Origin of the sequence: Pseudomonas sp. NFX98, from assembly GCF_047784845.1 — a bacterium.
Taxonomy (GTDB): Bacteria; Pseudomonadota; Gammaproteobacteria; order Pseudomonadales; family Pseudomonadaceae; genus Aquipseudomonas.
The window spans coordinates 54737-111391 of sequence record NZ_JBLNNF010000022.1 but is presented as its reverse complement, the minus strand read 5'-3'; the positions used below and the strand labels follow the sequence as shown (position 1 = coordinate 111391).

General features: G+C 58.7%; 54 protein-coding genes (2 of these 54 only partly in view). 33 read left to right on the top strand and 21 right to left on the bottom strand.

Going from position 1 to position 56655, the window contains the following annotated elements; translation table 11 throughout:
• Positions 1-493, top strand: the 3' portion of a protein-coding gene (gene phnN / locus ACM110_RS25730; protein WP_416129966.1) for a phosphonate metabolism protein/1,5-bisphosphokinase (PRPP-forming) PhnN. Its footprint begins 77 nt before the window's first position; 493 of the gene's 570 nt are visible here — the last part of the coding sequence; its start codon lies beyond the left edge, outside the window; it ends in the stop codon at positions 491-493.
• Positions 484-1233, top strand: a complete 750-nt coding sequence (gene phnP, locus ACM110_RS25725; protein ID WP_416129965.1) for a phosphonate metabolism protein PhnP — start codon at positions 484-486, stop codon at positions 1231-1233. Before phnN ends, phnP begins: the two co-directional genes overlap by 10 nt.
• Before the next feature lie 133 nt (positions 1234-1366).
• Here the strand turns inward: phnP and ACM110_RS25720 are convergent, their stop codons facing one another.
• Both ACM110_RS25720 and ACM110_RS25715 read right to left on the bottom strand, forming a co-directional pair.
• A complete protein-coding gene (locus ACM110_RS25720; protein ID WP_416129964.1) occupies positions 1367-2254 on the bottom strand; it encodes a LysR family transcriptional regulator in 888 nt (295 codons plus the stop codon).
• 56 nt (positions 2255-2310) lie between these two features.
• A complete protein-coding gene (locus tag ACM110_RS25715) occupies positions 2311-3516 on the bottom strand; it encodes an MFS transporter (protein WP_416129963.1) in 1206 nt (401 codons plus the stop codon).
• A 235-nt stretch (positions 3517-3751) separates the two neighbouring features.
• Between ACM110_RS25715 and ACM110_RS25710 the strand changes: the two genes are divergently transcribed.
• Positions 3752-4381, top strand: coding sequence for a hypothetical protein (locus tag ACM110_RS25710; protein ID WP_416129962.1), 630 nt, complete (start codon positions 3752-3754; stop codon positions 4379-4381).
• A gap of 107 nt (positions 4382-4488) precedes the next feature.
• On the top strand, positions 4489-4932 hold the full coding sequence (locus tag ACM110_RS25705) for a hypothetical protein (protein WP_416129961.1): 444 nt from the start codon (positions 4489-4491) through the stop codon (positions 4930-4932).
• Between the two features lie 155 nt (positions 4933-5087).
• On the opposite strand, the gene ACM110_RS25700 is transcribed toward ACM110_RS25705, so the two are convergent.
• The 8 genes from ACM110_RS25700 to gcl all read right to left on the bottom strand — a co-directional run bounded on the left by ACM110_RS25700 (position 5088) and on the right by gcl (position 14737).
• The gene (locus tag ACM110_RS25700; protein WP_416129960.1) at positions 5088-6086 is read right to left on the bottom strand and encodes a sulfate ABC transporter substrate-binding protein; all 999 of its coding nucleotides are present in this window, start codon (positions 6084-6086) and stop codon (positions 5088-5090) included.
• 179 nt (positions 6087-6265) lie between these two features.
• Complete coding sequence (locus tag ACM110_RS25695; RefSeq protein WP_416129959.1) at positions 6266-7090, bottom strand: ion transporter; 825 nt, start codon at positions 7088-7090, stop codon at positions 6266-6268.
• 21 nt (positions 7091-7111) lie between these two features.
• A complete protein-coding gene (locus ACM110_RS25690; RefSeq protein ID WP_416129958.1) occupies positions 7112-8026 on the bottom strand; it encodes an urea transporter in 915 nt (304 codons plus the stop codon).
• Positions 8027-8156: 130 nt separating this feature from the next.
• Entirely contained in the window at positions 8157-9572 is a 1416-nt protein-coding gene (gene pyk / locus ACM110_RS25685; protein ID WP_416129957.1) for a pyruvate kinase, read from the bottom strand.
• Positions 9562-10842 (bottom strand): glycerate kinase type-2 family protein, encoded by a 1281-nt coding sequence (locus tag ACM110_RS25680; protein WP_416129956.1) that lies wholly within the window; start codon positions 10840-10842, stop codon positions 9562-9564. The genes pyk and ACM110_RS25680 overlap by 11 nt, the downstream gene beginning before the upstream one ends.
• A 175-nt stretch (positions 10843-11017) precedes the next feature.
• The gene (locus ACM110_RS25675; protein WP_416129955.1) at positions 11018-11911 is read right to left on the bottom strand and encodes a 2-hydroxy-3-oxopropionate reductase; all 894 of its coding nucleotides are present in this window, start codon (positions 11909-11911) and stop codon (positions 11018-11020) included.
• Positions 11912-12034: 123 nt separating this feature from the next.
• Positions 12035-12817 (bottom strand): hydroxypyruvate isomerase, encoded by a 783-nt coding sequence (gene hyi / locus ACM110_RS25670; protein WP_007971414.1) that lies wholly within the window; start codon positions 12815-12817, stop codon positions 12035-12037.
• A 144-nt stretch (positions 12818-12961) separates the two neighbouring features.
• Positions 12962-14737, bottom strand: coding sequence for a glyoxylate carboligase (gene gcl, locus ACM110_RS25665; protein ID WP_338582335.1), 1776 nt, complete (start codon positions 14735-14737; stop codon positions 12962-12964).
• A gap of 268 nt (positions 14738-15005) precedes the next feature.
• Here gcl and ACM110_RS25660 point away from each other — a divergent pair, with 268 nt between their 5' ends.
• Positions 15006-15446 carry a GlcG/HbpS family heme-binding protein gene (locus ACM110_RS25660; RefSeq protein ID WP_416129954.1) on the top strand — a complete coding sequence of 147 codons (441 nt, stop codon included), beginning with the start codon at positions 15006-15008 and terminating at the stop codon, positions 15444-15446.
• A gap of 208 nt (positions 15447-15654) precedes the next feature.
• Positions 15655-16113, top strand: a complete 459-nt coding sequence (locus tag ACM110_RS25655) for an REP-associated tyrosine transposase (RefSeq protein ID WP_416129953.1) — start codon at positions 15655-15657, stop codon at positions 16111-16113.
• A gap of 97 nt (positions 16114-16210) precedes the next feature.
• On the opposite strand, the gene ACM110_RS25650 is transcribed toward ACM110_RS25655, so the two are convergent.
• Complete coding sequence (locus tag ACM110_RS25650) at positions 16211-16816, bottom strand: TetR/AcrR family transcriptional regulator (RefSeq protein WP_416129952.1); 606 nt, start codon at positions 16814-16816, stop codon at positions 16211-16213.
• Between the two features lie 134 nt (positions 16817-16950).
• Here ACM110_RS25650 and ACM110_RS25645 point away from each other — a divergent pair, with 134 nt between their 5' ends.
• Positions 16951-17865 (top strand): DUF808 domain-containing protein, encoded by a 915-nt coding sequence (locus tag ACM110_RS25645; RefSeq protein WP_416129951.1) that lies wholly within the window; start codon positions 16951-16953, stop codon positions 17863-17865.
• A gap of 126 nt (positions 17866-17991) precedes the next feature.
• Here the strand turns inward: ACM110_RS25645 and ACM110_RS25640 are convergent, their stop codons facing one another.
• On the bottom strand, positions 17992-18780 hold the full coding sequence (locus ACM110_RS25640; protein ID WP_338582330.1) for a VacJ family lipoprotein: 789 nt from the start codon (positions 18778-18780) through the stop codon (positions 17992-17994).
• Positions 18773-20071, bottom strand: coding sequence for a serine/threonine protein kinase (locus ACM110_RS25635; protein ID WP_416129950.1), 1299 nt, complete (start codon positions 20069-20071; stop codon positions 18773-18775). The genes ACM110_RS25640 and ACM110_RS25635 overlap by 8 nt, the downstream gene beginning before the upstream one ends.
• A 222-nt stretch (positions 20072-20293) precedes the next feature.
• Between ACM110_RS25635 and ACM110_RS25630 the strand changes: the two genes are divergently transcribed.
• Together ACM110_RS25630 and ACM110_RS25625 are read left to right on the top strand one after the other, a co-directional pair.
• On the top strand, positions 20294-20662 hold the full coding sequence (locus tag ACM110_RS25630) for a hypothetical protein (RefSeq protein ID WP_416129949.1): 369 nt from the start codon (positions 20294-20296) through the stop codon (positions 20660-20662).
• A 220-nt stretch (positions 20663-20882) separates the two neighbouring features.
• The gene (locus ACM110_RS25625; protein WP_416129948.1) at positions 20883-21938 is read left to right on the top strand and encodes an RHS repeat-associated core domain-containing protein; all 1056 of its coding nucleotides are present in this window, start codon (positions 20883-20885) and stop codon (positions 21936-21938) included.
• Positions 21939-21971: 33 nt separating this feature from the next.
• On the opposite strand, the gene ACM110_RS25620 is transcribed toward ACM110_RS25625, so the two are convergent.
• The gene (locus ACM110_RS25620) at positions 21972-23561 is read right to left on the bottom strand and encodes a beta (1-6) glucans synthase (protein ID WP_416129947.1); all 1590 of its coding nucleotides are present in this window, start codon (positions 23559-23561) and stop codon (positions 21972-21974) included.
• A 288-nt stretch (positions 23562-23849) separates the two neighbouring features.
• Between ACM110_RS25620 and ACM110_RS25615 the strand changes: the two genes are divergently transcribed.
• The 3 genes from ACM110_RS25615 to ACM110_RS25605 all read left to right on the top strand — a co-directional run bounded on the left by ACM110_RS25615 (position 23850) and on the right by ACM110_RS25605 (position 26936).
• Positions 23850-24701, top strand: a complete 852-nt coding sequence (locus ACM110_RS25615; RefSeq protein ID WP_416129946.1) for a glycine betaine ABC transporter substrate-binding protein — start codon at positions 23850-23852, stop codon at positions 24699-24701.
• 268 nt (positions 24702-24969) lie between these two features.
• Positions 24970-25281 carry a DUF485 domain-containing protein gene (locus ACM110_RS25610; RefSeq protein WP_150702757.1) on the top strand — a complete coding sequence of 104 codons (312 nt, stop codon included), beginning with the start codon at positions 24970-24972 and terminating at the stop codon, positions 25279-25281.
• A complete protein-coding gene (locus tag ACM110_RS25605) occupies positions 25278-26936 on the top strand; it encodes a cation acetate symporter (protein ID WP_416129945.1) in 1659 nt (552 codons plus the stop codon). Before ACM110_RS25610 ends, ACM110_RS25605 begins: the two co-directional genes overlap by 4 nt.
• A 719-nt stretch (positions 26937-27655) precedes the next feature.
• Here ACM110_RS25605 and gltA read toward each other — a convergent pair.
• Positions 27656-28945, bottom strand: a complete 1290-nt coding sequence (gene gltA, locus ACM110_RS25600; protein ID WP_338582324.1) for a citrate synthase — start codon at positions 28943-28945, stop codon at positions 27656-27658.
• 363 nt (positions 28946-29308) lie between these two features.
• Here gltA and sdhC point away from each other — a divergent pair, with 363 nt between their 5' ends.
• The 12 genes from sdhC to ACM110_RS25540 all read left to right on the top strand — a co-directional run bounded on the left by sdhC (position 29309) and on the right by ACM110_RS25540 (position 43739).
• Positions 29309-29683, top strand: a complete 375-nt coding sequence (gene sdhC, locus ACM110_RS25595; protein ID WP_154851239.1) for a succinate dehydrogenase, cytochrome b556 subunit — start codon at positions 29309-29311, stop codon at positions 29681-29683.
• On the top strand, positions 29677-30045 hold the full coding sequence (gene sdhD / locus ACM110_RS25590; RefSeq protein ID WP_007977503.1) for a succinate dehydrogenase, hydrophobic membrane anchor protein: 369 nt from the start codon (positions 29677-29679) through the stop codon (positions 30043-30045). The genes sdhC and sdhD overlap by 7 nt, the downstream gene beginning before the upstream one ends.
• A gap of 3 nt (positions 30046-30048) precedes the next feature.
• Positions 30049-31821, top strand: a complete 1773-nt coding sequence (gene sdhA / locus ACM110_RS25585) for a succinate dehydrogenase flavoprotein subunit (RefSeq protein ID WP_338582323.1) — start codon at positions 30049-30051, stop codon at positions 31819-31821.
• Positions 31822-31832: 11 nt separating this feature from the next.
• Positions 31833-32537, top strand: a complete 705-nt coding sequence (locus ACM110_RS25580; RefSeq protein WP_338582321.1) for a succinate dehydrogenase iron-sulfur subunit — start codon at positions 31833-31835, stop codon at positions 32535-32537.
• 261 nt (positions 32538-32798) lie between these two features.
• Positions 32799-35630 (top strand): 2-oxoglutarate dehydrogenase E1 component, encoded by a 2832-nt coding sequence (locus ACM110_RS25575; RefSeq protein WP_338582320.1) that lies wholly within the window; start codon positions 32799-32801, stop codon positions 35628-35630.
• 42 nt (positions 35631-35672) lie between these two features.
• Entirely contained in the window at positions 35673-36887 is a 1215-nt protein-coding gene (gene odhB, locus ACM110_RS25570; RefSeq protein ID WP_416129944.1) for a 2-oxoglutarate dehydrogenase complex dihydrolipoyllysine-residue succinyltransferase, read from the top strand.
• 98 nt (positions 36888-36985) lie between these two features.
• On the top strand, positions 36986-38422 hold the full coding sequence (lpdA, locus tag ACM110_RS25565) for a dihydrolipoyl dehydrogenase (RefSeq protein WP_103394793.1): 1437 nt from the start codon (positions 36986-36988) through the stop codon (positions 38420-38422).
• Between the two features lie 179 nt (positions 38423-38601).
• Positions 38602-39768 (top strand): ADP-forming succinate--CoA ligase subunit beta, encoded by a 1167-nt coding sequence (gene sucC, locus ACM110_RS25560; RefSeq protein WP_007919879.1) that lies wholly within the window; start codon positions 38602-38604, stop codon positions 39766-39768.
• Complete coding sequence (gene sucD, locus ACM110_RS25555; RefSeq protein ID WP_008082972.1) at positions 39768-40649, top strand: succinate--CoA ligase subunit alpha; 882 nt, start codon at positions 39768-39770, stop codon at positions 40647-40649. The genes sucC and sucD overlap by 1 nt, the downstream gene beginning before the upstream one ends.
• Positions 40650-41031: 382 nt before the next feature.
• The gene (gene brnQ, locus ACM110_RS25550) at positions 41032-42345 is read left to right on the top strand and encodes a branched-chain amino acid transport system II carrier protein (RefSeq protein ID WP_416129943.1); all 1314 of its coding nucleotides are present in this window, start codon (positions 41032-41034) and stop codon (positions 42343-42345) included.
• Positions 42346-42600: 255 nt separating this feature from the next.
• The gene (locus tag ACM110_RS25545; protein ID WP_416129942.1) at positions 42601-43338 is read left to right on the top strand and encodes a DUF599 domain-containing protein; all 738 of its coding nucleotides are present in this window, start codon (positions 42601-42603) and stop codon (positions 43336-43338) included.
• Positions 43338-43739 carry an MAPEG family protein gene (locus tag ACM110_RS25540; protein WP_416129941.1) on the top strand — a complete coding sequence of 134 codons (402 nt, stop codon included), beginning with the start codon at positions 43338-43340 and terminating at the stop codon, positions 43737-43739. Before ACM110_RS25545 ends, ACM110_RS25540 begins: the two co-directional genes overlap by 1 nt.
• Before the next feature lie 79 nt (positions 43740-43818).
• Here ACM110_RS25540 and ACM110_RS25535 read toward each other — a convergent pair whose 3' ends face one another.
• The gene (locus ACM110_RS25535) at positions 43819-44064 is read right to left on the bottom strand and encodes a hypothetical protein (RefSeq protein WP_150702767.1); all 246 of its coding nucleotides are present in this window, start codon (positions 44062-44064) and stop codon (positions 43819-43821) included.
• A 160-nt stretch (positions 44065-44224) separates the two neighbouring features.
• On the opposite strand from ACM110_RS25535, the gene ACM110_RS25530 reads away from it, so the two are divergent.
• The 4 genes from ACM110_RS25530 to ACM110_RS25515 all read left to right on the top strand — a co-directional run bounded on the left by ACM110_RS25530 (position 44225) and on the right by ACM110_RS25515 (position 47931).
• Positions 44225-44701, top strand: a complete 477-nt coding sequence (locus ACM110_RS25530; RefSeq protein WP_416129940.1) for a PaaI family thioesterase — start codon at positions 44225-44227, stop codon at positions 44699-44701.
• Entirely contained in the window at positions 44698-45147 is a 450-nt protein-coding gene (locus ACM110_RS25525; protein ID WP_416129939.1) for a PaaI family thioesterase, read from the top strand. Before ACM110_RS25530 ends, ACM110_RS25525 begins: the two co-directional genes overlap by 4 nt.
• Positions 45148-45229: 82 nt before the next feature.
• Positions 45230-47134 (top strand): molecular chaperone HtpG, encoded by a 1905-nt coding sequence (gene htpG / locus ACM110_RS25520; protein ID WP_416129938.1) that lies wholly within the window; start codon positions 45230-45232, stop codon positions 47132-47134.
• A gap of 68 nt (positions 47135-47202) precedes the next feature.
• The gene (locus ACM110_RS25515) at positions 47203-47931 is read left to right on the top strand and encodes a dienelactone hydrolase family protein (RefSeq protein WP_416129937.1); all 729 of its coding nucleotides are present in this window, start codon (positions 47203-47205) and stop codon (positions 47929-47931) included.
• 120 nt (positions 47932-48051) lie between these two features.
• Here ACM110_RS25515 and ACM110_RS25510 read toward each other — a convergent pair whose 3' ends face one another.
• The 5 genes from ACM110_RS25510 to purM form a co-directional block, all read right to left on the bottom strand.
• The gene (locus ACM110_RS25510) at positions 48052-48912 is read right to left on the bottom strand and encodes a pirin family protein (protein ID WP_416129936.1); all 861 of its coding nucleotides are present in this window, start codon (positions 48910-48912) and stop codon (positions 48052-48054) included.
• 62 nt (positions 48913-48974) lie between these two features.
• A complete protein-coding gene (locus ACM110_RS25505; RefSeq protein ID WP_338582309.1) occupies positions 48975-49391 on the bottom strand; it encodes an OsmC family protein in 417 nt (138 codons plus the stop codon).
• Between the two features lie 143 nt (positions 49392-49534).
• Complete coding sequence (locus tag ACM110_RS25500) at positions 49535-50248, bottom strand: DUF3108 domain-containing protein (RefSeq protein WP_338582308.1); 714 nt, start codon at positions 50246-50248, stop codon at positions 49535-49537.
• Between the two features lie 8 nt (positions 50249-50256).
• Positions 50257-50907: a phosphoribosylglycinamide formyltransferase gene (gene purN, locus ACM110_RS25495; RefSeq protein ID WP_416129935.1), complete on the bottom strand. Its 651-nt coding sequence runs from the start codon at positions 50905-50907 to the stop codon at positions 50257-50259.
• A complete protein-coding gene (gene purM, locus ACM110_RS25490; RefSeq protein WP_053156858.1) occupies positions 50907-51965 on the bottom strand; it encodes a phosphoribosylformylglycinamidine cyclo-ligase in 1059 nt (352 codons plus the stop codon). Before purM ends, purN begins: the two co-directional genes overlap by 1 nt.
• A 383-nt stretch (positions 51966-52348) precedes the next feature.
• Between purM and ACM110_RS25485 the strand changes: the two genes are divergently transcribed.
• From ACM110_RS25485 to ACM110_RS25465, 5 genes are all read left to right on the top strand, one after another.
• On the top strand, positions 52349-53422 hold the full coding sequence (locus ACM110_RS25485; RefSeq protein ID WP_416129934.1) for a DUF2066 domain-containing protein: 1074 nt from the start codon (positions 52349-52351) through the stop codon (positions 53420-53422).
• Positions 53423-53458: 36 nt separating this feature from the next.
• Positions 53459-54532: an AI-2E family transporter gene (locus ACM110_RS25480; RefSeq protein ID WP_416129933.1), complete on the top strand. Its 1074-nt coding sequence runs from the start codon at positions 53459-53461 to the stop codon at positions 54530-54532.
• 197 nt (positions 54533-54729) lie between these two features.
• Positions 54730-55434, top strand: a complete 705-nt coding sequence (gene hda, locus ACM110_RS25475; RefSeq protein ID WP_338582304.1) for a DnaA regulatory inactivator Hda — start codon at positions 54730-54732, stop codon at positions 55432-55434.
• Between the two features lie 226 nt (positions 55435-55660).
• Positions 55661-56308, top strand: a complete 648-nt coding sequence (locus ACM110_RS25470; protein ID WP_338582303.1) for a C40 family peptidase — start codon at positions 55661-55663, stop codon at positions 56306-56308.
• 166 nt (positions 56309-56474) lie between these two features.
• Positions 56475-56655 carry the beginning of a C40 family peptidase gene (locus ACM110_RS25465; protein WP_338582302.1) on the top strand. 356 nt of this gene lie beyond the right edge of the window, so only the first 181 of its 537 coding nucleotides appear in the window; the start codon lies at positions 56475-56477; its stop codon lies beyond the right edge, outside the window.

Below are 56655 nucleotides of genomic sequence, written 5' to 3'. Positions count from 1 at the left end.
GTTGGCCGAACGCGGCTGCCGCATCGTGCGGCGGGTCATCACCCGCTCGGCGGAAGCGGTGGGCGAGGCGGCGTTGGGCGTCAGTGCGCAGCAGTTCGCCGACATGGAGGCTCAGGGCGCGTTTGCTCTGAGCTGGCATGCCAATGGGTTGTCCTATGGCATCCCGCAGGAAATCGATGATTGGCTGGCCGCCGGACAGGACGTGTTGGTCAACGGCTCGCGAGGGCATTTGCAGAACACTCGCCTGCGCTATCCGAACGTGTTGGTGTTGCTGCTGACGGTGGATCAAGCGGTGTTGCGCCAGCGTCTGCTGGCGCGTGGGCGTGAATCGCTGATCGAGATCGATCAGCGGCTGGCGCGCAATGCCCGTTTCACTGAACGCTTGCTGGCGGACAACGACCCGGCGCTGCACCTGCTCGACAACTCCGGGCCGCTGGAGAGCACGGTCGAACGCTTGCTGGCGTGCATTGACGAGCAAGCGCCATGCGCCTGACGTTGCTGGGCACCGGTGATGCCCGGCAAGTCCCGGTCTACGGCTGCGAATGTGTCGCCTGCGATGCTGCACGCTACGATGAGCGCTTGCAGCGTCTGCCCTGTAGCGCGTTGATCGAATGCGGCGATCAGCGCTGGTTGATCGATAGTGGCTTGCCCGACCTGTGCGAACGCTTCCCGCCGCGCAGCTTCAACGGTATTTTCCAGACCCACTACCACGCCGATCACGCCCAGGGTCTGCTGCACTTGCGCTGGGGCCAGGGACTGGTGATCCCGGTGCACGGCCCGGTCGACCCGGAAGGTTTGGCTGACCTCTACAAACACCCCGGCATTCTTGATTTCAGCCAGCCGTTCGAGGCTTTCGAAACCCGTTCTTTCGGCACGCTGAATGTCACCGCGCTGCCGTTACTGCATTCCAAACCGACCCTCGGCTATCTGCTGGAAGGCGAAGGTCGGCGAATCGCCTACCTGACTGACACCGTCGGTTTGCCATCGGACACCACCGCGTTTCTGCAACGTCAACCGCTGGACCTGCTGGTGCTCGACTGCTCGATGCCACCGCAACCCCTGGCCCCGCGAAATCACAACGACCTGAACCTGGCCTTGCGGTGCATTGAAGAACTGCAACCGGCGTTGGCGGTGTTGACGCATGTCGGGCATACGTTTGATGCGTGGTTGATGGAGCATCGCGGCGAGTTGCCGGGCAATGTCAGTGTCGGGTTTGATGGGTGGGGGTTGTAGGGATTTCGGGCGGAAAAGATCGCAGGCTACGCCAGCTCCTACAGGATCGTGTATGTCGAAGATTTGCCTGCATACGCGGTAAATGTACGAGCTGGCGTAGCCTGCGATCTTTTGATTTTCCCTTAACGCTCTGTCAAACCTCTTTCAGCAACAACCCCCGCACATACTCCACAAATGCCCGCGCCTTGGCGCTGGCCATTCTGCCGGTGGGGAACACGGCCCACAGGTCCTGATTCGGCAGGGTCCATTCGCTCATGACTTCCCGGACCGCGCCACTGGCCAGTTCCGGCGCGAACATCCATTCGGATGCCACGGTCAACCCTTGGTGGGACAGCACGGCTGCACGCAGACCTTCGGCGGCGCTGACGCGGATGCGGCCGTTGATGATCACGGGTTGTTCTTCATCAGCCTGCTTGAACAGCCAGTTGGCACCGCCGCTGAGGGTGTAGACGATTGCCTGATGCTCGCCCAGATCGGCGGGGCTGGTGGGTTCGCCGTATTTTTCGAAGTACGCGGGCGTGCCCAGTACCACGCGCCGGCATTCGGCGATCTTGCGGGCGGTGAGGCCGGAGTCGCTCAGGGCGCCCATGCGCAGGGCGACGTCCACGCCTTCTTCCACCAGATTGACGTTGCGATCATCGAGCATCAGGTCGATGTTCAGCTCCGGGTTCTGCTCAAGGAATGGCCCCAGATGCGGCACGATATGCATTCGGCCGAAGGTTACGGCGGCGCAGATCCGCAGGTTTCCGCTCAACCCGCTGGCGGCACCACGCGCCGCGTTGTCGGCCTCATCGGCTTCTTCGATGGCGCGCTTGGCCCGCTCGAAAAACGCCAGCCCGGCCTCGGTGGGCGTCAGGCCACGAGTCGAACGCAACAGTAGCCGCACCGCCAGCCGCGATTCGAGTTGCGCGATGGTTTTCGACACGGCGGGCTGACCGATATTCAGGCGCCGGGCCGCTGCGGAGAACGAACCGGTTTCCACCACGTAGACGAAGGTTTCCATTGCGCCGAGGCGGTCCATCGATGGTCCTTATAGAAATCACTGTAGGAGCGAGCCTCCTCGCGAAGCTTTTGAAACTAAGCCGTCGCCAGCGAAGCCTTCTGCGAAACACTCAAGAACCGCAACAACGCCAATAGCGGAAACGCACTGCCAACAATCACGATCCACAGCCAGCCGCCGTGCTCATACACCGCACTCGCCACCGAAGAACCGAACGCGCCACCGATGAAGATGCTGGTCATGTACAGGGCATTCAAGCGGCTACGGCTTTTGGCGTCGAGGGCGTAGACCGCGCGTTGGCCGAGGACCATGTTCATCTGCACGCAGAAATCGAGGACCACACCGGTCACGGCAAGACCGATGACGCTGTAGACCGGATGGACGAACGCAGGCAAAAAGCTCAGGCTGGCGAACAGCAGCGCCAGCAATGACGCGATGCGGGTGTGACCGGCATCGGCCAGACGACCGGCGATGGGCGCGGCGATGGCGCCGATGGCCCCGACCAGGGCGAAGATCGCGATCTGGGTTTGCGACAAGCCATGATTGCGCGCCAGCTCCAGTGGCACCGCGGTCCAGAACAGGCTGAACGTGGCGAACATGCAACCTTGATAAAACGCCCGCTGACGCAGCACCGGCTGCTTGCGCAGCAGCGTCCACAACGAACCGAGCAATTGGCCGTAGGACGCACTGTGATCAGGCTGGCGCTTGGGGATGGTCACCGCCAGGACGATGCTGATTGCAGCCATCAACACTGCAGCAATCACAAACATGGCGCGCCAGCCGAAATGGTCGGCAACCACGCTGGACACCGGCCGTGCCAGCAGAATCCCCAGCAACAAACCGCCCATGATCCCGCCGACTACGCGACCGCGAGACTCTTCCGGCGCCAGGTGTGCGGCCAGTGGAATCAGGATTTGCACCGAGACGGAACTGAAGCCCACCAACAGTGAAATCAGCAAGAACACGTTCGGCTGATCGGTGAACGCCGCGCCCAGCAGGCTGGCAATCGCCACCAGCGTGGTGATGATCATCAACCGACGGTTTTCCAGCAGATCGCCCAACGGCACCAGGAAAAATAGGCCCAGCGCATAGCCGATCTGGGTCAGCGAAACGATCAGGCTGGCCATGGTGTTGGTCAGGCCGATGTCCGGCGCGATCAGACCGATGATCGGTTGCGCGTAGTAGATGTTGGCCACAATGGCGCCGCAGCAGAAGGCGAACAGCAGCACCATGCCTCGGGTCATTGTCGCGGTGCCGTGGGGCACCTGAGTCGCTGGGTTCATAACGTGTCTCGCTGTACAGAAGGGAATGCGCGCAGGCTAATCGCCTGACCGGAACGGCGGAAGAGAGATTGGAGTGATAGCAGTCATTCCATTGCGGAATGAGTGACGAACGTGCGTGCCGTGCGCCGATGATCGTTGCGTCAGAATATCGGGGTCCGATGATACATTCACTTACATCTTGTTCGATAGCGTGCTTATGTTCTCTTCCCACGTTTCATCACAGGAAGGCACTCCCATGAATGCGATGTTCCGTCATCTGCTGCACGGCGTTTCGGTTATGACATTGATCAGCTTGTTCGCGGCAGGCATGGCCCAGGCTGAGGATGCACCCGGCATGCGCATCGGCGTACGCGGCGAAATCACCGGCGTCAGCCCCGACGCGCTGAAAGTCCACGCCAACAGCGGCGAAAACGTGGTGATCAACCTGACCAAGGACACCAAGGTCCGCGCCGTCACCCTGGCCAATATCGAAGACATCAAGCCTGGCAGCTACATCGGCTCGGCAGCCATTCCACAGGAGGATGGCAGCCTGAAGGCGCTGGAAGTCCACGTCTTTCCACCGGAACTGGCTGGCAGCGGCGACGGACATCGGCCCTTTGATCTGGCCAAGGGCAGCAGCATGACCAACGGCAGCGTTGGCGATCTGGTGGTCAGTAACGGCCGGGTGCTGACCGTCAACTACAAGGGCGGGCAACAGAAAATCCTGGTGCCAGAGGATGTACCGATCGTCAACCTGATGCCGGGCGATCGCAGCCTGCTCAAGGTGGGCGTGAAAATCGTGACGTTCGTGACCCAGAGCGCCGACGGCACGCTGACGGCGCAGTCGATTTCGGCGGGCAAGGATGGTGTGACGCCGCCGATGTAATCCCGGCAGACCTGACCGACCATCCGAAGAAATGCCGACTTTGCCCCGACAACTAGAATCAACAGGGGGATCACTTCAACGCGTCCTTACATAGCGGGAGTTTCACGATGAAAATCGTATCTTCGCTGGCGTTGGTGGTAGCGGTTGGGTCGATCTCTGGGTGCTCGACGGTGCCTGATCGTCAGGTCACCAACGTTCCCCTGAACGCTACTTCCATCAATGCCGGGAACATCGCCCGGCCCATCATGATGTCCGACGGTAATGCAACGGTGTTCTGGTTCGCAGTCAGCGGCGAGAGCATGGGCAGCGCTTTACCTGGCCGTTTGCAGGCCTATATCTATCCGGGAAGCTGTGCGAGCCTGGGTGCGAAACCGGCCTACGACATGAATGACGGTCCGAATGCGCGGTTCTATTCAGCGGCGTCGCACCAGTATTTCTGGAAGAGCGCGCCGGTCGCCGTGGAAACGCTTCGAGCGGGCGGCTATGCCTTGGTAGTGAAGGAAAGCCCGGCTGACGGGAACCAGAATATTTTCTGCGGTAACCTGAGCTGAACACTGTAGGAGCTGCCGCAGGCTGCGATCTTTTGATCTTGCTTCTTAAAAGCAAAGTCAAAAGATCGCAGCCTGCGGCAGCTCCTACGGGTAGATCGCAAACCCACAAAAAAAGGCGACCCCTTCAGGTCGCCTTTTTCGTTACCGCCCGGTCATCACTGACCGCTGTAGATCTGATCGAAAACGCCGCCATCATTGAAGTGGGTTTTCTGCACGGTACGCCAGTCACCGAAGGTTTTCTCGACCGACAGGAAGTCCACTTTCGGGAAGCGGTCGGTGTACTTGGCCAGCACGGCCGGGTCACGCGGGCGCAGGTAGTTGGCGGCAGCGATTTCCTGGCCTTCCGGCGACCACAGGTACTTCAGGTATTCCTCGGCGGCGGCGCGGGTGCCTTTCTTGTCGACGGTTTTGTCGACCACGGAAACCGGTGGCTCGGCTTCGGCGGAGACGCTTGGGTAGATGACTTCGAACTGGTCGCGGCCAAATTCACGGGCGATCATTTCCGCTTCGTTTTCAAAGGTCACCAGCACGTCGCCGATCTGGTTGGTCATGAACGTGGTGGTGGCTGCACGGCCACCGGTGTCGAGTACCGGTGCTTGCTTGAACAGCTTGCCGACGAAGTCTTTTGCCTTGTTCTCGTCGCCACCGTTTTTCAGCACGTAACCCCAGGCCGAGAGGTAGGTGTAGCGACCGTTGCCCGAAGTTTTCGGGTTCGGCACGATGACTTGCACGCCATCCTTGAGCAGGTCCGGCCAGTCTTTCAGGGCTTTCGGGTTGCCTTTACGGACGATGAACACCGTGGCCGAAGTGAACGGCGCGCTGTTGTTCGGCAGGCGCGTGACCCAGTTGTCAGGGACCAGTTTGCCGTTGTCGGCGAGGGCGTTGATGTCGGTGGCCATGTTCATGGTGATGACGTCAGCCGGCAGGCCGTCGATGACCGAACGTGCCTGTTTGCTGGAGCCGCCGAAGGACATCTGCAGGGTGATGTTTTCGTTGTGCTCGGCTTGCCAGTGCTTCTGGAACGCAGTGTTGTAGTCCTTGTAGAAATCGCGCATCACGTCGTAGGAAACGTTGAGTAGGGTCGGTGCGGCCTGAGCCACGCTGGTCAATGCAAGGCCAGCGGCCAGAAGTGAGGCGCCAAAGATTTTTTTCACTGCGAATTCCTTGTTCTATGTAGGAGCTGCCGCAGGCTGCGAACTTTTGATCTTGATCTTCAAAAGCAAGATCAAAATATCGCAGCCTGCGGCAGCTCCTACGGGTTAGTTGTCGATTATTCCAGCCAGCGACTATAGCCGGGCTCGCATAGTCGTTTAAAGATTAAAAAGAACTTTGCTTATTCCAGCTTTTTGAACAGGGCATTGCCGCAACGGGAGCAAAACGCGGCGCCGTGTTCATGGCTGTTTTTCCGGCACACGGGGCAGTCGTGTTGGAGCTGTTCGCCGCGCATGGCGTTGGCCAGCTCTGCGGTGAAAATCCCGGTGGGCACGGCGATGATTGAGTAACCAGTGATCATCACCAGCGACGAAATCACCTGGCCCAGCGGCGTCTTCGGCACGATGTCGCCGAAGCCCACGGTGGTCAGCGTCACGATAGCCCAATAGATGCCTTTGGGAATGCTGGTGAAGCCATGTTCCGGGCCTTCGATCACATACATCAGCGTGCCGAACACCGTCACCAACGTGCAGACGCTGACCAGAAACACCACGATCTTCTGCTTGCTGCCACGCAGCGCCGACATCAAATAGTTGGCTTGCTTGAGGTACGGACTGAGCTTGAGCACGCGGAAAATCCGCAGCATCCGAATGATCCGGATAATCAGCAGGTACTGCGCATCGGCGTAATACAGCGCGAGGATGCCGGGCACTATCGCCAGCAGATCCACCAGTCCATAAAAACTGAAGGCGTAGCGCAGGGGCTTGGGTGAGCAGTACAGGCGCAGGATGTACTCGCCGAGGAAGATGACCGTGAAACCCCACTCGATGTAGGCGAGTACATCGGCGTAGTTCTTGTGAATGCTGTCGATGCTGTCGAGCATCACGATCACAATGCTGGCGAGGATGATCAACAGCAAAATGCCGTCGAAACGCCTGCCGGCCTTGGTGTCGCTCTGGAAAATCATGACGTAAAGGTCTTCACGCCAGTTTTTGCTGCTGTCCATGGATAACGCCTGACTCAATGATCAGCGCAGCCTAGGTTGATTCTCCTCCAGAGTGCAAGGCGTATGGGTGACAGCGGTTTTGCGAAGCATTTGAACGGACGTGCTTATCAGCCAGCCGGCGAGGATGAACGGCGCGGTCAGCGTGGGCAGACCGATGGTGGCGAACATCGGCGTCAGCACCAGCGCCAGGCCGATGCCAAACAGCGGCAGCCACGGTTGGCGACGCTGAGCACTGAAGGCGAGGGCGGCGAGTACCGCGTTATAGCCGCCGAGGCCAAGCAGTGCGGTGTAGAAGTCATGATGCAGCATGCTCCAGCCCATGCCCCCGACAGACGCCAACAACGCCCAGCAGAAGGCACGGCGATCGGCGATCAGCAATCCGGCGGCAATCATCGCGCCGGCCAATGGATGGCCGAGGAACATTACCTGACCGATGCCTTTGAGGGGGGCGGCGAGCATGTTCAGCGTGCTGACTTCGATCAAGTGTGCCTCGGTCGACGGCGTGGCGAAGCACAGCAGCAACCAGCTCAGCACGACGAAAGACGTGGTGTAGGCAGGCAGGTATTGGCTGACCCGCACGCGCTTGAGCCACTGTTGAGTGATCATCGCGCTCAGGCCACCAGCGGCCAGAATCAGTGGTGGCATCATCGCCGACCAGGGGAAATACAGGCTCAGCAGCAGGCCGAGCAATACACCGTTGTAGCTGAACAACCCGGCCTGGCGATCAGCCTTGGCGTAGTTGCGGCGTTGCGCGGTGAGCAACCCGGCGACACCGCCGAGCAGTGCACCGCCAAGCAAGGCGGGCGCGGTGAACAGGATGGCCGAAAGAATCAGCAAACCGCACAGCGGATTACGCTGGAGGAATATTTGACTGAAGCCGTTGAGCAAAGCTTCGGCCCAGTCGGGGCAGTGGGTGTTGAAGTGGTTGGCAGGCATGGCAGTTCTGAAAGGTCAGTGAAACCGAATCGCCTGTATCGCCAGCAGGCTGGCTCCCACAGAAATACGCTGTTCCTGTGGGAGCCAGCCGGCTGCGGGCGGCGTTCCGACGATGAGGCCGGTGGGCGCTCTAGATCAACGTCTCGATACGCAAGGAGTTAGTCGACCCCGGCTGCCCAAACGGCACACCCGCTGTGATCAACAATGTATCGCCGCGCTGCGCCATGCCTTGCGCCTGAGCGATTTCGAGCGCGGTGGAGCACACTTCATCGACCTGGCGCAGCCGATCGTTGACCACCGAGTGCACGCCCCACGCCACGGTCAGGCGACGAGCGGTTTGCAGGTTCGGCGTCAGATTCAGGATTGGCACCGTTGGCCGCTCCCGCGCCGCGCGCAGACTCGATGTGCCCGACTCGCTGTAGTTCACCAACACCGCCACCGGCAGCACGTTGCTGATCCGGCGGATCGCGCAGCTGATGGCGTCGGAAACCGTCGCCTCGGCTTTCGGTCGGCTGACGTCCAGTTGCGCCTGATAGTCCGGGCCGTTTTCCACCTGGCGGATGATCTTGCTCATCATCTGCACGGCTTCCAGTGGGTATTCGCCGGACGCGGTTTCCGCCGACAGCATCACCGCGTCCGCACCTTCGGCCACGGCGTTGGCCACATCGGTTACCTCGGCGCGGGTTGGGGCCGGTGAGAAGCGCATGGACTCCAGCATCTGCGTCGCCACCACAACCGGTTTGCCGAGTTCGCGGCAGGTGCTGATGATGTTCTTCTGAATCTGCGGCACGCTTTCGGCCGGCACTTCCACGCCCAGGTCGCCGCGAGCGACCATGATTGCGTCGCTCAGCTCGGCGATTTCCCGCAGTTGCTCAACGGCCGATGGCTTCTCGATTTTCGCCATCAGGAAAGCCTTGTCGCCGATCAGGGTCCGGGCTTCGCGAATGTCGGCCGGGCGCTGCACGAACGACAGCGCCACCCAGTCCACACCCAGTTCCAGACCGAAGCTCAAATCGCGGCGATCCTTGGCGGTCAGCGGGCTGAGGTCGAGCACCGCTTGCGGCACGTTCACGCCTTTGCGGTCGGACAGTTCGCCGCCGTTGAGCACGGTGGTGTCGATGGCGTCGGCGTACTTGGTGACCACTCGCAGGCGCAGCTTGCCGTCGTCCAGCAGCAGGTCCATGCCCGGCTCCAGCGCAGCGATGATTTCCGGATGTGGCAGGTTGACCCGGCGCTCATCGCCCGGCGTGGTATCGAGGTCCAGGCGCAAGGCCTGACCGCGCACCAGTTGCACCTTGCCTTCGGCGAACTTGCCGACCCGCAGTTTCGGGCCTTGCAGGTCCATCAGGATGCCCAACGGATAATTCAGCTGACGCTCGACTTCACGAATCCACTGATAGCGCAGGGCGTGATCGGCGTGATCGCCGTGGCTGAAGTTCAGGCGGAAGATGTTGACCCCGGCCAGCACCAGCTCACGGATGTCGTCGATTCCGTCGATGGCCGGACCGAGCGTGGCGAGGATTTTGACCTTTTTATCAGGCGTCATGTTTAGTGCTCTCAAGGATCAGAATGGCGCGGAAGTCGTTGACGTTGGTGCGGGTCGGCTCGGTGACGATCAGTGCGTCGAGCGCCTCGAAATAGCCATAGCCATTGTTGTTGTCCAACTCGTCGCTGGCGCTCAGGCCGAGGGCGGCGGCGCGGGCGTAGCTGTCCGGGGTCATGATGGCGCCGGCGTTGTCTTCGGAACCGTCGATGCCATCGGTATCACCTGCCAGCGCATAGACGCCGGGCAAGCCCTTGAGGCTCTCGGTCAGGCTGAGCAGGAACTCGGCATTGCGTCCGCCACGGCCATTGCCACGTACGGTGACGGTGGTTTCACCGCCAGAAAGAATCACGCACGGTGCTGCCAGCGGCTGGCCGTGCAGCACTACCTGACGGGCGATGCCAGCGTGAACCTTGGCCACTTCGCGGGATTCGCCTTCCAGATCGCCGAGAATCAAGGGACTGAAACCGGCCTGACGGCATTTCACCGCCGCCGCTTCCAGCGATTGTTGTGGGCGGGCGATCAATTGGAAATGGCTGCGGGCCAGGCTCGGATCGCCGGGTTTGACCGTTTCCGATTCCGGGCTTTGCAGCCAGGTGCGCACCGAGGCCGGCACTTCAATGTTGTAGCGCTTGAGGATCGCCAGCGCTTCGGCCGAGGTGCTCGGGTCGGCCACGGTGGGGCCGGAGGCGATGACCGTGGCGAGGTCGCCCGGCACATCGGAAATCGCATAGGTATAAACAGTGGCAGGCCAGCAGGCTTTGCCCAGACGTCCGCCCTTGATCGCCGAGAGGTGTTTGCGCACGCAATTCATCTCGCCGATGGTGGCGCCGGATTTCAGCAGGGCTTTGTTGATGGATTGCTTGTCGGCCAGGGTGATGCCGACCGCCGGCAGTGCGAGCAGGGCAGAGCCACCGCCAGACAGCAGGAAGATCACGCGGTCTTCTTCGCTCAGGTCGCTGACCAACTCGAATACGCGCTTGGCGACGGCAAGACCTGCAGCGTCAGGCACCGGATGCGCGGCTTCGACCACTTCGATTTTTTCGCACGGGGCGCCGTGACCGTAACGCGTCACCACCAGACCGGACACTTCACCCTGCCAGCAGCGCTCGACCACCTGGGCCATGGCGGCTGCGGCTTTACCGGCGCCAATGACGATCACCCGACCGCTGCGATCTTTGGGCAAATGGGCTTCGAGGACTTGCTGAGGATGGGCCGCGTCGATGGCTGTGGCGAACAGCTCGCGCAGGAATTGTTGCGGATCGACCGACATGGCGGGCTCCCGGAATTCTTGTTATTGGAGTAGGGCAAAAACAGGTGTCTCGACTCGGACCTTGTGGGAGCTGGCTTGCCAGCGATACAGACACCGTGGTCTCACAGACAGACCAAGGTGATTTCATCGCGGGCAAGCCCGCTCCCACAGGGAACGGGGCAGGTTCAGGCAGGGCTTAGTTCTTATCGCGAATCGAGAAATTCGCCATGTGTTCCAGGCCCTTGATCAGCGCCGAGTGGTCCCAGTTGCTGCCACCGATGGCCGCGCAGGTGCTGAACACTTGCTGGGCGTTGGCGGTGTTCGGCAGGTTGATGTTCAGCTCCTTGGCGCCTTGCAGGGCCAGGTTCAGGTCCTTCTGGTGCAGGCTGATGCGGAAGCCTGGATCGAAGGTGCCTTTGATCATGCGCTCGCCGTGGACTTCGAGGATCTTCGACGAAGCGAAACCGCCCATCAGCGCTTCACGCACCTTGGCTGGATCGGCACCATTTTTCGAAGCGAACAGCAGGGCTTCGGCCACGGCCTGGATGTTCAGCGCCACGATGATCTGGTTGGCCACTTTCGCGGTTTGACCGTCGCCGTTGCCACCGACCAGGGTGATGTTCTTGCCCATGGCCTGGAACAGCGGCAGTGCGCGTTCGAAGGCATCGGCATCGCCGCCGACCATGATGCTCAGGGTCGCAGCCTTGGCGCCGACTTCACCGCCGGACACTGGCGCGTCGAGATACTGGGCGCCTTTTTCGTTGATCTTGGCGGCGAAGGCCTTGGTCGCGGTTGGCGAGATCGAGCTCATGTCGATCACGACTTTGCCTTTGCCCACGCCAGCAGCAATACCGTCGGCGCGGAACAGCACGTCATCGACCTGCGGGGTATCCGGGACCATGACGATGATGAATTCGGCTTCCTGGGCGACTTCTTTCGGGTTCGCCAGTGCGATGGCGCCGGCGGCGACCAGATCGGCAGGGGCAGCGTCGTGATGCGCCGACAGGAACAGGCTGTGACCGGCTTTCTGCAGGTTCAACGCCATTGGGTGGCCCATGATGCCGGTGCCGATAAATCCGATTTTAGCCATGAGAAAATCCTCTTGTTTTTGTGTTCCCTGTAGGAGCTGCCGAAGGCTGCGATCTTTTGATGTTGCTTTTGAAGATCAAGATCAAAAGATCGCAGCCTTCGGCAGCTCCTACAGGATTACGTGTTAAATCGCGTTATGGGTCTTCAACCAGCCCAGGCCTGCTTCGGTGGTGGTCAACGGCTTGTATTCGCAACCGACCCAACCCTGGTAACCGATGCGGTCCAGGTGTTCGAACAGGAAGCGGTAGTTGATTTCACCGGTGCCTGGTTCGTTGCGCCCCGGGTTGTCCGCGAGCTGTACATGGTTGATCTCGCCCAGGTGCGATTGCAGGGTGCGGGCCAGATCGCCTTCCATGATTTGCATGTGATAGATGTCGTATTGCAGGAACAGGTTGGCGCTGCCGACCTGCTCGCGAATCGACAGGGCTTGCGCCGTGTTGTTCAGGTAGAAGCCTGGAATGTCACGGGTGTTGATCGCTTCCATCACCAGTTTGATGCCCGCCGCTTGCAGCTTGTCGGCTGCGTACTTGAGGTTGGCGACGAAGGTTTTTTCCACGGTAGCGTCGTCAAAACCCTGCGGACGAATACCGGCCAGGCAGTTGACCTGGGTGTTGCCCAGCACTTGCGCGTAAGCGATGGCCAGATCGACACCGGCACGGAACTCTTCAACGCGATCCGGCAGGCAGGCGATGCCGCGCTCACCCTTGGCCCAGTCACCGGCCGGCAGGTTGAACAGCACTTGGGTCAGACCGTTGGCGTCGAGCTTGGCCTTGATTTCGGCGGAGCTGAAGTCGTACGGGAACAGGTATTCGACACCACTGAAGCCGGCCTTGGCGGCCGCTTCGAAACGGGCGAGGAAGTCCTGTTCGGTGAACAGCATGGACAGGTTGGCTGCGAAACGCGGCATGGTGGTCTCCCGTTGCAAATTAATGATGATGGCCCTGTGTAGGAGCTGCCGAAGGCTGCGATCTTTTGATCTTGATCTTCAAAACCAAAGATCAAAAGATCGCAGCCTGCGGCAGCTCCTACAGGGGCATCAGGCCATAGCGAATCAGTCGAGCAACGAAATCGCAGTCGGTGCGTCGTTGCCGACCAGCGCCAGGTCTTCGAATTCGTTGACGGCGTTGATCTCGGTACCCATGGAAATGTTGGTCACGCGCTCCAGGATGATCTCGACGATCACCGGCACCTTGAACTCTTCGATCAGCTCCTGGGCCTTGCGCAGGGCAGGCTGGATCTGAGCCGGTTCGAACACACGCAGTGCCTTGCAACCGAGGCCTTCGGCAACCGCGACGTGGTCGACACCGTAACCGTTGAGTTCCGGAGCGTTGAGGTTATCGAAGGACAGCTGCACGCAGTAGTCCATGTCGAAACCGCGCTGCGCCTGACGGATCAAGCCCAGGTACGAGTTGTTTACCACCACATGAATGTACGGCAGCTTGAACTGCGCGCCCACTGCCAATTCTTCGATCATGAACTGGAAGTCATAGTCCCCCGACAGGGCCACGACTTTACGGTTCGGATCAGCCTTGACCACGCCCAGCGCTGCCGGAATGGTCCAGCCCAACGGGCCAGCCTGACCGCAGTTGATCCAGTGACGCGGCTTGTAGACGTGCAGGAACTGCGCGCCGGCAATCTGCGACAGACCGATGGTGCTGACGTAGCAAGTGTCTTTGCCGAACACCTGGTTCATTTCTTCGTAAACGCGTTGCGGCTTGACCGGAACGTTGTCGAAGTGGGTCTTGCGTTGCAGGCTGGCTTTGCGCTGTTGGCAGTCTTGCAACCAGGCGCTGCGGTTTTTCAGTTTGCCGGCGGCTTGCCATTCGCGAGCGACTTCGATGAACACGGTCAGCGCGGCAGCGGCGTCGGACACGATGCCCAGGTCCGGGGTGAACACGCGGCCAATCTGAGTGCCTTCGATGTCGACGTGAATGAACTTGCGGCCTTCGGTGTACACATCGACCGAACCTGTGTGACGGTTGGCCCAACGGTTACCGATACCCAGCACCACGTCGGATTTGAGCATGGTCGCGTTGCCGTAGCGGTGTGACGTCTGCAAGCCCACCATGCCGACCATCAGCGGGTGATCGTCAGGGATGGTGCCCCAGCCCATCAGGGTCGGGATAACCGGAATACCGGTCAGCTCGGCGAACTCGACCAGAAGATCGCTGGCGTCGGCATTGATGATGCCACCACCGGCCACCAGCAATGGACGTTCAGCCTGATCGAGCAAGGCCAGAGCCTTTTCGACTTGAATGCGGCTAGCGGTCGGCTTGGCCAACGGCAGTGGCTGGTAAGCGTCGATGTCGAATTCGATCTCGGCCATCTGTACGTCGAACGGCAGGTCGATCAGCACCGGGCCTGGACGGCCGGAGCGCATTTCAAAGAAAGCTTTCTGGAACGCGTAAGGCACCTGGCCCGGTTCAAGAACAGTGGTCGCCCACTTGGTGACTGGCTTGACGATGCTGGTGATGTCGACAGCCTGGAAGTCTTCCTTGTGCATACGGGCGCGGGGTGCCTGGCCGGTAATGCAGAGGATTGGAATCGAGTCGGCCGAGGCGCTGTAGAGCCCGGTGACCATGTCGGTACCGGCAGGGCCGGAAGTCCCGATGCACACGCCGATGTTGCCGGCCTTGGTGCGGGTGTAGCCCTCGGCCATGTGCGAGGCGCCTTCAACGTGGCGAGCGAGTACGTGATCGATGCCGCCGACTTTTTGCAGGGCGTTGTACAGCGGGTTGATGGCTGCACCCGGGATGCCAAAAGCGGTATCAACCCCTTCACGGCGCATCACCAGAACGGCGGCTTCGATTGCTCTCATTTTGCTCATGGTTTTGTGCCTCTTTACGTTTTGTAATTGTATACAAGTGGCTTTGCGCAGAGTGTATTCACGGCGGACGGCGCAGGTCAATCCATTTTCTCAAGCGGTCGTTTCATTCGTCGGAAGCCCAATATACTGTGGCTTTTCGTCGCATGTGGCGCTTTTCGAGAATTATTGTATACAAAAAAATAATTCATTGTGTTCTATTTGTTGCATCGAGCTGCGGCGCAAGCGCGCAGCCCAACGACTTTCCGAAAAACAAAATGAGGACGGCACCATGAGCGCTTTAACCTTGAAAGTCGCAGTCAACCTGGTCAACGAGGCCATCACTGCAGGGCGTGCAATCTCCGCAGCGCCCCTGACCATCGCAGTGCTGGATGCCGGTGGGCATCTGATCACCCTGCAACGCGAAGACGGCGCCAGCCTGCTGCGCCCGCAGGTCGCCATCGGCAAAGCCTGGGGCGCCATCGCCCTGGGCAAAGGATCGCGCCTGCTGGCACTGGACGCCCAACAACGTCCGGCCTTCATTGCCGCATTGAATAGCCTGGGGCAGGGCAGCGTCGTGCCGGCACCGGGTGGCGTGTTGATCCGCGATCAGGGCGGGAATGTGCTGGGGGCGGTGGGGATCAGCGGGGATCTGTCGGACGTTGATGAACAGTGCGCCATTACAGCGATCGAGGCGTTGGGGTTGACGGCGGATGCGGGGGTTGTGGCTTGATCTTCGGCGCCTGAACAAATGCCATCGCGAGCAGGCTCACTCCTACAGGGTTTGTGGTCAGACACAAAATTGTCTGGATGCCTGAACCTCTGTAGGAGTGAGCCTGCTCGCGATAGCTATCTACCAGACACATTCAGCCAATAGTTCGTCCACCTACTTGAATCCACAGGGCTAGTCTTCTCATGACCTAATCATGGGAGGCAAAGGAATGCCGGATTTACCTGCCGCAAATCGATTGCGCATCGGGCGCTATGCCGAAGCCAGTCAAATTTATCTGTTAACCACCAACACATTTCACAGGACCCCGGTGTTCGAGAATTTCACCTTGGGTCGGTTGGTTGTTGATCAATTTCGAAATGCACAGAATCTAGGCTTAGCCAATTCGTTGGCCTGGGTAGTCATGCCAGATCACTTTCATTGGCTGATTGAGTTGCAGAAGGGATCTTTGAGTGAGCTGATGCAAAAAACCAAGTCGATGAGTACCAAAGCTGTAAAGCAGTCTACTGGTCGAACTACCAGTCTCTGGCAGAGAGGTTTTCATGACCGGGCATTGCGGCGGGAAGAGGATTTGGTGAAGTTGGCGCGGTATGTCGTGGCCAATCCGTTGCGGGCTGGGCTGGTGAAAAAGCTTGGTGACTATCCGCTGTGGGATGCAGTGTGGGTTTGAACCGAGTTGCCCTCATCGCGAGCAGGCTCACTCCTACAGGGGAATGCATTCCAAATGTAGGAGTGAGCCTGCTCGCGATGGGTAGCACTGCGGTCTATCAGTCCGGCTCACACCCCTTCAACACCAACCGGATTATCGTCTGAGCCGCCGCTTCATAATCCTCTTCATCCAGCTTGGCCTTGCCGGTGATGGCGGTGATTTGCCAGTCGAAGTCGGCGTAGGTCTGGGTGGCGGCCCAGATGCTGAACATCAGGTGGTTGGGGTCGATCGGGGCGATCTGGCCGCGGTCGATCCAGGTCTGGATGCAGTCGATGTTGTGCTTGGCCTGGCCGTTGAGTTGTTCGACCAGGTCGGCGCTCAGGTGCGGGGCGCCGTGCATGATTTCGCTGGCGAATACCTTGGAGGCAAACGGCAAGTCACGGGAGATACGGATTTTCGAGCGGATGTAGCCACTCAGGACTTCGCTCGGCACGCCGTCGGGATTGAACGGGGTCGAGGCCTGCAGGATCGGCTCGATGATGCTTTCCAGGACCTCGCGGTAGAGGTTTTCCTTGGATCTGAAGTAGTAGTAGACGTTGGGCTTGGGCAATCCCGCCTTGGCTGCGATATCGCTGGTTTTGGTCGCAGCGAAGCCCTTGTCGGCAAATTCTTCACTGGCGGCACGCAGGATCAGTTGTTTGTTGCGCTCGCGGATGGTGCTCATAAACCAGGGGGTTCCTTGCCTGTTCTGGCGGTTGCGCATGGTAGCACCGGCCTTTGGCGGCGCTCAAGAATGCTCCGTGCGGCGCTCGGCCACGCTATGCTGCACCGCATTCACTCTAGAAGGAAACCCGATTCATGGCAGGAAGCAGTTTGCTGTTGCTGATCGACGACATTGCTGCGGTGCTGGACGATGTGGCGTTGATGACCAAAATGGCCGCCAAGAAGACCGCCGGTGTACTGGGCGACGATCTGGCGCTCAATGCCCAGCAGGTCAGCGGCGTGCGTGCCGAACGGGAAATTCCCGTGGTCTGGGCGGTGGCCAAGGGTTCGTTCATCAATAAACTGATCCTGGTGCCGTCGGCATTGGCCATCAGCGCGTTCATTCCGTGGCTGGTCACGCCGTTGTTGATGGTCGGCGGTGCCTACCTGTGTTTTGAAGGGTTCGAGAAACTCGCCCACAAGTTCCTGCACAGCAAGGCTGAAGATCAGGCCGAGCATGCTGAACTGGTCGAGGCCGTGGCAGACCCGGCGGTGGATCTGGTGGCGTACGAGAAGGACAAGATCAAGGGCGCGATCCGCACCGACTTCATCCTCTCGGCGGAAATTATCGCAATCACCCTCGGCGTCGTGGCCGAATCGGCGCTGACCCAGCAAGTCGTCGTGCTCTCGGGTATCGCCATCGTTATGACTGTCGGCGTTTACGGGTTGGTCGCGGGCATCGTCAAGCTCGATGATCTGGGCCTGTGGTTGACACAAAAGCCCGGCCAGATGGCCAAAAGCATCGGCAGTGGAATTCTGCGCGCAGCTCCCTACATGATGAAAAGCCTGTCGGTGATCGGCACGGCGGCGATGTTTCTGGTCGGTGGCGGCATCCTGACTCACGGTGTGCCGGTAGTGCATCACTGGATCGAAAGTGTCAGCGCAGCGGCGGGTGGTGCCGGGTTTATCGTGCCGGTGTTGCTCAATGGCATCGCGGGCATTGTGGCGGGGGCGGTGGTGTTGGTTGGGGTCATGGCTGTCAGCAAAATCTGGAAAGCGCTGAAAGGCTGAAGTCAGCACATTAAAAATGTAGGAGTGAGCCTGCTCGCGATGGCGGTGTATCAGTCAACGTTGATGCTGACTGATACACCGCCATCGCGAGCAGGCTCACTCCTACAGGTTTTTGTGTAGCCGAAATTACTCGGCAATCTGCAACTTGCGCGCCTCGGTGTACACGTAACGCACCTTCTCGTACTCGAACGGCGAGTTCATCTGGCCGTAGCGGAAACTGGTCTGGTAGCGCCTGTCGATGCCGCGCAGAACCCACACTTCCGGATGGTTGGAACTGACTTCGGCAACATTGAGGAAGTTGATCGCCGACTCGGCGCTGAAGTCGACCACCAATCCGCCGGTATCACGCAGGTTCGAAGGGCCGAGGATCGGCAGCACGAAGTAGGCGCCACCCGGTACGCCATAGAAACCCAGGGTCTGGCCGAAGTCTTCGCTCTGGCGCGGCAGGCCCATGGCGGTGGCCGGGTCCCACAGGCCGGCGATGCCGATCGTGGTGTTGAGCAGCAGTCGCGCCGTGGTCTCCATCGAACGCTGGCCCTTGAACTGCAACAGGCTGTTCAGCAGGTTTGGCACGTCGCCAAGGTTGTTGAAGAAGTTGCTGACGCCGGTGCGCAGAAAGCTCGGCGTGATGTAGCGATAGCCATCGACTACCGGCAGGAACACCCATTGGTCGAACCGGTAGTTGAAGTGGTAAACACGGCGATTCCACTCTTCCAGCGGGTCGTAGACGTTCAGCGCGCTGAGTGTCGAGCGCTCGAACTCGCGCTGGTCCAGTCCCGGGTTGAACTTGAGCTTGCTCAGTGGCTCCTTGAAGCCGTCACTGTCGACAACCACCGGGGCGTTGGCCTTGCTGTTGTCGGCATTGGCAGCGCTTGCACAGAGTAACGCGGCGAGAAGCAGGAGATATTTAGCCACGGAAGAACTCCAGCATGGCGTCGCTGTTGACGCGATAGTTGATGTTGCCGCAGTGACCGCCCAACGGGTAAACGGTCAGGCGATCGCCGAAGGTCTTGCGCAGGAAACCGAGGTCGCCCGGGCCGAGGATCACGTCGTCGGCGTTGTGCATGACGGCGATTTTCGGGCTGTCGTGCAGGTAGTCTTTCAGTGCATACAAACTCACCTGGTCGATCAGTTGAAGCAGGCTGCCGCCGTCGGTGCGGGCACGCCACATCGGAATCACTTGCTCGGTGATGTAGCAATCGAAATCGCACTGCAGCGCACGCTTGAGGTATGGCGTGAGGCTGGTGCCTTCCGTGATGGGCGTTTTAGGCGGAGTGATCAGGCCGCGACGGTTGATCAGGTCCGAGGTGAAGGCAATGTCGGCCGCCGAAAAACGGAACGAGGTGCCAATCAGCATCGCCATCTGTTCGTTGGTCAGGTGCTGCTTGGACTGCTGGAAGTCATACAGCAGCGCATCGTTGAGATCGATGTAGCCCTTCTGCTGGAAGTAGCGGGTCAGTTTGTTCAGCACCAGTTCATAGAACGTGGTGGTGTTGTTGATGCCCTTGACCTCGGTTTGTACCAGTTTGTCGAGGTTGGTGATCGAGGTGTAGAGGTTGACCGGCGGGTTGAGCAGCAGGACTTTCTTGAAGTTGAAGCTGCGGCGGGTTTCATCCAGGTGCGCGACGAATGCGGCATCCAGCGCACCCAGGCTGTAGCCCGTCAGGTAGTAATCGGTGACAGGCAGCGTGGGGTTTTGCGCACGTACCGATTGCATCACCCGGTACATGTCCTCGGCGTCGTCCTTGGAAATGCCCGGCGTGGCGAAGCGTGATGCGGCGCTCATGAAGTCGAAACTGGTGGGCGACGACAGTTGCACCACGTGATAACCAGCCTGGTAGTAGAGCTTCTTCAGGTACTCGTTAAGGCTGCTGTCATAGCGCGCGCCGGTGCCGGCGATCAGGAAGATCAGCGGCGCGGGTTTATCCTGCGTGGCGATGCGATAGGTGAGTTTCTTCACCGCCCAGAAGTTGTCCGGCAGTTCGAAGGCCCGTTCCGGGCGCAAGGTCAGGGTGCGGTCGGACTGATTGATGTCATCGTCCAGCGGCAAATCAGGACGCAGGTCCGGTGGTGTCGTGGCGATGGTCGCCTCGAACGGGTTGGTCAAGGGGTAGCCATAACTGGCGGCGTCGATGTCGACCGCCAGTGCGGACGCACTCAATATAAGGCCGCCAAACAGGGCGGCGAAGCGCAAGGAACGGAGCATGACTAGATCCCTTAGAAAAGGTGCCGAATGAAGTTCGCTGGCTGTGACCACTGAATTTGCGCCAAAGTGCCACGCATCGGCACCAAACAGGCTTAATTCGAAGTAATAGTAGCTGGACGATACACTTTGCAGCGATTGAATGACCAGTTAACAGTTGTTATCGCTTGCGTAAGGCTGTCGGGCGATTAAGCTGGCCGCCGTTTTCGTCAATTGGAGTGCTTCATGTCCCGCCGTCTGCCCGTGATTCTGCTGCTTGTTTTGTTGCCCCTGTGGCTGGCCGCCAGTTACGGCGCGCGTTATGGCTTCATGGAGGATGCGCAGTGGGTCGGCATTTGTGTGGATGAGGCGAGCCGCTGGGAATGCCAGGTTCGTTCGAACCTGGGGCTGATGATTCACTTCAATATTCTGGGTTATGGCGCGCTGGCCGCTGCCATCATTGGCTTCGTTGTGCCGGGCCGTGCAGGGTGGTGGCTGGCGGTGTTGGCGCTGGTGCTCGGGTTCCCGGCATTGGCGTTGTACAACACGACGCTGGCGGTGTTTGCGGTGGTGATTGCCGGGTTGCGGTTGGTCAGGGCGCCTCGTAGTGCCTGATAGATAGCTATCGCGAGCAGGCTCGCTCCTACAGTTGTTTTTTGTGGCTCACGAATTTTGTGTTCACTGAAGAACTAATGTGGGAGTGAGCCTGCTCGCGATGAGGCCTGAAGTCGCACTGGATTTTCATTGTCGAACTATCACTTCTGATAGTAGACGGCCGATCCAAATGCTCCGAATCTAGCAATCCATCCCTCTGGATATGAATCGGAGCAAGACCATGACCCTTCAGCGAGACACATTGCTGTGCCGCTATTACTACGATCCGCAGGATCGGATTGCCGGTTGTTCGCCGCTGAATCAGGACAGTGTTCAGCGCTTCTATCGGAAAGACCGTTTGACCACAGAGATACAAGGGCAGGGCCGGCATTCGGTGTTTGAGCACGAAGCGCAGATTCTGGCGCAGCAACAAAGTCACGCCGGGAAGTTTGACTGTGCATTGCTGGCGACCGATCTACAGCGTTCCGTTCTGCATTTGGTTTCCGCCGGCCGCCATCAGCAAACTGTTTATTCCCCTTATGGTCATCGCTTTCCCGAAGGTGGCTTGATCAGTCTCTTGGGTTTCAATGGTCAACGGCGAGATCCGGTGACTGGGCATTATTTGCTGGGGAATGGGTATCGGGCCTTCAATCCGGTATTGATGCGATTCAACAGCCCAGACAATTTGAGTCCGTTTGGGAAGGGTGGGGTGAATGCGTATGCGTACTGTGCGGGAGATCCGGTTAATCGGGTGGATCCGACGGGGCATCATTTTGCTGTTGTACTTTTCACCGGGTTAACTCCTCGGGTGTTAGTGCAACGCGCCTACAGTGTTGTGGATTCGACTGTACGCAGCTTGGCGGGTAAAGCAGTCGATGCTGTTAATAACCTGCGTCCGTCTTATCGAGCAGCCAAGGCTGATGAGCTAGTTAGGACCACTAATGTCGAACGGCTTGCGAGCATCGATAAATACAACAGAATCAAAAGCCATCTGACGGATGCCCCGCCCTTTACTGCTACCAGGAGCTACGCCGCTGTCCAGAAAGCAGCGGTTGAAGATTTTATTGGTCCCCGATACCTGGAGAATGCTCCAGCTCAAGATTTCAACCAATTACTTGAGAACTCGGCTTTGGCCGATGCAAGTCTGAAAAGGGTTATCGCGGATGATCGCGCGCTACAACTTGAGCGAGTTCAAATGGATGCGGCGGTTCAAGCATGGCAGCAAGCCACGGGCTTCGGGATGGCTGATCTCATGCGTAATAATCAACTTGCACAAGCTATCCGAAGGACAAACTGATTTCCTCCGAATAGTCCATTATCGGTTTTGGCCCTAGCGAACCCGCAAACACCGCCAGCATGCAGCCACCATCAACCCACTCACCAACGCCCAACCCCAAGCCTGCTGGTTCTGCAATCCTTCACGAAACAACTGCGGCGCAATGCCAGCTCCGATGATGAAGGTCAACAACGCAATCTCCCGACGCGGTACGCTCACCGGGCGGCACAGATACACCAGCGCTGGCACGATGAACGCCACGCTCGGGAAGCTGCGATAGCGCGGGTCGAACACCAGTTCCAGCATGCTCACCGCAGCAGCAAATCCGACCACCGCCACCAGCCAGCCTGCCCGACGTTCCAGCGCGTTGAACGCCTGCCCGCGCCATCCTGTGCGGGGGCTCAGCGTCAGTGCGGCGTGCACCAGCGCCAAAAGATTCAAGGCGGTCAGCAACGCAACCCACAACCATTCACTGGTGAAGCGCGTGGTGACGCGGGCGAGATCGCCCCAAATGCCGAGGGAGCATGCAGCCAATGCGGCAAACAACGGTAGAACCAGCGCTGCGCGTGTGCTGCGAACGCGACCGCCAAGGACAAGCGTGCCAAGGAAAATCAGCCCGCCCACCACCAGCCACTGCGACCAATACGGCACGTTCGACACCGGACCCGCCAGCACGCCTTTGTCCTGACGATCAGCGTCAAACAGCCCCCAGTAACCACCCACAGCACCTTCGCTGGCGCGTTTCCATGGTTGGTCAAACGCCTCGATCAGGTTGTAGTGCCAGCCTTGTTGCTCGGCCATGGTGACAAAACCGCGAATGAACTTGGCTTCGTTGACGCGGCTCGGCAGGGCAGTTTCGCGCTGACGGCCTTCGCTCGGCCAACCGGTTTCGCCAATCATCACGTCCTTGGGCGCGAACTTGTTGCCGAACACCTGGCGCACTTCGGCCACATGTTGCAGTGCGGCATCGATGTTCGACGGATCGTCTTCCCAGTACGGCAGCAGGTGGATGGTCAGGAAGTCCACGGCCGGTGCGATTTCCGGATGCTTGAGCCAGAACTCCCAGACGTCGGCGTAAGTGACAGGTTGTTTGACCTGGCTCTTGACCTTGTTGATCAGTCTCGCCAGTTGCGCGCCGGTGACTTCCTTGCGCAGCAGGGTTTCGTTGCCGACGATCACGGCGGTCACTACATCGGCGTTCGTGTTGGCCGAGGCAATCAGCAGGTCGACTTCTTTTTCGGTGTCCACCGGGTTGCTGTTGACCCAGGCGCCGATCATCAACTTCAAGCCGTGCTTGCGCGCCAGATCGGGCAGGGCTTCGAGGCCGGTCATGGAGTAGGTGCGGATGCATTCGAAACTTTTCGACAGCAGCGCGAGGTCTGCGTCCATGCGCTCGGGGCGCAGATTGAACGGCACGTCGAACGGCGATTGGTCCTTGTCGAACGGCGTGTAGGACGCGCATTGCAGCTTGTGCGTCGCGCTGGCGACATCCGGCAGAATCACCGGTTTACCAATGCCGTACCAGAAGCCGCAGAGGGCGAAGAGCCCCAGCAGGCAGGCGAATAGATAAGCAAAAAAAGGAAAGCGGGATGTCGCGGACATGGTCAGGCCGTCTGGGAGCAAAGCGGCGCATGTTACCTGCATTTGTCGGGTGCTTGGTGGCCCGCATAATTTTGACATGCAAAGTTCGGGCGGATTGACCGGAGCGACAGCGGTGATCGAGATTAATGGCGTTGTGATGTCGTTTCTCGATGTTTTGAGGTCGCTGGCAGAGAAGGTCGTTGATGGCGTCAGGTTGATTATCGGAAGTGTCAGTACTCCGCTGATGTTCTAACGAATTTGCGGTAAGGCGTGATGGGGGCGCTGTGCACCATAACAATACGTTTAAGCGACTCGGCATCCGTCGAGCGCAGCACTTTCGGGGAAGTAACGATGAAGATGCGACGACTCTTGGGCGCAGGTGCCGCTTTGGTGCTGGCGATCAGTTCTACCGTGGCCAGCGCCGCAGGCAAAGAAGTGACTATCGGTTATGTTGACGGCTGGTCGGACAGCGTCGCCACGACCAACGTCGCTGCCGAAGTGATCAGGCAGAAACTCGGTTATGACGTGAAGCTGCAGGCCGTCGCGACCGGGATCATGTGGCAAGGCGTGGCTACCGGCAAACTCGACGCGATGCTGTCGGCCTGGCTGCCAGTGACTCATGGCGAGTACTGGACGAAGAACAAGGATCAGGTCGTCGATTACGGCCCGAACTTCAAGGATGCGAAAATCGGCCTGATCGTGCCGGAGTACGTCAAGGCCAAGTCCATCGAGGACCTGAAGACCGACGACACCTTCAAGAATCGCATCGTCGGCATCGACGCCGGTTCAGGCGTAATGCTCAAGACCGATCAGGCGATCAAGGACTACGACCTGACCGGCTATCAACTCAAGGCCAGTTCCGGCGCCGGCATGATTGCCGAGCTGACCCGTGCCGAGAAGAAAAACGAATCCATTGCCGTGACCGGTTGGGTGCCGCACTGGATGTTCGCCAAGTGGAAACTGCGCTTCCTCGAAGACCCGAAAGGCGTGTACGGCGCGGCTGAAACCGTGAACAACATCGGCAGCAAAGGCCTGGAGGCCAAAGCACCGGAAGTGGCCAAGTTCCTGAAGAACTTCCAGTGGGAATCCAAGGATGAAATCGGCCAGGTCATGCTGGCGATCCAGGATGGCGCCAAGCCTGAAGCAGCGGCGAAGGATTGGGTAGCGAAACACCCTGAGCGTGTGGCTGCCTGGACCAAGTAATCTGAAATCAGGCCTACATATCTTGGTCGATTAACCCTGTAGGAGTTGCCGAAGGCTGCGATCTTTTGATTTTGCTTTTAAAGCGAGAATCAAAAGATCGCAGCCTTCGGCAGCTCCTTCAGTCATATTGATCGCCGGGAAATTGTTTCCTGCTGATAATTGGCGAAAACGTCATGTGGTTCTAAGACTAAGGTCGTCTGGAACCTGCCCCGCAGCCGCATAGAGTGGATACCGTTCCAACTAAATCTGTGCTGCGAGGATAAAAACAATGAACGACAGCATTTACCTCTCGATTCAAAACAGCCCGCGCTTCAAGGAGCTGGTTAGCAAGAGGGAACGATTCGCCTGGATTCTTTCGGCGATCATGCTAGGGCTTTACTCCGGATTCATCCTTTTGATTGCTTACGGGCCGCATGTGCTGGGGGCGAAACTCAGCCCTGAGTCATCGATTACCTGGGGCATACCGATCGGTGTCGGGCTGATCCTTTCGGCCTTCATCCTGACCGGCATTTACGTACGACGCGCCAATGGCGAATTCGACGACCTGAACAATGCGATTCTCAAGGAGGCTCAGCAATGATCCGGCGTCTAATGGCTCTATTGAGCATTGCAGCCTTCGCACCTGGAGCCTGGGCGGCTGACGCCCTGACCGGCGCCGTGCAGAAACAACCGCTGAACGTCGCCGCGATCCTGATGTTCGTGGCGTTTGTCGGTGCGACGTTGTACATCACCTACTGGGCATCCAAGAAAAACAACTCGGCTTCCGACTACTACGCCGCTGGCGGCAAGATCACCGGTTTCCAGAACGGTCTGGCGATTGCCGGTGACTACATGTCGGCAGCTTCCTTCCTGGGTATTTCCGCGCTGGTGTTCACCTCCGGCTACGATGGCCTGATCTACTCGATCGGCTTTCTGGTGGGCTGGCCGATCATTCTGTTCCTGATCGCCGAGCGTCTGCGTAACCTGGGTAAATACACCTTTGCCGACGTGGCGTCCTATCGCCTCGGGCAAACCCAGATTCGCTCGCTGTCCGCTTGCGGTTCGCTGGTGGTGGTGGCGTTCTACCTGATCGCGCAAATGGTCGGTGCAGGCAAGCTGATCCAGTTGCTGTTCGGTCTGGACTACCACGTTGCGGTGATCCTGGTCGGTATCCTGATGTGCATGTACGTGTTGTTCGGCGGCATGCTGGCGACCACCTGGGTGCAGATCATCAAGGCAGTCCTGCTGCTGTCCGGTGCCTCCTTCATGGCGCTGATGGTGATGAAACACGTCAACTTCGACTTCAACATGCTGTTCTCCGAGGCGATCAAGGTTCACCCTAAAGGTGAAGCGATCATGAGCCCGGGCGGCCTGGTGAAAGATCCGATCTCGGCATTCTCCCTTGGTCTGGCGCTGATGTTCGGTACCGCTGGCCTGCCACACATCCTGATGCGCTTCTTCACCGTGAGTGACGCGAAAGAAGCTCGCAAGAGCGTGCTGTACGCAACTGGCTTCATCGGTTACTTCTACATCCTGACCTTCATCATCGGCTTCGGCGCGATTCTGCTGGTTAGCACCAATCCTGCCTTCAAAGATGCGGCTGGCGCGCTGTTGGGCGGCAACAACATGGCGGCGGTGCACCTGGCCAACGCGGTCGGTGGCAGCATTTTCCTGGGCTTCATCTCGGCGGTAGCGTTCGCGACCATCCTGGCAGTGGTTGCCGGTCTGACCCTGGCCGGTGCATCGGCGGTGTCTCACGACCTGTACGCCAGCGTGATCAAGAAAGGCAAGGCCAACGAGAAGGATGAGATTCGCGTCTCGAAAATCACCACCATCGCTCTGGCGGTATTGGCGATCGGGCTGGGTATTCTGTTCGAAAGCCAGAACATCGCGTTCATGGTGGGCCTGGCGTTCTCCATCGCGGCGAGCTGCAACTTCCCGGTCCTGCTGCTTTCCATGTACTGGAAAAAGCTGACCACCCGCGGTGCGATGATCGGCGGCTGGATGGGCTTGATCAGCGCTGTTGGCTTGATGATCCTTGGCCCGACCATCTGGGTGCAGATCCTGCATCACGAGAAGGCTATCTTCCCGTACGAGTACCCGGCGCTGTTCTCGATGATCATTGCGTTTGTCGGTATCTGGTTCTTCTCGATCACTGACAAGTCGACTGCTGCGGACAATGAGCGGGCGCTGTTCTTCCCGCAATTCGTTCGCTCGCAGACCGGTCTTGGGGCGAGTGGGGCGGTATCGCACTAAGGCTTTGAGTTTGTCTGTGTAATTTGTGTTGAACAGAAATGCCCCGGTCGGAAGATCGGGGCATTTTTTATTGGGCGGTTATCGACCTGAATTTGTTGGATGCACCCGATTTTGTAGGAGAGATTCTACTCTGGGCGGCGTTCCGACGATGGCGGCCTGACAGCCAACCAGTCTCTGACAGATGTATCCGCACCTTGTGGGAGCCAGCCTGCTGGCGATGGCGGTCTGACAGTCGAGCTGATTCCGCGTATGCATCAGATCAAAAGATCGCAGCCTCGTTGCACTCGACAGCTCCTACAGAGAAACGCGCATGCCTCAAGAGCCAGGCCGGCCGGTAGGCCGCCTCGCGGTGCCGTGGCGGTATTCGCCCCCTCGAGAGGCCGAGTGGAGGTTCTGCGCAGTGGGCAACCCGGCAAGGATGCCGGGTTAGCCGCCCCCGGCCATGGATGGCCGATGGCGGCGGGCCCACGAAGCAGGACCGGAGCGAGGGCATGCCGAGCCTAGGCGAGGCACCGAACGTAAGGGGCAAGAGCCCTTGGTTACTTGGGGCCGGGCGGCGTTCCGTTTTTCCAAGTGACCCGCCGTAAGGGCGGAACCAGTTGCGGCCGTAACCGCAGAAACGGATATGTACACCATCAAAAGCCGCACAAACAAAAACGGCCCCTATATAAATAGAGGCCGTCTCCGGTACAACTCAACACGCTACAGCAAGAAAAATCTTACTTGCGGTCTTCCAGCTTGGAGATATCACGCGACTCGTAGCCGGTGTACAGCTGGCGTGGACGGCCAATCTTGTACGGGCTGGAGAGCATTTCCTTCCAGTGGGAGATCCAGCCGACGGTCCGCGCCAGGGCGAAGATCACGGTGAACATGCTGGTTGGAATGCCGATCGCCTTGAGGATGATCCCCGAGTAGAAGTCGACGTTCGGGTACAGCGAGCGTTCGATGAAGTACGGGTCGGTCAGGGCGATCTCTTCCAGGCGCATGGCCAGTTCGAGTTGCGGATCGTTCTGGATGCCCAGTTCCTTCAACACTTCGTCGCAGGTCTTCTTCATCACGGTGGCACGCGGGTCGCGGTTTTTGTAAACGCGGTGACCGAAGCCCATCAGTTTGAACGGATCGTTCTTGTCCTTGGCCTTGGCGATGTACTTGTCGATGTTCGAGACATCGCCAATTTCATCGAGCATGGTCAGAACGGCTTCGTTCGCGCCGCCGTGGGCAGGGCCCCACAGTGCGGCGATACCGGCGGCGATACAGGCGAACGGGTTGGCACCCGAGGAGCCTGCCAGGCGCACGGTGGAAGTCGATGCGTTCTGCTCGTGGTCGGCATGGAGGATGAAGATCCGGTCCATGGCCTTGGCGAGCACCGGGCTGATCGGTTTGATCTCGCACGGGGTGTTGAACATCATGTGCAGGAAGTTTTCCGCGTACGTCAGGTCGTTGCGCGGGTACATCATGGGTTGGCCCATGGAGTACTTGTAAACCATCGCTGCCAGGGTCGGCATCTTGGCAACCAGGCGGATCGCGGAGATTTCGCGATGCTGCGGGTTATTGATGTCCAGGGAGTCGTGGTAGAAGGCCGAAAGGGCGCCGACTACACCGCACATGACGGCCATCGGGTGGGCGTCACGACGGAAGCCGTTGAAGAAGGTCTTCAGCTGCTCGTGAACCATGGTGTGGTTCTTTACGGTGCTGACGAACTGGGCCTTCTGTTCTGCGGTCGGCAGTTCGCCGTTGAGCAGCAGATAGCAGGTTTCCAGGTAGTCCGACTTTTCAGCCAGCTGTTCGATCGGGTAGCCGCGGTGCAGCAGAATGCCGTTGTCGCCGTCGATATAGGTGATCTTCGACTCGCAGGAAGCGGTCGACATGAAACCAGGGTCAAAGGTGAAACGGCCCGTGGCCGTCAAGCCCCGAACATCGATAACATCGGGACCAACGGTGCCGGTTAAAATGGGCAGCTCGACGGGGGCTGCGCCCTCGATGATCAACTGCGCTTTTTTGTCAGCCATGTGGCCTCCTATTTATGCTTGAAATCATCAGACAGACCCCCCACGCAGGGCCCGCACCACTATAGTGAGATAAATTCGAATGTCAATTTGCCTAAAGTCTTGCTCCAGAAGGCTTTAACCCGACTTTTTTCTCGAAATTGCCTGCCATTTACGCCTTTTATGTCAGTTGCGCAATCCGCTGTTTGGGTTAGGTCTTTGCGTTGTCATTAGTAGCCTAACTGTCTATACTCGGCCACCGACCGCCAAGGGCTTTTGGGCCTGCTTTATTGGGGGTCGCATCCCTGGGTGGTGGTTACCTGACCAGTGCACTCCCCAACAACTTTGCCCTGATTGTTAGGGGCTCTTCAGTGTGAAAAAAAAGCCGTGAAAAGCCAACGACCTGTAAACCTAGACCTAAGGACCATCAAACTCCCCATCACCGGCGTTACGTCGTTTCTTCACCGTGTTTCCGGCATCATCCTCTTCCTGGGCCTCGGCTTCATGCTTTATGCATTGGGCAAGTCTTTGGGTTCCGAGGAAGGTTTTGTCGACGTGAAGGCAACCTTGACCAGCCCGCTGGCCAAGTTCGTAGCATGGGGCCTCCTGTCCGCTCTGCTGTATCACCTGGTAGCCGGTGTGCGCCACTTGATCATGGATATGGGCATCGGTGAGACGCTGGAAGGCGGCACGCTGGGCTCGAAAATTATCATCGCCATTTCCGTGGTGCTGATCGTTCTGGCAGGAGTTTGGATATGGTAACCAGCGTTACGAACCTTTCGCGTTCCGGTCTGTATGACTGGATGGCGCAACGTGTGTCTGCGGTCGTTCTCGCGGCTTATTTCATTTTCCTGATCGGATACCTCGCTGCGAACCCGGGCATTGGCTATGACCAATGGCACGGCCTGTTCGCCCACAACGGGATGCGTATCTTCAGTCTGCTGGCGCTTGTGGCCCTGGGCGCTCACGCCTGGGTCGGCATGTGGACCATCGCGACCGACTACCTGACGCCGATGGCGCTGGGCAAGTCCGCGACTGCAGTACGTTTCCTTTTCCAGGCAGTATGCGGCGTTGCGATGTTCGCTTACTTCGTCTGGGGTGTGCAGATTCTCTGGGGTATCTGATTCATGGCTAACATTCCAACGATTTCTTTCGACGCCATCATTATTGGTGGTGGCGGTGCCGGCATGCGCGCAGCGCTGCAACTGGCACAAGGCGGTCACAAGACTGCCGTGATCACCAAGGTGTTCCCGACCCGTTCGCACACCGTATCCGCTCAAGGTGGCATCACCTGCGCCATCGCTTCGGCCGACCCGAACGATGACTGGCGCTGGCACATGTACGATACCGTCAAGGGTTCCGACTACATCGGTGACCAGGACGCTATCGAGTACATGTGTCAGGAAGGCCCGGCCGCCGTTTTCGAACTGGACCACATGGGTCTGCCGTTCTCCCGTACCGAACAAGGCCGCATCTACCAGCGTCCGTTCGGTGGTCAGTCCAAGGATTACGGTAAAGGCGGCCAGGCTGCGCGCACTTGCGCTGCATCCGACCGTACCGGCCACGCCCTGCTGCACACCCTTTATCAGGGCAACCTGAAAGCCGGTACCACGTTCCTGAACGAGTACTACGCTGTTGACCTGGTTAAGAACTCGCAAGGCGAGTTCGTCGGCGTTATCGCCATCTGCATCGAAACCGGCGAAACCACCTACATCCGCGCCAAGGCCACCGTTCTGGCTACCGGCGGTGCAGGTCGTATCTACGCTTCGACCACCAATGCCCTGATCAACACCGGTGACGGCGTTGGTATGGCACTGCGTGCCGGCGTACCGGTACAAGACATCGAAATGTGGCAGTTCCACCCGACCGGCATCGCCGGCGCCGGTGTACTGGTTACAGAAGGTTGCCGTGGTGAAGGTGGTTACCTGATCAACAAGCACGGCGAGCGTTTCATGGAGCGTTACGCTCCGAACGCCAAAGACCTTGCCGGTCGTGACGTGGTTGCCCGTTCGATGGTTAAAGAAATCATCGCCGGCAACGGTTGCGGTCCGAATGGCGACCACGTAATGCTCAAACTCGACCACCTGGGCGAGGAAGTGCTGCACAGCCGTCTGCCAGGCATCTGCGAACTGTCGAAAACGTTTGCTCACGTTGACCCGGTTGTTGCTCCGGTTCCGGTTGTTCCGACTTGCCACTATATGATGGGCGGCGTGCCGACCAACATTCATGGTCAGGCGATCACCCAGAACGCTGAAGGCGTGGACGAGATCATTCATGGTCTGTTCGCTGTAGGCGAAGTGGCTTGCGTATCGGTTCACGGTGCCAACCGTCTGGGCGGCAACTCTCTGCTCGACCTGGTGGTATTCGGCCGTGCTGCCGGCCTGCACCTGGAAAAAGCGCTGACCGACGGCATCGAATACGACGACGCTACCGAAGCTGACATTGAAGCTGCCCTGTCGCGCCTGAACGCACTGAACAACCGTACCGAAGGCGAAGACGTGGCTACCCTGCGTCGCGAACTGCAAAACTGCATGCAGAACTACTTCGGTGTATTCCGTACCGGCGAATACATGCAGAAGGGTATTGCCCAGCTGGCTGACCTGCGCGCGCGCATCGCCAACGTCAAGATCAACGATAAGTCGCAAGCGTTCAACACTGCACGTATCGAAGCTCTGGAACTGCAGAACCTGCTGGAAGTGGCTGAAGCTACCGCCATCGCTGCCGAAGTACGTAAAGAGTCCCGCGGTGCTCATGCCCGTGAAGACTTCGAAGACCGCGACGACGAAAACTGGCTGTGCCACACCCTGTACTTCCCGGGTGACAAGCGCGTGACCAAGCGTGCTGTGAACTTCTCGCCGAAGACTGTTCCGACTTTTGAACCTAAGATTCGGACTTATTAAGGGTGGCCGCCATGTTGCAAGTCAGCGTTTATCGTTACAACCCTGATCAGGACGCCGCGCCGTTCATGCAGGAATTCCAGGTTGATACCGGTGGTAAAGACCTGATGGTGCTGGACGTACTGGCCCTGATCAAAGAGCAGGACGAAGGTTTCTCCTATCGTCGCTCTTGCCGTGAAGGCGTTTGCGGTTCCGACGGCATGAACATCAACGGCAAGAACGGCCTGGCCTGCGTCACGCCGCTGTCTGCTGTTGTAAAAGGTAACAAGTTGATCGTTCGTCCTCTGCCAGGTTTGCCGGTTATCCGTGACCTGGTCGTCGATATGAGCATCTTCTACAAGCAATACGAGAAGGTTAAGCCATTCCTGCAGAACGACACGCCGGCTCCGGCCATCGAGCGTCTGCAGTCCCCTGAAGAGCGTGAAAAGCTCGACGGTCTGTACGAGTGCATCCTGTGCGCTTGCTGCTCGACCTCTTGCCCGTCCTTCTGGTGGAACCCGGACAAGTTCCTGGGTCCAGCTGCCCTGCTGCAAGCGTACCGCTTCCTGGCAGACAGCCGCGATACCAAGACTACCGAGCGCCTGGCTGCGCTGGATGACCCGTTCAGCGTATTCCGCTGCCGGAGCATCATGAACTGCGTCAACGTATGTCCGAAAGGCCTGAACCCGACTAGGGCCATCGGTCACATCCGTAACATGCTGCTCTCGAGCGGCGTGTGATTCAGCTGCTGCAAATGTAGTACCGCTGTACCCGTGGATGCTACGGCGCAGGCTTCAACCGGCGCCGTAGTTTTAACCTGAGCAGCAGCTTATAAGGCTGCGGCTCTTATTTTGAAGAAATGAGACAAGCAGGGGCATCCGGGCTGGTACCCGGACTATCAGTGTGATCCTAGTGGCTTGTTTTGGTCGCTGCATTCGGACTTCTGCAAGTTTGCTCGGTGTCGACACCGGTGGTGTTCCCCTAACCGAGGGTGACCAAGCATGCAAGAAAGCGTGATGCAGCGCATGTGGAACAGTGCCTACCTATCCGGTAGTAACGCTGCCTATGTGGAAGAGCTCTACGAGCTCTACCTGCACGACCCTAACGCTGTGCCAGAAGAGTGGCGCACCTACTTCCAGAAGTTGCCTGCTGACGGCAACTCTGCCACCGATGTTTCGCACTCCACAATTCGCGATCATTTCGTCTTGCTGGCAAAGAACCAGCGCCGCGCCCAACCGGTTTCCGCCGGCAGCGTGAGCAGTGAGCACGAGAAGAAGCAAGTTGAAGTGCTGCGATTGATCCAAGCCTACCGTATGCGTGGCCACCAGGCAGCCCAGCTTGACCCGCTGGGGCTGTGGCAGCGTCCTGCACCTGCAGACCTGTCGATCAATCATTACGGCTTGACCAATGCCGATCTTGATACGACCTTCCGTGCCGGCGACCTGTTCATCGGCAAAGAGGAAGCGAGCCTACGCGAAATTCACGAAGCGTTGCAGCAGACATATTGCCGCACCATCGGCGCTGAATTTACGCACATCACCGATTCCGAGCAGCGCCAGTGGTTCCAGCAGCGTCTGGAAAGCGTGCGCGGCCGTCCGACGTACTCCGCCGACATCAAGAGCCACTTGCTTGAGCGCGTGACCGCCGGTGAAGGCCTGGAAAAATACCTGGGCACCAAATACCCGGGTACCAAGCGTTTTGGTCTGGAAGGCGGCGAGAGCCTGATTCCGATGCTCGATGAGCTGATCCAGCGTTCCGGTTCCTACGGCACCAAGGAAATCGTCATCGGCATGGCCCACCGTGGCCGTCTGAACGTGCTGGTCAACACCTTCGGCAAGAACCCGCGCGAGCTGTTCGACGAGTTCGAAGGCAAGAAGAAGGTCGAGCTGGGTTCCGGTGACGTTAAGTACCACCAGGGCTTCTCGTCCAACGTGATGACCACCGGCGGTGAAGTTCACCTGGCCATGGCGTTCAACCCGTCCCACCTGGAAATCGTTTCCCCGGTGGTCGAGGGTTCGGTTCGCGCCCGTCAGGATCGTCGCAACGATCCAACCGGTGAGAAGGTTCTGCCGATCTCCATCCACGGTGACGCTGCTTTCGCAGGTCAGGGCGTGGTCATGGAAACCTTCCAGATGTCGCAGACCCGCGGTTTCAAGACCGGCGGTACCGTGCACATCGTGATCAACAACCAGGTCGGTTTCACCATCAGCAACCCGCTGGACTCGCGTTCCACCGAGTACGCGACCGACGTTGCGAAAATGATCCAGGCGCCGATCCTCCATGTGAATGGTGATGATCCGGAAGCCGTATTGTTCGTGACCCAGCTGGCCATCGACTACCGCATGCAGTTCAAGCGTGACGTGGTGATCGACCTGGTCTGCTACCGTCGTCGCGGCCACAACGAAGCCGACGAACCAAGCGGCACCCAGCCGATCATGTATCAGCAGATCACCAAACAGCGCACCACCCGTGAGCTGTATGCCGATCGTCTGACCCAGGGCGGTGTGCTGGACGCAGAGCGTGTTCAGGCGAAAGTCGACGAATACCGCAACGCGCTGGACAACGGTCTGCACGTAGTGAAAAGCCTGGTCAAAGAGCCGAACAAAGAGTTGTTCGTGGATTGGCGTCCGTATCTGGGCCACGCCTGGACCGCGCGTCACGACACTCGCTTCGACCTCAAGACCTTGCAGGAACTGTCCGCCAAGCTGCTGGAAATCCCGGAAGGCTTCGTGGTTCAGCGCCAGGTTGCAAAAATCTACGAAGACCGTCAGAAGATGCAGGCCGGTGGCCTGCCGATCAACTGGGGTTACGCCGAAACCATGGCGTACGCGACCCTGGCGTTCGAAGGTCACCCGATCCGCATGACTGGCCAGGACATCGGCCGCGGTACGTTCTCGCACCGTCATGCTGTTCTGCACAACCAGAAAGACGCGGGCACCTACATCCCGTTGCAGAACCTGTACGACGGTCAGCCACGCTTCGACCTGTACGACTCGTTCCTGTCCGAAGAAGCGGTGCTGGCGTTCGAATACGGTTACTCGACCACCACGCCGGATGCGCTGGTGATCTGGGAAGCCCAGTTCGGCGACTTCGCCAACGGTGCCCAGGTGGTTATCGACCAGTTCATCACCAGCGGCGAGCACAAGTGGGGCCGTCTGTGCGGTCTGACCATGCTGCTGCCGCACGGTTATGAAGGTCAGGGGCCGGAGCACTCCTCGGCTCGTCTGGAGCGTTACCTGCAGCTGTGCGCCGAGCACAACATTCAGGTCGCGGTACCGACTACGCCGGCTCAGATCTACCACCTGCTGCGTCGTCAGGTAATTCGCCCACTGCGCAAGCCGTTGATCGTTCTGACTCCGAAGTCGCTGCTGCGTCACAAACTGGCCATCTCGACCCTGGAAGATCTGGCCGAAGGTTCGTTCCAGACCGTTATCCCGGAAATCGACGCCCAAGACCCGAAAAAGGTCGAGCGCGTAGTTCTGTGTAGCGGCAAGGTCTACTACGACCTGCTGGAAAAACGCCGTGCCGAAGGCCGTGACGATATCGCCATCGTGCGTATCGAGCAGCTGTACCCATTCCCTGAGGACGACTTGAAAGAAGTCCTGGCTCCTTATACCAACGTCAAAGCTGCCGTTTGGTGTCAGGAAGAGCCGATGAACCAGGGTGCTTGGTACTGCAGCCAACACCACATGCGTCGCAGCATCAGCAACCTCGACAAGTCTCTCGTACTTGAGTACGCGGGCCGTGAGGCTTCTGCTGCACCGGCATGCGGTTACGCATCGATGCACGCTGAGCAGCAGGAAAAACTGCTGCAAGACGCCTTTACTGTTTAACGCCTTCGCGCACCTGAAACCGAATTTAAGGACCCACAGATAATGGCTATCGAAATCAAAGCCCCCACTTTCCCGGAATCGGTTGCCGATGGCACCGTTGCCACCTGGCACAAAAAACCGGGCGACGCCGTCAAGCGTGACGAACTGATCGTCGACATTGAAACTGACAAAGTCGTGCTGGAAGTTCTGGCCACCGCCGACGGCGTGCTGGGCGCGATCATCAAGAACGAAGGCGACACCGTTCTGTCCGACGAAGTACTGGGCTCCATCGGCGAAGGCAGTGGCGCCGCCGCTCCAGCCGCTGCTGCTCCGGCTGCCGCCGCTGCTCCAGCTGCCGCCGAAGGCGAAGACGATCCTGTTGCTGCACCGGCTGCTCGCAAGCTGGCTGAAGAAAACGGCATCAACATCGCTTCCGTTGCCGGCACCGGCAAAGGCGGTCGTGTGACCAAGGAAGACGTGGTTGCAGCCGTTGCTGCCAAGAAAGCCGCTCCGGCTGCCGCGCCTGCCAAGGCTGCTGCTCCTTCGGCTGCCGCTCCTGTGTTCGCCGCTGGCGACCGCATCGAGAAGCGCGTACCGATGACCCGCGTTCGTGCCACCGTGGCCAAGCGTCTGGTTGAAGCTCAGTCGAACATGGCGATGCTGACCACTTTCAACGAAGTCGACATGACCGAAGTCATGGCCCTGCGTTCGAAGTACAAGGACCTGTTCGAGAAGTCCCACAACGGCGTGCGCCTGGGCTTCATGTCGTTCTTCGTGAAGGCTGCCACCGAAGCGCTGAAACGCTTCCCGGCCGTCAACGCTTCGATCGACGGTGCTGACATCGTTTACCACGGCTACGCTGACGTCGGTGTTGCAGTTTCCAGCGATCGCGGCCTGGTTGTACCGGTCCTGCGTAACGCCGAACTGATGAGCCTGGCTGAAATCGAAGGCGGCATCGCCACCTTCGGCAAGAAAGCCCGCGACGGCAAACTGTCGATGGACGAAATGACCGGTGGTACTTTCACCATCACCAACGGTGGTACTTTCGGTTCGATGATGTCGACCCCGATCGTCAACCCGCCACAAGCCGCCATCCTGGGCATGCACAACATCATCCAGCGTCCTATGGCCATCAACGGTCAGGTCGTTATCCGTCCGATGATGTACCTGGCACTGTCCTACGATCACCGTCTGATCGATGGCAAAGAAGCTGTGACCTTCCTGGTGACCATCAAGAACCTGCTGGAAGATCCGGCTCGTCTGTTGCTGGATATCTGATAGAAGCAGCCACGGGCTGCAAGCTCGAGCTGACGGAAAACCCGCAGTTTGGCTTGCAGCTTGCGGCTTGAAGCTTTTCGCTAAAGAGGATTTTTTGAATGTCGCAGAAATTTGACGTAGTAGTGATCGGCGCTGGCCCTGGCGGCTATGTGGCTGCCATCAAGGCTGCCCAACTGGGCCTCAGCACTGCCTGCATCGAGAAGTACACCGACAAGGAAGGCAAACTGGCTCTGGGCGGTACTTGCCTGAACGTCGGCTGCATTCCATCCAAGGCGCTGCTGGACAGCTCCTGGAAGTACAAGGAAGCCAAAGAAGGCTTCGCGATCCACGGTATCAACCACGCTGGCGTGACCATGGACGTGCCAGCAATGGTCGGCCGCAAGGCCACCATCGTCAAAGGCCTGACCTCTGGCGTTGCGACCCTGTTCAAAGCCAACGGTGTGACTTCCATTGAAGGTCACGGCAAGCTGCTGGCCGGCAAGCAAGTTGAAGTCACCAAGCCAGACGGCTCGGTAGAAATCATCCAGGCCGAAAACGTAATCCTGGCTCCAGGTTCGCGTCCGATCGACATTCCGCCAGCTCCGGTTGACCAGAATGTGATCGTCGATTCGACTGGCGCCCTGGAATTCCAGACCGTACCTAAGCGTCTGGGCGTGATCGGCGCTGGCGTCATCGGTCTGGAACTGGGTTCGGTATGGTCGCGTCTGGGTGCAGAAGTGACTGTCCTGGAAGCCCTGGACACTTTCCTGATGGCAGCCGACGCCGCTGTTTCCAAGGAAGCGCTGAAAACCCTGACCAAACAGGGTCTGGACATCAAGCTGGGCGCTCGCGTGACCGGCTCCAAAGTGAACGGCGACGAAGTCGTTGTGAACTACACCGATGCCAACGGCGAACAGAACATCACTTTCGACAAGCTGATCGTAGCCGTTGGTCGCCGTCCGGTGACCACTGATCTGCTGGCTGCCGACTGCGGCGTGACCCTGGACGAGCGCGGTTTCGTGCACGTTGATGATCACTGCGCCACCACCGTACCGGGCGTCTACGCCATCGGTGACGTGGTTCGCGGCATGATGCTGGCGCACAAAGCGTCGGAAGAAGGCATCATGGTTGTCGAGCGCATCAAGGGCCACAAGGCCCAGATGAACTATGATTTGATCCCATCGGTTATTTATACTCACCCGGAAATCGCGTGGGTCGGTAAAACCGAGCAGGCCTTGAAAGCTGAAGGCGTTGAAGTTAACGTCGGCACCTTCCCGTTCGCAGCCTCCGGCCGTGCCATGGCTGCCAACGATACCGGTGGTTTCGTCAAGGTCATCGCTGATGCCAAGACAGACCGCGTATTGGGCGTCCACGTGATTGGTCCAAGCGCTGCCGAACTGGTTCAGCAGGGCGCGATCGGTATGGAATTCGGCACCAGCGCTGAAGACCTGGGCATGATGGTTTTCTCCCATCCGACCCTGTCTGAAGCCTTGCACGAAGCTGCTCTGGCAGTGAATGGCGGCGCCATCCACATCGCCAACCGCAAGAAGCGTTAAGACAATAAGAAACCACGGCGGTACGGCCCGTCGTGAGCCTTGCATGCAAGACTCACCGCGGAATGTCCGCTGGACGCAGTCTTGCGTAGCTCAGCTACGCAAGCAGCAGTCACAGGTGGTGCGGCACTTGAACAAGTGCAGCACCGAATGCGCAGTACCTAACGAAGACGGTAATAAGCATGAATCTTCACGAGTATCAGGGTAAGCAGCTGTTCGCTGAGTACGGCCTGCCAGTATCCACCGGTTACGCGGTAGACACCCCGGAAGCAGCAGCAGAAGCTTGCGACAAAATCGGCGGCAGCGAGTGGGTTGTCAAAGCCCAGGTCCACGCCGGTGGTCGCGGTAAAGCGGGCGGCGTTAAGCTGGTTCGCAGCAAAGAAGACGCCAAAGCCTTCGCACAGCAGTGGCTGGGCAAGCGTCTGGTGACTTACCAGACTGACGCCAATGGTCAGCCAGTCACCAAGATCCTGGTTGAATCGTGCACTGATATCGCTAAAGAGCTGTACCTGGGCGCTGTCGTTGACCGTTCGAGCCGTCGTATCGTGTTCATGGCTTCCACCGAAGGTGGCGTGGACATCGAGAAAATCGCTCACGACACTCCAGAAAAAATTCTGAAAGCCACTATCGATCCACTGGTTGGCGCTCAGCCATTCCAGGGTCGCGAGCTGGCATTCCAGTTGGGTCTGGAAGGCAAGCAAGTTGCCCAGTTCGCCAAGATCTTCGTAGGTCTGGCCAAACTGTTCAAGGATCACGACCTGGCCCTGCTGGAAGTGAACCCGCTGGTGATCAAGGCTGACGGCGATCTGCACTGCCTCGATGCCAAGATCAACATCGACGCCAACGCCATGTACCGTCAGCCTAAGCTGAAGACTTTCCACGATCCGTCGCAAGACGATCCGCGCGAAGCGCACGCTGCCAAGTTCGAACTGAACTACGTAGCACTGGAAGGCAACATCGGTTGCATGGTCAACGGTGCTGGCCTGGCCATGGGTACCATGGACATCGTCAACCTGCATGGCGGCAAACCAGCCAACTTCCTCGACGTGGGCGGCGGTGCCACCAAAGAACGCGTTACCGAAGCGTTCAAGATCATTCTGTCCGACACCAACGTCGCTGCAGTACTGGTTAACATCTTCGGCGGCATCGTTCGTTGCGACATGATTGCCGAAGGCATCATCGGCGCTGTGAAAGAAGTCGGCGTGAAAATCCCGGTTGTTGTTCGCCTTGAAGGCAACAACGCTGAGCTGGGCGCTAAAGTACTGGCAGAAAGCGGTTTGAACATCATCGCTGCTACCAGCCTGACCGACGCTGCTCAACAAGTTGTCAAAGCTGCGGAGGGCAAATAATGAGCGTCCTGATCAATAAAGACACCAAAGTTATCTGCCAGGGTATTACCGGTTCGCAAGGTAGTTTCCACACCCAGCAAGCCATCGAGTACGGCACCAAGATGGTTGGTGGTGTAACTCCAGGCAAAGGCGGCACCGAGCACCTGGGTCTGCCAGTGTTCAACACCGTTAAAGACGCAGTAGAAGCCACTGGCGCTACCGCCAGCGTGATCTACGTTCCGGCTCCTTTCTGCAAAGATTCGATCCTGGAAGCTGCTTTCGGCGGCATCAAGCTGATCGTCTGCATCACCGAAGGCATTCCTACCCTGGACATGCTGGACGCTAAAGTTAAGTGCGACGAACTGGGCGTAGTCCTGATCGGCCCTAACTGCCCAGGCGTGATCACCCCAGGCGAATGCAAGATCGGCATCATGCCAGGTCACATTCACTTGCCAGGCAAGGTCGGTATCGTTTCCCGTTCCGGCACCCTGACCTACGAAGCTGTTAAGCAGACTACTGACGCCGGTTTCGGTCAGTCGACTTGCGTCGGCATCGGTGGTGACCCGATCCCGGGTTCGAACTTCATCGACATCCTGAAGCTGTTCCAGGAAGACCCGAAGACCGAAGCGATCGTAATGATCGGTGAGATCGGCGGTTCGGCTGAAGAAGAAGCGGCTGCCTACATCAAGGCACACGTGACCAAGCCGGTTGTTTCCTACATCGCTGGTGTGACTGCTCCTCCGGGCAAGCGCATGGGCCATGCTGGCGCAATCATCTCTGGCGGCAAAGGCACTGCAGACGAGAAATTCGCTGCTCTGCAAGACGCAGGCGTTAAAACCGTGCGTTCGCTGGCAGACATCGGCAAAGCCCTGGCTGAGCTGACTGGTTGGGCTGTCAAGTAAGCCTCGCGCTTAACTGACGCTTCACCAAACAAAGGCCACCTTCGGGTGGCCTTTGTTGTTTTTGAAGGTCAAAAGATCGCAGCCTGCGGCAGCTCCTACATGGGAATGCGATCTTCTGTAGGAGCTGCCGCAGGCTGCGATCTTTTGATCTTTATGAAATTTAGATATGTAAACGCGACACAAGAATGTCGTAGATCGGATAGTTCGCCCTCAAACAGTGCGTTTCCCGCCCAGATTCGTTAGGCTACTCGCCATTTTTGCGTCCGCGCCCACAAGGCAGCAACGCGCTAAAAGGGTTGGTCTTATACGGACCGACAGCATTTCCCTCACCCATAGGGAAATCCCTCTCTAAATTCCGATTCAGTAGTGTGGTATTTCCTTAATGAAAGTGTTGAAAGGCCAGGACATCCTGGCACTTGGTTTTATGACGTTTGCCCTGTTCGTCGGGGCTGGCAACATCATCTTCCCGCCTATCGTCGGTTTGCAGTCCGGGCCTCATGTCTGGATGGCGGCGCTGGGCTTTCTGGTCACGGCGGTTGGCTTGCCGGTGATCACCGTTGTGGCGCTGGCCAAGGTCGGTGGCGCCATGGACGCGCTGAGCAGCCCGATCGGTAAAGTGGCCGGTGGCGTGTTGGCAGCCGCTTGCTACCTCGCTGTTGGCCCGCTGTTCGCCACGCCGCGTACGGCGACCGTGTCCTTCGAAGTGGGCCTGGCGCCTCTGACCGGCGAGAGCCCATTGGCGCTGTTCCTCTACAGCTCGGTTTACTTCCTGCTGGTGTTCTTCATCTCGCTGTATCCGGGCCGCCTGCTGGATACCGTAGGACGTTTCCTCGCACCGCTGAAGATCATCGCGCTCGCCGTACTGGGCATTGCGGCATTCGCCTTGCCGGCGGGTGACATTGGCCATGCGACGCCTGAATACGTGGCGGCACCGTTCTCCCAGGGCTTCATCAATGGTTACCTGACCATGGATACCCTCGGCGCACTGGTGTTCGGCATCGTGATTGTTAACGCCATCCGTTCCCGCGGCGTCGAGTCGCCAGCACTGATCACTCGTTATGCAATCATCGCCGGGCTGATTGCCGGTGTGGGCCTGGCACTGGTTTACGTCAGCCTGTTCCGTCTCGGTTCGGGCAGCCATGAAGTGGCTGCCGGCGCGACCAACGGTGCGGCGGTGCTGCACGCTTACGTACAACACACCTTCGGTTCGTTGGGTAGCGGCTTCCTCGCGGTGCTGATCTCCTTGGCGTGCCTGGTGACGGCGGTCGGCCTGACCTGCGCATGCGCCGAATACTTCAGCCGTGTGCTGCCGCTGTCCTACAAGACGCTGGTGATCATTCTTGCTGCTTTCTCGCTGCTGGTGTCCAACCTGGGCCTGACCAAGCTGATTGCGTTCTCGATCCCGGTACTGACTGCGATCTACCCGCCGTGCATCGTTCTGGTGGCGTTGAGCTTCTGCAAGGACTTCTGGCATGAGCAGGGTCGTATCCTCGGCCCGGTGATGCTGGTGTCATTCATCTTCGGTCTGATCGACGCACTCAAGGGTGCTGGTCTGGCGGAGTGGATGCCGGCGCAACTGGCTCACCTGCCGCTGAGCGAGCAAGGTCTGGCATGGCTGGTGCCGTCGGTGATGACCCTGGTAGTTGCGGTGGTTTGCGACCGCCTGCTGGGCAAGCGCGAAGAAGCCTTGGCTTAAGTCGCTTCACGACCCGCCACAAGCGGGTCAGGAGCAGAAACAGAAATGCCCCGTATCAATCGATACGGGGCATTTTTTTATCTGGAGATGCGGTGTCTTTTTCGTTGAGCTAACGTCGAAGCCTTACCTGTAGGAGCAAGGCTTGCCCGCGATGGCGGTATAACATTCGACACCTTTGTTGACTGACGCACCGCTATCGCGGGCAAGCCATGCTCCTACAGGGGTCACCTATGCCAACATCTCACAGGGAATTGCATGTCGTTCATCCAAGCCAACCTGATCCACATTCTTGCCGCCGTCTGGTTCGTAGTCTGTTGGGGCGGTTACACCCGCTATGCCACCTGGAAGGGTCGCGACACCGCGTGCCTCGCCAGCGTTCTGCACCTTTACCGCGAAGACTGGATGCGCCGGATGTTGCTGCGTGACAACCGCATCGCCGACGCCAGCGTGATCGGCAACCTGGAACGCAACGCTTCGTTCTTCGCCTCCAGTACGCTGATTATCCTGGCCGGTATTCTCACGGTACTCGGCGCATCGGAGCGGGCGGTGTCGCTGTTGGCGGATATTCCGATGGTGCAACAGGCTTCCCAGGGCATGTCGGAGATCAAGTTGTTGTGCCTGGCCTTGGTGTTCGTCTACGCCTTCTTTACTTTCAGTTGGTGCATGCGCCAGTACAACTTCGCCGCCATTCTGGTGGGTTCGGCACCGATGGTCGGTGAACGGCATGTGTCCGAGCAGGAACGCAAGGCCTTTGCCGCCCGAGCGGCGCGGGTCATTTCCATGGCCGCCAACCAGTTCAACTTCGGCCTGCGCTCTTACTACTTCGGCATGACCATGCTGGCCTGGTTCGTCAGTCCCTGGTTGTTCATGTTGATGAGCGCGGGTGTGGTGTTCGTGCTGTATCGCCGCGAGTTTCACTCCGACGTCCTCGACGTGATGGTCTATACACCTACTGAGGCGCCATTGCCCGAGCTGAATAAAGAGGCTGCTTGATGAGTATTCCATTCTGGTGTGTGTTGATCAGTGCCTTGCTGATTTACGTGGCGCGTATGCCCGTGAGCAAGGCCATGAAAGAGCAGGGCGGTTACAACAATCACTCGCCGCGCCAACAGCAGGCGCAACTCACAGGCTTGGGTGCCCGAGCGGTGGCGGCACATCAGAATAGTTTCGAAGCGTTCATATTGTTTGCAGTGGGTGTGTTGATGGCGCATACCACACAGACAGCGGGATGGCTCATCGACTTGCTGGCGATCATCTTCGTGATCTCGCGAGTTATCTATTTGGTATGTTACTGGAAGGACCTGACCTGGCAGCGCAGCCTGGTTTGGCTGGTGGGGTTAGTCTGTTCGTTGTTGCTGATGATTAGTCCGACTTTTCGAACGATTTTGCTCTAACGCTGGCACTGCGACACAACCTCCAGACAAAAGAAAACCCGCACTTGGCGGGTTTTCTTTTATCACGCTAAAAACCGAATTAGTTCTTAGGTGCTTCCGGAGCAGCTTCTTTAGCGGCTTCTGCGTTCGATTCAGCCTGATCTTTGGCGGCTTCGGCGTTTTCTTTCGCAGCGTCGTTCACTTTATCCTGAGCTTTGCTCATGTCTTGCTGAGCTTGCTCAGCATGTTTGGCAGCATCTTGAGCTTTGTCCTCGGATTTTTTATCGCAGGCAGCGAGACCGAGGGAAGCGGTCAACATCAAGGCAATAGCTAAAGTCTTACGCATGGGGTGTTTCTCCTTATGGAAAATATCTATCTGGCCTTAAGAGCCCAGGCGTCAGGGTTAAGTTCCTCAAATTGCTCAGATATATAAGTTTGTTCTAAGGCGGAACTTTTACCCGGACCGCTACTTCACTGTACGAGTATTAAACAAGAGTTTTTATCAAATGGCCGAAAACCCCATTTTTGAGCGTGCGACGCGATTTCTGTCGGCATTGCGACATTGTCAGGTCCTTGGTTTGAGCGTGCACAGCGCCAGCAGTGAAGGGCTCACCGTGGTGCTTCCATATAGCCCGCAGATCGTCGGCAACCCGCAGACAGGCGTCATTCATGGTGGCGCATTGACGTCGCTGATGGATACCGCTTGCGGCATGTCCACCCTCTGCGTGCTGCCGGAATTCGAGGTGTGCCCGACCCTCGATCTGCGCATCGACTACATGCACGCCGCTGAACCCCATAAAAATGTCTACGGCTTCGCCCAGTGTTACCGGGTGACCACCGACGTGATCTTCGCCCGCGGTTTTGCCTACCAGGACGATCCCGAGCAGCCGATCGCCCATGTCGTAGGGACCTTCATGCGCATGGGCAAAAACATCAAGGGCACCAAGGGCTTTGGTGGCGCCATCGCCGGAGGTACCAAATGACCGGTTTTCAAGAACAGTTGCAAGCGGCCCATGAGAAGGGCGACTACAGCGCGCTGCTGCAATTGATTCCCTACGCCACGCTGATCGGCGTCGAATGCTCGCGAGTGGGGGATGAGTTGCTGTTTCGTCTGCCGGCCAACAAGGACAACATTGGTAACCCTTTATTGCCCGCTATCCATGGTGGCGTGATTGCCGGCTTCATGGAGCTGTCCGCTGCGTTGCATCTGCTGATTGCTACCGGTTCGCCGGGCGTGCCGAAGATTATCGACTTCTCCCTGGATTACCTGCGTGCCGGCCAGTTCCGCGATACCTGGGCCCGCTGCCAGGTTTGCCGTCAGGGGCGGCGCGTGGCTAACGTGGCGATTACCGCCTGGCAAAGCACCGAAGGCGAGCCGATTGCCACGGCCCGGGCGCATTTCAAACTCGAGGAGCCCTTGAAATCCTGAACTCAGCCCCCAACTCTGATGACAACCCGCCGCCGACCGCTCAAGGTCGCGGCCAATGCCATCTGATTGGAGTTTGATGACCATGAGTGTGGAAACTCAAAAGGAAACCCTGGGCTTCCAGACCGAGGTAAAGCAACTGCTGCACCTCATGATCCATTCGCTGTATTCCAACAAGGAAATTTTTCTTCGCGAATTGATCTCGAACGCCTCTGACGCTGTAGACAAATTACGTTTCGAAGCGCTTTCCAAACCAGAATTGCTGGAAGGTGGCGCCGAGCTGAAAATCCGTGTGAGCTTCGACAAGGACGCTAAAACCGTCACCCTCGAAGACAACGGTATCGGCATGAGCCGCGAGGATGCGATTACGCACCTGGGCACCATCGCCAAATCCGGCACCGCCGATTTCATGAAGCACCTGACCGGCGACCAGAAGAAAGACTCGCACCTGATCGGCCAGTTCGGTGTCGGTTTCTACTCCGCATTCATCGTCGCCGACAAAGTCGACGTGTACAGCCGTCGTGCCGGCAGCGCTGCCAGCGAAGGCGTGCATTGGTCGTCCAAGGGTGAAGGCGATTTCGAAGTTGCAACAATCGAGAAAGCCGAGCGCGGCACTCGCATCGTCCTGCACCTGAAATCCGCTGAAGACGAGTTCGCCGATGGCTGGCGTCTGCGCAACATCATCAAGAAGTACTCCGATCACATCGCCTTGCCGATCGAGTTGCCGAAAGAAGTGGCAGCCGCCGAAGGCGAAGAGCAACCGGCCGTTGAGTGGGAAACGGTCAACCGCGCCAGTGCCCTGTGGACCCGTCCGCGTACCGACATCAAGGACGAGGAATACCAGGAGTTCTACAAGCACATCGCTCATGATTTCGAAAACCCGCTGAGCTGGAGCCACAACAAGGTCGAAGGCAAGCTGGAATACAGCTCGTTGCTGTACGTGCCGAGCCGTGCTCCGTTCGATCTGTACCAGCGTGAAGCGCCGAAAGGCCTGAAGCTGTACGTTCAGCGCGTATTCGTCATGGACCAGGCCGAGTCGTTCCTGCCGCTGTACCTGCGCTTCATCAAAGGCGTGGTCGACTCCAGCGACCTGTCGCTGAACGTGTCGCGGGAAATCCTGCAGAAAGACCCGATCATCGACTCCATGAAGTCGGCGCTGACCAAGCGCGTGCTCGACATGCTGGAAAAACTGGCGAAGAACGAGCCTGAGCAATACAAAGGTTTCTGGAAAAACTTCGGTCAGGTCATGAAGGAAGGCCCGGCAGAAGATTTCGCCAACAAGGAAAAAATCGCCGGTCTGCTGCGTTTCGCATCGACCAACGGCGACGAAGGCGAGCAGGTTGTTGGCCTGGCCGAATACCTGGCACGCGCCAAGGAAGGTCAGGACAAGATTTACTACCTGACCGGCGAAACCTACGCACAAGTCAAAAACAGCCCGCACCTGGAAGTCTTCCGCAAGAAAGGCATCGAAGTGCTGCTGCTGACCGACCGTATCGACGAGTGGCTGATGAGCTACCTCAACGACTTCGACGGCAAGAGCTTTGTCGACGTAGCGCGCGGTGACCTGGACCTGGGCAACCTGGACTCGGAAGAAGACAAGAAAGCTGCGGAAGAAGTCGCCAAGGCCAAAGAAGGTCTGGTTGAGCGTCTGAAAACTGCGCTGGGCGAATCTGTCGCCGAAGTGCGGGTTTCCCACCGTCTGACCGATTCCCCGGCGATCCTGGCCATCGGTGAGCAGGACCTGGGCCTGCAGATGCGTCAGATCCTCGAAGCCAGCGGTCAGAAGGTTCCGGATTCGAAGCCGATCTTCGAGTTCAACCCGGCTCACCCGCTGATCGAGAAACTCGACAACGAGCAGAGCGACGAGCGCTTCGGCGACCTGTCGCACATCCTCTTTGATCAGGCGGCCCTGGCGGCCGGCGACAGCTTGAAAGACCCGGCGGCGTATGTGCGTCGTTTGAACAAGCTATTGGTTGAGCTATCGGCTTAACTGCGTTGCAAGAAAACCCGCTTCGGCGGGTTTTTTTCATTCTGGTGTTCAATTATCAGGAGTCAGAAATGAGCCAAATCACTGTACGTTCCGTGGCCTATCAGATTGATGGTCAATCCTATGAAAGCCGTCTGGCCTTCGATGCCGACCACAAAGGCCCGCGTCCGGGTCTGTTGATGGCGCCGAACTGGATGGGCGTCAGCGCCGGAGCGGAGGAGATCGCCAAGTCAGTGGCGGCCAAGGGTTACGTGGTGCTGATCGCGGACCTCTACGGTCAATCGGTTCGTCCGACGAACAATGACGAGGCGGGTGCGGCGATGATGCCGTTGAAGAATGACCGTGCATTGCTGCGCAAGCGCATGCAAGTGGCATTCGAACAGCTGCAGGGTCAAGGCGAAGTGGCGGTTGATACCTCGAAGCTGGCGACCTTCGGTTTCTGCTTTGGCGGTTGCTGCGCTCTCGAATTTGCCCGTACCGGTGCGCCGGTGAAGGCGGCGGTGTCGTTCCACGGCACCCTCGATACGCCCAACGTCAACGATGCGAAAAACATCAAGGGTAAGGTCCTGGTGCTGCACGGCGCCTCAGATCCATTGGTGCCGAAAGAGCAACTGCCGGCCTTCGAAGATGAAATGAACGCAGCGGGCGTGGATTGGCAGCTGCTGAGCTACGGCGGCGCGTTCCACTCGTTCACCGATCCGCACGCGAATGTGCCGGGGATGATGATGTACGACGCCAAGGTCGCTGCCCGGGCGTTCACTTCGATGCATAACTTGCTGGATGAAGTGTTCAAGGGCTAAGTATGACTTGGCCGGTGTCAGTGCTGGCCTCTTCGCGAGCAGGCTCGCTCCCATATTGGAATGCATTCACCTGTGGGAGCGAGCCTGCTCGCGATGGCGGTCTAACTGGCACTGAACTATTTAAGGCAACTCGATCCTCTCAACTTCCCCCGGCACCGTCGGCCAATCCCCGGCCGCCCACTTGCGCCGCGCCTCATCAATCGCCGCCGGATCGCTCGCCACAAAATTCCAGTTGATCCGTCGTGGCCCATCCAGTGGCGCGCCACCAAACAGCACCGCATGCGTGTCGCTGTCAGCAAATAAAGTCATTTCCTCCCCGGCAGGCAAAACCACCAGCGAATGCGGCTCTATCAACTCGCCATCCAGTTGCGCTTCTCCGCTCAACACATACAGCGCGCGCTCTTCATGCTCGGTGGGGATCAGCAGCGTCGTGGCCGTTTGCAGGTTCAGTTCCGCGTACAGCGTAGGAGACAGCACCGGCACTGGCGATTCCAGACAAAAGCCTGACCCGGCAATCATGCGGATCTTCACCCCGAGGTTATCGCTGACCGGGAGCGTCGCTGCCGGGTGATGGCTGTAATGCCCCGGCCCCTGTTCATGATCCTTGGGTGAAGCCAGCCAGATCTGCAAACCGTGCATCTTGAAACTTTGCTCCCACAGCGGCTGCGGCGTGCGCTCAACGTGGGCGATGGCGCTGCCGGCAGTCATCCAGCTCACGTCGCCGGCATTGACCACCTGATCCGAGCCGAGGCTGTCCTTGTGCTGGATCTGGCCTTCAAACAGGTAGGTGAGGGTCGACAGGCCGATATGCGGGTGCTGGCGGATGTTCATGCCTTTGCCCGCCGGATATTCGGTTTCTAGCATGTGGTCGAAAAACACGAACGGCCCGACGCTGCGGCATTTGGCTGACGGCAACGGGCGAAGAATCGGCTGGCCTTCGACATCTTCGGCGCGGGGGCGGATCACGAGCGGAGTGTTCATGGTGCATTCCAGGCTGAGCGGGTGATGCGGTCGAGCATAACCCGCTTGCGCAGAGCTTGCCGCTATTGGCTGAACGCGCCTTCGGAGAGGTGGGTTTCGATGCTGACTTCAGACGTGGTCATCAGCTTGTGGATCGGGCAACGATCGGCCACGCGGTGCAGTTCGTCACGCTGGGCATCGGTCAGCACACCCTTGAGGGTCAGTTTGACGTGGAGGGCGTATTTGCCTTTCTGCTCCTGGCTATTGTCGCGCTTGACCTCGACGCCGACACCAGTGAGCGGGATGTCTTTTTTCTTCGCGTACATTTTCAGTGTCAGGGCCTTGCAGGCACCGAGGGCGGCGTCGAAGTAATCGTGCGGCTCCGGCGCCGATCCCTCGCCACCCGAAGCTACAGGCACATCGGCAAAGAGTTCGTGGTCATCGATCTGGACGCTGTGACGAAAACCTTCAGCGGAAACGGTGTTGACGGTGACAGTCATGGGAAACCTCGCAGGCGACAGGAAAACTCATTCGATCAAAAAAGACCTTGAAGGTATAGAGCATGCCTGCGGGTGAGTGTTCCGGTTTTTTGTCCGGCATGAAAAAGCCCCGCGATTGCGGGGCTTCTTCGTATCGAGACGGATCAGTTACCTTTGACCGCCTTGCCGTTGACCTTGCCGTCCAGGAGCATGATGTTGTACTCCTTGCCGTCGGTTTCGACCTGTTGCAGGCGGACCAGCAAGTAGTCCCAATCCTTGGCGAACCACAGCACGGTGATGCGCTTGCTTTGTGTCGGGTCGCGCACGCGCTCGACCTTGATTGCATCGATCTGGCCAGCCTTGGTGTCGACTTTTTCCGAGCCCAGCACGCGGAAATCATAGGTATCGACTTCGCCATCATCGACAACCTGATAGCTCATGCTCTTTTTTCCGGCGGCCACGTCATGCTGCAGCGCCAGTTGATAGGTGGATTTGTCGACCATGCCGCGGTTCAGCGGAATGTTGACCGCGTCGCCACGATCGGTGCCGGTCACTTTTTTCGCGGCCCAGTCGAAGTCCAGGTCGGCTTTCTTGGCTTTGCCCAGGCCACCACGTTCGAAGTGGTAGGACTGTGGCAGCAAGGTGTCCTTGTCGACGGTCAGGGTGCTTTCTTCGGACAGGCTGGCGATCATCATCGAAGCCTTGAAGCTGAGCTTCCAGACGCCGTTGGCTTCCTTGGTCAGGCTGCGTTCGGCGGTGCCGCTCATGGGCAACTGCTTCCAGTCAGCGGTGTAGCTGGCGGAGAAGGGTTGAAGGTCTGCGGCCTGCGCGAAGGGCAAGGCAAGCAGAGCGCAAGCGAAGAGCAGGGCACGACGCATAAAATCTCCTAGATTCGAATCAAGTGGCCGCTGGCCGCGAGTAACTGTCCATCCAGTAAAGCACCCTGATCGCCGAGTGATAGCCGGCCTTCGGCAAACCAGCGCACGGCCATCGGGTAGATCAGGTGTTCCTGTACATGGACTCGCTGCGCCAGACTCTGCGGCGAGTCGTGCAACTCTACCGGTATTACTGCCTGTACGACCAGTGGTCCGCCATCGAGTTCCTCGGTGACGAAGTGCACGGAGCAGCCGTGTTCAGTGTCGCCGGCTTCCAGCGCGCGCTGATGAGTGTGTAACCCTTTGTATTTGGGTAGCAGCGAGGGATGGATGTTGAGCAGGCGACCCTGATAATGGCGTACGAAATCAGCGCTGAGAATGCGCATGAAACCGGCCAGCACCACGAGTTTGGGATTGAATTCGTCGATCAGTTCGATCAGCGCGGCATCGAAGGCTTCGCGGCCGTCGAAAGCCTTGTGATCCAGGGAGCGGGTGTCGATACCCGCGTCCCTGGCGCGTTGCAGGCCGTAGGCGTCGGCGCGGTTGGAAATCACCGCAGCGACGCGGACCGGGCTGTCGCCGGTCCGCGTGCTGTCGATCAAGGCCTGCAAGTTACTGCCGGTGCCGGACAACAGCACCACCACATCACAGGTCTGGTGCATCAATGAGCCTTGAGGTTCTTCAATTCAACCTGAGCCGCGCCTTCGGCAGCGGTGGAGATCTGGCCGATGACCCAAGGTTGCTCGCCGGCTTCACGCAGGACGTTCAGGGCGGTTTCAACGTGCTCTTGAGCCACGCAGATGACCATGCCCACGCCGCAGTTCAGCACGCGGTGCATTTCGTTTTCGTCGACGTTGCCTTTCTCTTGCAGCCAGTCGAACACCGCCGGGCGGGTCCAGCTCGCCACGTCAACCACGGCTTGTGCGCCTTTTGGCAGAACGCGCGGGATGTTGTCCAGCAGGCCACCACCGGTGATGTGGGCCATGGCTTTGACGGCGCCGGTTTCCTTGATCAGCTTGAGCAGCGGCTTCACGTAGATACGGGTCGGGGCCATCAGCAGGTCGGTCAGCGGCTTGCCGTCGAGCTGGGTGTTTTCGATGTCGGCACCGGACACTTCGATGATTTTGCGGATCAGCGAGTAACCGTTGGAGTGCGGGCCGGAGGACGGCAGGGCGAGCAGGGCATCGCCGGCAGCGACTTTGGAACCGTCGATGATTTCGGACTTTTCCACCACGCCGACGCAGAAACCGGCCAGGTCGTAGTCTTCGCCTTCGTACATGCCAGGCATTTCAGCGGTTTCGCCGCCGACCAGGGAGCAGCCGGACAGCTCGCAGCCAGCGCCGATGCCGGTCACGACCTGGGTCGCGGTTTCGACGTTCAGTTTGCCGGTAGCGTAGTAGTCGAGGAAGAACAGCGGCTCGGCGCCGCAGACCACCAGGTCGTTGACGCACATGGCAACCAGGTCGATGCCGATGCTGTCGTGCTTGTTCAGGTTCAGTGCCAGGCGCAGCTTGGTGCCGACGCCGTCAGTACCGGAAACCAGCACAGGCTGCTTGTAGCCGGCCGGGATTTCGCAGAGGGCGCCGAAACCGCCCAGGCCGCCCATGACTTCCGGGCGCGCAGTGCGCTTGGCGACGCTCTTGATGCGTTCGACCAATGCTTCACCGGCGTCGATGTCTACACCGGCGTCCTTGTAGCTCAGGGAGGGTTGCTTGCTCATGATCCAGGCCTTTAGGGGGGATTCAGGGGTAACGACCGAGTCCAGCGGGGCCGCCGAAATCGACGAAGGCGATTGCCTCACGCGAATTTCGAGGGTGCCCGGCTGTTGCCGGTCTGCGAAGGCGCGCGATTTTATCAGGCTTGGAGGGCAGCGGCCATCCTCAGGCCGACGGCAGGGGCATATCCGCCTAAAAAAACCGAAATTCTTTTACGTTGATGGCATCCTGCTGACCTGCGCAAGGTATCGCCATTAACCGTCTATCGTTATGACAGTGCGAAAACTTACCCAGGACGTGTGAATGTTTTGCGCCGGGCGATGGTCACAGCCTTGCTCGATCGTCTCATGCGATCTGTTCCAGCCGCTCTTGTCGTCAGGAATCTTCCATGCGTTTTTGTAAATTCTTGTTTGTGGGCTGTTTGTCATTGGTCAGCCTGGTCAGTCATGCCGAAACCGTCAAAGGCCTTTATCAAGTTCGCGAACCGGTCAGTGGCCAGTCGCCGGAAGAACGCGACCAGGCGACCCAGCGCGCCCTCGATACGCTGGTCCTGCGTCTGACGGGCGACCCCAAGGCAGCGCAAAGCCCGGGTTTGGCGGCGGTCCGCAAAGAGCCGCAACAAATCATCACTCAGTTTGGCTATGACGCCGGACCGCCGGAAGTCCTGAAGATCGATTTCGATCCGAGTACCACCGAACAGGCATTGCGTCGTGCCGGGCTGGCGATGTGGGGTGCCAATCGGCCATCGATTCTCGGTTGGTGGTTGAACGACAACACCGATGGTTCGAGCCTGGTGGGCGATGGCCAGGCCAGTGCGGCCCCGCTGCGTCGTGCGGCGCAACACCGTGGTTTGCCTCTGCGTTTACCGCTGGCGGACCTGAATGAGCAGATCGTCGCTACCGCACCAAATCTGGAAAGTGCTGATCCGGCGCCGCTGCGCAGCGCCTCGGAGCGTTACAATGCCGACGCCTTGCTGGCGGTGCACGCCCGCGAAGAGGGTGGTCAGTGGCAAGCCAAGTGGCGTTTGTGGCTGGGCGATCAAAAAGAGGCGGGCAGTGTTCAGGGGGCGGATCAGGCAGCCGTGGCGGACGCCGTGATGCTGGCGGTCAACGAGCGACTGGCGCCGCGATTCGTCGCCAAACCTGGGGTTTCAACCCCGCAGTTGCTGGAAGTGAAAGGCATGAATCTTGAGCGTTATGCCACGCTGGGGCGTTTGCTTGAACCTTTTGGCGGGCGTCCGCAAAGCGTCGATGGCGACCGCATCCTTTATCGGGTCAATGGCAGTGCCGAACAGTTGCGGGCGCAATTGTCGCTGGCGAAATTGCAGGAAGTTGCCGTGGAGCCGGCGGTCGCTCCGGCCCCTGTGGCACCTGTTCCGCCAGCGGCTGACGGTACAGCGCCTCCAGTCGTAGCGCCTGCGCCTGCGCCGGCACCGACACCGCAAATGAGTTTCCGCTGGTAGATTTTCTTTCTTTATATAGAAGCAATGGAGTGGTTCATGGCCGATACGCGGCGTTGGTTCTGGTTAGGTGCAGTGGTCTTGCTCTGCGCGTTTATCTGGCTGTTGCATCCGATCCTCACGCCGTTCCTGGTGGCGTTGCTCCTGGCGTATCTGTTCGATCCGGTGGTTGATCGACTGGAGAAGGCCGGACTGTCACGGACCTGGGGCGTGATCACGGTATTCGCGCTGTTCACCCTGATTGTCACCGCGCTGATGTTGGTGTTGGTGCCGATGCTCGCCAAGCAGTTGTTCCGCTTGTATGAGCTGGCGCCGCAGATGCTCGATTGGCTACAGCACACCGCATTGCCATGGACGCAATCGAAGTTTGGTCTGTCGGAAGGCTTCTGGAGATTCGACAAGCTCAAGGCAGCCATCAGCGAGCACATGGGGCAGACCACTGACATCGTCGGTGTGGTGCTGACGCAAGCCACGGCGTCGGGCCTGGCGCTGATTGCCTGGCTGGCGAACCTAGTGTTGATTCCGGTGGTGAGTTTCTACCTGCTGCGGGACTGGGACCTGATGATGGCCAAGATCCGCAGCCTGTTGCCCCGTGATCGCGAAGAGCGCGCGGTGATGCTGGCCGGAGAGTGCCATGAAGTGCTCGGCGCTTTCGTCCGCGGGCAATTGCTGGTGATGGTGGCGCTCGGCGTGATCTACGCCGCAGGCTTGATGTTGGTAGGGCTGGAGCTGGGACTGTTGATCGGTCTGATTGCCGGTCTGGCGGCGATTGTACCGTACATGGGGTTTGTCATTGGCATTGGCGCGGCATTGATTGCCGGGCTGTTCCAGTTCGGTGGCGATCTGTATCCGATGGTGGGGATCGTCGCGGTGTTCATGGTCGGTCAGGCGCTTGAGGGTATGGTGCTGACGCCGTTGCTGGTGGGGGACCGCATCGGGCTGCATCCGGTAGCAGTGATCTTCGCGATTCTGGCGGGGGGCGAATTGTTCGGTTTTACCGGTGTTTTGCTGGCGCTGCCGGTGGCGGCCGTGATCATGGTGCTGGTGCGCCATGTGCATGATTTGTATAAGGATTCAGATATTTACAGCGGTATTGACGAGCCGGATCTTTAGACTGCTATGCAGGCAGCCCGGATTGATGCCGGGTTGCCACCCGCAGCGCCAAAGAAACTGTCATAAAACCGGAGCGTCAACGCAAACCTTTGATTTTGCTTGTGGTCTGTCGCATTGTGCGGTCGGCTTCACGGGTATAAACTTCGCAAACTTTACACAGAGGCCACTAACGGTTCCTTTGGAACTGTTCAGTCAGCATGAAACCGATTCAGCTGCCCCTAGGTGTGCGTCTGCGTGACGACGCCACCTTTATCAACTACTACCCAGGCGCCAATGCCGCTGCACTCGGCTATGTCGAGCGGCTGTGCGAAGCCGACGCCGGGTGGACCGAAAGCCTGATTTACCTCTGGGGCAAGCATGGGGTAGGGCGCACGCATCTGTTGCAGGCCGCGTGCCTGCGGTTCGAACAGATGGGTGAACCGGCGGTATACTTGCCGCTGGCCGAGTTGATGGATCGCGGCATCGAAATCCTCGACAACCTTGAACAGTATGAGCTGGTCTGCCTGGATGACTTGCATGCAGTGGCAGGCAAGGCGGATTGGGAAGAGGCGCTGTTCCACCTGTTCAATCGTCTGCGTGACAGCGGTCGGCGTTTGCTGATTGCCGCATCGACCTCACCGCGTGAATTGCCGGTGAAACTGGCGGACCTAAAATCCCGCCTGACCCTGGCGCTGATCTTTCAGATGCGCCCGCTCTCCGACGAAGACAAATTGCGCGCCCTGCAACTGCGTGCGTCCCGTCGTGGTTTGCACCTGACCGACGAGGTCGGGCATTTTATTCTGACTCGCGGCACCCGCAGCATGAGTGCGCTTTTCGAATTGCTTGAACAGCTCGATCAGGCCTCCCTTCAAGCGCAGCGCAAGCTGACTATTCCCTTCCTGAAAGAAACCCTGGGCTGGTAGCAGGTCCCGTAAATTCGGGGGTTGCAACGCCTTTTGGCATATTTCAGGCCGCCAGAAAATCCGCTTTCCTGCACTGGGCAGGCCGCGCGAACGATCAAAATGGGCTTAAGCGCTTAGATGTAAACGAGAAACCGAGAAGTCACAAAAAGATCGATTGAATTTGCAAATGAGGGTGATAGCGGGCATAGTCTCGGCTTCTTTACAACTATCAGCCACGGTCGTGCCCATGCTAAATCGCTTTGCACCCCTCGTGCCTCTCGCACTCGTTACCCTGTTGTTCGGTTGCGCTGCCCACTCTCCAGTGTCGCAGCAAGCGCAACAACAGCAGGCTCAAAACTCGGTTACCGCCCAGTCTTCCGTTCGTTATCAAGACTCTCTTTACCAGGAAGAAGTGGCCACCGAAAAAGAACTGGCCGCCTTCGCCGACGGCAAGTCCTACCAGCTTCCGGTTCTGGCCGACAGCATCCTCGAACGCGGCATGTCCCTGATCGGTACCCGTTACCGTTTCGGCGGTACCTCTGAAGCCGGTTTCGATTGCAGCGGTTTCATCGGCTATCTGTTCCGTGAAGAAGCCGGCATGAACCTGCCGCGCTCCACTCGCGAAATGATCAACGTAGACGCGCCACTGGTCTCGCGCAGCAAGCTTGAGCCGGGTGATCTGCTGTTCTTCGCAACCAACGGGCGTCGCGGTCGCGTCAGTCACGCCGGGATCTACCTGGGTGACAACCAGTTCATCCATTCCAGCAGCCGCCGCAGCGGTGGTGTACGGATCGATAGCCTGGGCGACAGCTACTGGAGCAAGACCTTCATCGAAGCCAAGCGCGCACTCGCCATGGCTCCAGGTGCTTCCCCGATCGTCACCGCACGCAAGTAAGCGGACAGTTTGTAGGGTGAACTTAAAGTCTTACTTGAAGTTTGCCTGATAAGCGCTAGAATTCTAATCTATCAATGATGGCAAACCGCCTGCCTACTGCGCAGGCGGTTTTCTTTTCTGCGTCCCCAGCAGAAAAAAGCCGCAGCCAGATCAGGATGCTCTGCTTATGTCGACGTCGGCCCGCCTCGCAATCATGTTCCTCGCAGCGCTGCTCAGTGCTTGCGCCAGTCGTACACCGCCGCCAGCGCCAGTGGTTCGCCCGCCCATCGTATTCGGTCCTTCCCAAGCCTTTTCGCCTGAAGCGGAAGACGTGCTGTTTCGCGCGTTGGGCCTGGTCGGCACGCCTT

Coding starts and splice junctions, on each gene's coding strand:
- ACM110_RS25535 (WP_150702767.1), bottom strand. CDS start 44,064: ATGCGTAAGACTTTAGCTATTGCCTTGATGTTGACCGCTTCCCTCGGT.
- ACM110_RS25605 (WP_416129945.1), top strand. CDS start 25,278: ATGATCCGGCGTCTAATGGCTCTATTGAGCATTGCAGCCTTCGCACCT.
- ACM110_RS25500 (WP_338582308.1), bottom strand. CDS start 50,248: ATGCGTCGTGCCCTGCTCTTCGCTTGCGCTCTGCTTGCCTTGCCCTTC.
- ACM110_RS25610 (WP_150702757.1), top strand. CDS start 24,970: ATGAACGACAGCATTTACCTCTCGATTCAAAACAGCCCGCGCTTCAAG.
- ACM110_RS25635 (WP_416129950.1), bottom strand. CDS start 20,071: ATGCTCCGTTCCTTGCGCTTCGCCGCCCTGTTTGGCGGCCTTATATTG.
- ACM110_RS25690 (WP_416129958.1), bottom strand. CDS start 8,026: ATGCCTGCCAACCACTTCAACACCCACTGCCCCGACTGGGCCGAAGCT.
- ACM110_RS25650 (WP_416129952.1), bottom strand. CDS start 16,816: ATGAGCACCATCCGCGAGCGCAACAAACAACTGATCCTGCGTGCCGCC.
- ACM110_RS25710 (WP_416129962.1), top strand. CDS start 3,752: ATGAATGCGATGTTCCGTCATCTGCTGCACGGCGTTTCGGTTATGACA.
- ACM110_RS25705 (WP_416129961.1), top strand. CDS start 4,489: ATGAAAATCGTATCTTCGCTGGCGTTGGTGGTAGCGGTTGGGTCGATC.
- sdhD (WP_007977503.1), top strand. CDS start 29,677: ATGGTAACCAGCGTTACGAACCTTTCGCGTTCCGGTCTGTATGACTGG.
- ACM110_RS25645 (WP_416129951.1), top strand. CDS start 16,951: ATGGCAGGAAGCAGTTTGCTGTTGCTGATCGACGACATTGCTGCGGTG.
- ACM110_RS25625 (WP_416129948.1), top strand. CDS start 20,883: ATGACCCTTCAGCGAGACACATTGCTGTGCCGCTATTACTACGATCCG.
- ACM110_RS25580 (WP_338582321.1), top strand. CDS start 31,833: ATGTTGCAAGTCAGCGTTTATCGTTACAACCCTGATCAGGACGCCGCG.
- phnP (WP_416129965.1), top strand. CDS start 484: ATGCGCCTGACGTTGCTGGGCACCGGTGATGCCCGGCAAGTCCCGGTC.
- pyk (WP_416129957.1), bottom strand. CDS start 9,572: ATGACGCCTGATAAAAAGGTCAAAATCCTCGCCACGCTCGGTCCGGCC.
- gltA (WP_338582324.1), bottom strand. CDS start 28,945: ATGGCTGACAAAAAAGCGCAGTTGATCATCGAGGGCGCAGCCCCCGTC.
- sdhA (WP_338582323.1), top strand. CDS start 30,049: ATGGCTAACATTCCAACGATTTCTTTCGACGCCATCATTATTGGTGGT.
- ACM110_RS25470 (WP_338582303.1), top strand. CDS start 55,661: ATGCTAAATCGCTTTGCACCCCTCGTGCCTCTCGCACTCGTTACCCTG.
- ACM110_RS25575 (WP_338582320.1), top strand. CDS start 32,799: ATGCAAGAAAGCGTGATGCAGCGCATGTGGAACAGTGCCTACCTATCC.
- ACM110_RS25720 (WP_416129964.1), bottom strand. CDS start 2,254: ATGGACCGCCTCGGCGCAATGGAAACCTTCGTCTACGTGGTGGAAACC.
- ACM110_RS25680 (WP_416129956.1), bottom strand. CDS start 10,842: ATGTCGGTCGATCCGCAACAATTCCTGCGCGAGCTGTTCGCCACAGCC.
- purM (WP_053156858.1), bottom strand. CDS start 51,965: ATGAGCAAGCAACCCTCCCTGAGCTACAAGGACGCCGGTGTAGACATC.
- hyi (WP_007971414.1), bottom strand. CDS start 12,817: ATGCCGCGTTTCGCAGCCAACCTGTCCATGCTGTTCACCGAACAGGAC.
- ACM110_RS25515 (WP_416129937.1), top strand. CDS start 47,203: ATGAGCCAAATCACTGTACGTTCCGTGGCCTATCAGATTGATGGTCAA.
- ACM110_RS25545 (WP_416129942.1), top strand. CDS start 42,601: ATGTCGTTCATCCAAGCCAACCTGATCCACATTCTTGCCGCCGTCTGG.
- ACM110_RS25525 (WP_416129939.1), top strand. CDS start 44,698: ATGACCGGTTTTCAAGAACAGTTGCAAGCGGCCCATGAGAAGGGCGAC.
- ACM110_RS25615 (WP_416129946.1), top strand. CDS start 23,850: ATGAAGATGCGACGACTCTTGGGCGCAGGTGCCGCTTTGGTGCTGGCG.
- brnQ (WP_416129943.1), top strand. CDS start 41,032: ATGAAAGTGTTGAAAGGCCAGGACATCCTGGCACTTGGTTTTATGACG.
- ACM110_RS25715 (WP_416129963.1), bottom strand. CDS start 3,516: ATGAACCCAGCGACTCAGGTGCCCCACGGCACCGCGACAATGACCCGA.
- ACM110_RS25655 (WP_416129953.1), top strand. CDS start 15,655: ATGCCGGATTTACCTGCCGCAAATCGATTGCGCATCGGGCGCTATGCC.
- purN (WP_416129935.1), bottom strand. CDS start 50,907: ATGCACCAGACCTGTGATGTGGTGGTGCTGTTGTCCGGCACCGGCAGT.
- ACM110_RS25530 (WP_416129940.1), top strand. CDS start 44,225: ATGGCCGAAAACCCCATTTTTGAGCGTGCGACGCGATTTCTGTCGGCA.
- ACM110_RS25480 (WP_416129933.1), top strand. CDS start 53,459: ATGGCCGATACGCGGCGTTGGTTCTGGTTAGGTGCAGTGGTCTTGCTC.
- ACM110_RS25660 (WP_416129954.1), top strand. CDS start 15,006: ATGAGCGCTTTAACCTTGAAAGTCGCAGTCAACCTGGTCAACGAGGCC.
- ACM110_RS25485 (WP_416129934.1), top strand. CDS start 52,349: ATGCGTTTTTGTAAATTCTTGTTTGTGGGCTGTTTGTCATTGGTCAGC.
- sucD (WP_008082972.1), top strand. CDS start 39,768: ATGAGCGTCCTGATCAATAAAGACACCAAAGTTATCTGCCAGGGTATT.
- hda (WP_338582304.1), top strand. CDS start 54,730: ATGAAACCGATTCAGCTGCCCCTAGGTGTGCGTCTGCGTGACGACGCC.
- ACM110_RS25630 (WP_416129949.1), top strand. CDS start 20,294: ATGTCCCGCCGTCTGCCCGTGATTCTGCTGCTTGTTTTGTTGCCCCTG.
- odhB (WP_416129944.1), top strand. CDS start 35,673: ATGGCTATCGAAATCAAAGCCCCCACTTTCCCGGAATCGGTTGCCGAT.
- ACM110_RS25510 (WP_416129936.1), bottom strand. CDS start 48,912: ATGAACACTCCGCTCGTGATCCGCCCCCGCGCCGAAGATGTCGAAGGC.
- ACM110_RS25620 (WP_416129947.1), bottom strand. CDS start 23,561: ATGCAGGTAACATGCGCCGCTTTGCTCCCAGACGGCCTGACCATGTCC.
- htpG (WP_416129938.1), top strand. CDS start 45,230: ATGAGTGTGGAAACTCAAAAGGAAACCCTGGGCTTCCAGACCGAGGTA.
- ACM110_RS25695 (WP_416129959.1), bottom strand. CDS start 7,090: ATGGACAGCAGCAAAAACTGGCGTGAAGACCTTTACGTCATGATTTTC.
- ACM110_RS25675 (WP_416129955.1), bottom strand. CDS start 11,911: ATGGCTAAAATCGGATTTATCGGCACCGGCATCATGGGCCACCCAATG.
- ACM110_RS25505 (WP_338582309.1), bottom strand. CDS start 49,391: ATGACTGTCACCGTCAACACCGTTTCCGCTGAAGGTTTTCGTCACAGC.
- sucC (WP_007919879.1), top strand. CDS start 38,602: ATGAATCTTCACGAGTATCAGGGTAAGCAGCTGTTCGCTGAGTACGGC.
- ACM110_RS25540 (WP_416129941.1), top strand. CDS start 43,338: ATGAGTATTCCATTCTGGTGTGTGTTGATCAGTGCCTTGCTGATTTAC.
- lpdA (WP_103394793.1), top strand. CDS start 36,986: ATGTCGCAGAAATTTGACGTAGTAGTGATCGGCGCTGGCCCTGGCGGC.
- gcl (WP_338582335.1), bottom strand. CDS start 14,737: ATGAGCAAAATGAGAGCAATCGAAGCCGCCGTTCTGGTGATGCGCCGT.